Source organism: Vibrio profundi (genome assembly GCF_005281835.1).
GTDB classification, from domain to species: Bacteria; Pseudomonadota; Gammaproteobacteria; order Enterobacterales; family Vibrionaceae; genus Vibrio; species Vibrio profundi.
This window is the reverse complement of sequence record NZ_RZIS01000005.1, coordinates 230,687-288,357: the sequence shown is the minus strand read 5'-3', so window position 1 is coordinate 288,357 and position 57,671 is coordinate 230,687. Positions and strand designations below refer to the sequence as shown.

Genomic DNA, 57,671 nt, shown 5'->3' with positions numbered 1-57,671 from the left:
CCATTATGGTTAACAACGTCCCCTGCTGCATAACTCTGACCAGCTAAGTACTGGTCACCAGATGTTGGAGGCGTTGGCTCGGGCAATGTTGGCGGTTCAACAGGAGGTGTTCCATTTGAACAACTTGCATTAGTCGTCAACTGCCAAACACCCCATGGGCCAGACTGCGTAGGATCGTTTCCCTGTGTCCACCACTGCGCTTCCCAAATTTGATTATTCCAACTAACTGAATCACCTGAATTATAAATACTAGAGGAATCCCAAGTATCACACGAGCCCGTTGGAGGGGTTGTCGTATCCAGTACCCTTGTAGTGACTTCGGATTGATAGGTTATATCCGTTTTATCGATAGTAAACTCTAATTGAACTTTAGCTACCCCAGAGGCTTGGCCGCCAAATTCTACTGATAAACTACACAATGCTCCCGCTTGCAATGTTTTCGAACTACAAGAATCCGCATATACAATAGGCTTCGTTGCAATCGTGTTGTGAGAAACCTTGGCTGATTCAATGGTAAATTCACTCTCCCCTTGATTCACAATTTCAAAGCGATGATTTTTCAATTCCCCAAGCTTCATATCAGATAGGTTTTGTGTCGCGGTATAACCTACATTAGCGTTATTGGCCGGAGGCTGAGATGTTCCTACAACACTCTCAACAAAGCTTTGCAATGCGGCAATATCGCTATATACCCCATACTTCCCCGGACGTGCGCAGCCTATACCCCAACTTACAATCCCGAGTTGAGTAATATTCCCCGAACGATTGATCACAATTGGACCGCCACTATCACCTTGGCAGGAGTCTATGCCGCCCTCTGGAATTCCCGCACAAAATGATACATCGCCCACGGATGAATAACTGCCACCAGCTTGACGGCACGTCGCATCCGAAATCAGTGGAACGTCGACTGCCTGCAATACGGAAGGAGAACTTCCACCTTCTGATAAACGTCCAAGCCCGGCAACCGTCAAGCTATCTCCTACCGAGGCGTACTGAAATAATGAGCCTTTCGCGATTTCAACCGTGGCTACGCCTTGAGGGATAGAAGTTAACTTCAGTAACGCAATATCATTGCTTAAGTTCTGTTTATTATAAGAAGGGTGAATATAAATTTGGCTAACGTCCACTCTTACACCATCGGTACCATTATATCTATAGCCACCAATCTTAACGTCTATTTGAGAAGGGGAATCACTGTCGACACAATGCGCAGCGGTCAGCACGTAACCATCTCCGATATAGCTAGCACCACAAAATGAACGATTACTATTACTACTTACAATCTGCGTATAAAACTTCCATTCTTCTGCATTTGCTGGTTTACCGCCAACAATTCTTGGCGTAACTTCCGCCTTGTTCGTAAACTCAGCTGCCGTTAAGCCATAGGTAGGCGCTAGCAGTAGCCCAAACAGTGGAAAAGTCCTTGTTAATTTCAATTGCATGTCCTCTTGTTTAAAATCTGACACCTTGTATATGTCACAATTAAAACAAGCAGACTTTTATAAATCCCGCAGAAGATTTGCTAGGTTAATGGCAGATGCTGCGATAGATAATAAATATCTATACAACTTCAAAACTCTCAATTACTTAGACGAAAGAACAATGTCACAAATCAATTTCTAGAAGGAAGTACCTTAAGATGCATTAGCCGTTTATTCAGTTAATGGCTTTCGTAGCCAATGGATATGATGACCAAAGCCAGAGTTTTGGTACAAACGAATCGCCGCTTGGTTAAAATCCCAAACTTCTACAAAAGTTTGTTTTACGCCATAGTCGCGAAATGTTGACTCTATGAATTTAAGCAGTTCCTTCGCTATTCCTTGCTGCCTTGCCTTTGGCAGTACATACAACTCATCAATACTGCCCATTTGAACGGGTTTACTAACACTAGATGTCAATTCACAGAAATGCCCTGAAACAAACCCTACAATCAATTCCCCCTCACAAGCGACATAAACCAAGCATTCTGGTGAATCAAGGTAACGAGCAATGCTTTTTTCCTGCTCAATTTCCTCAGCTGTTTTAAAATGTTCCGGCTGCGCTTGATGATGCTCATCGTGCAGTTGATACATCAGTTCATTCAACTGTTCGAGATCTTCTGTTTTAGCGTGGCGTAATTGAATTGTTTTCACAGGCATAAATTCGTAGTCGAAAAGTATAGTTTGTGTGGGTTTTATTGGATTGGCAATAAAAAACCTCACTATTAAGCAATTGTTAATAGTGAGGTAAACAATAGGGATACTCAGTTTGAAATAAAAGTTAACGACTTAACGCTTCTTCAATTTCATTCAGGCTCGCTGGGTCATCAATTGTTGAAGGCACAGAATATTCTTGTCCATCCGCTATCTGACGAATAGTTTTACGAAGAATTTTTCCAGACCGAGTTTTTGGCAAGCGTTCAACGACCAATGCATGTTTAAAGCAGGCAACAGCGCCAATTTCACTTCTGACTTTACCAACGAGTTCACCTTCAAGTTCATCGCCATCCACTTTCACACCGTCTTTAAGAACCACTAAACCAAGCGGTAACTGCCCCTTAAGTTCGTCATGAACCCCGACGACTGCACATTCAGCGATTGCGGGATGCGCACCAACAATTTCTTCCATTTCGCCCGTCGATAAGCGATGCCCAGCTACATTTATCACATCATCAATGCGTCCCATGATAAATAGATACCCTTCTTCATCAAGGTATCCTCCATCGCCCGATACATAGTAGCCAGGGAACTGACTCAAATAACCGGATTCAAAACGATCATGATTCCGCCAAACAGTCGGTAGGCACCCGGGAGGCAGTGGCCTTTTCAGCGCAACAAACCCTTGTTGGTTGAACGGCACAGCTTCTCCCAATTCACTGAGTATTTCTACTTGATAACCCGGTATAGGTTTTGTTGCCGAGCCTGACTTTACAGGTAAGTGCTCCAGCCCCGTTGGATTGCCAGCAATCGCCCAGCCCGTTTCCGTTTGCCACCAGTGGTCAATCACCGGTTTCTTGGTGTTTGAAACAACCCAATCCAACGTTGGTGGGTCTAAACGTTCACCGGCCATAAAAATGCTATTCAGAGAAGATAAATCATATTGTCCGAGTAGTTCACCATTTGGATCTTCTTTCTTTATTGCTCGAAAAGCCGTAGGTGCCGAAAAGAGAACATCGACAGCATATTCTTCACACACTCGCCAAAACGCGCCAGGGTCTGGCGTACGAACCGGCTTTCCTTCAAACAAAACCGTCGTACATCCATGTATTAAAGGCGCATACACGATATAAGAATGGCCAACCACCCAACCGACATCAGACGCCGCCCAAAATACACCATCTTGTGGCATGTTATAGATGGTACTCATCGAGTACTTCATCGCGACGGCATGCCCTCCGTTATCTCTCACTACACCTTTTGGCTTACCCGTGGTGCCAGATGTATAAAGAACATAAAGTGGGTCAGTGGAAGTAACTGGAACGCATGCATGTGGTAACGCACTGTCAACGGCACTGTTCCATTCAATATCAAGTGATGGATCTAGCTCAGCGAGACATTGCTCTCTTTGAAACACAAAGACACTCTGGGGTTTCCAACTACTTTCTAAAATAGCTTTGTCTACAAGCGGTTTGTAAGGTAAGACCTTGTTTACTTCAATACCGCAAGATGCAGTCATGACTACTTTTGGCTCTGCGTCTTCAATACGAACTGCAAGTTCATTGGGAGCAAACCCACCAAATACAACGGAATGAACCGCGCCTAATCGAGCACAAGCCAGCATGGCCATTGCAGCCTCGGGGATCATAGGCATGTAAATAACCACACGATCACCTTTAGCTACCCCTTGCTCAGCAAGCATGCCTGCAACCTTAGCAACCTGATTGCGTAGCTCTAAATAGGTAAAGCTCGATTTAACTCCGGTTACTGGAGAGTCGTAAATCAGTGCTGTTTTCTCTCCTCGGCCACTTTCACAGTGATGATCTAATGCAAGCCAACATGTGTTTAACACACCATCAGGAAACCAACGTTCTATTCCATTTACATCCGATTCCAAGATCGTTTTAGGGCTTTCGAACCAGTCAATGCTTTCAGATTGAGTGTTCCAAAATCCTTCTGGGTCCGTTTGGGCCCATTGATACTCACTTTCATAAGCTGAATTTGAATTTACAGGCATAGTGCCTCCTTCATGATAGATATTCGCTAATCCGAAATATTGAAAGGAACTCGAACACTTCCTTCCATTATCACGCGGGCACTACGACTCATTATCGCCCTTTCTACTTTCCACCCTTGGGTCGTTTGCTGCGCTTTCGCCCCAACCTTTAACGTCCCCGACGGGTGACCAAAAGTGACAGACTCTCTCTCTCCGCCACCAGCCGCCTGATTTACCAAAGTACCGGGAACGCAAGACGCTGAAGCGATGGCCACCGCTGCGGTTCCCATCATGGCGTGGTGCAACTTACCCATAGATAAAGCTCGCACCAACAAATCCGTCTCATTAGCTTGAACTTGCTTACCACTAGATGCGATATAACTTCTGGCTTTCGACACAAACGCCACTTTCGGCGTATGCTGGCGGCTTTCGGCTTCTTCTAGGCTACTAATCAACCCCATTTTCAAAGCGCCATGAGCTCGAATCGACTCAAACATTGCCAAGGCTTGGGCATCAGAGTTAATTGCCTCTTGAAGCTCAACCCCTCGATAACCCACCTCTTCCGCATTGAGGAAAATAGTCGGAATACCTGCTGTGATCATGGTAGCTTGCAAGCACCCAATTGAAGGAACCTCTATTTCATCCACCAAATTACCGGTTGGGAACATTGAGCCGCCCCCATCAGCAGGGTCGAGAAAGTCCACCTGAATTTCAGCCGCTGGAAAAGTCACACCATCCAGTTCAAAATCACCAAGCTCTTGGACTTCACCGTCTACGATTGGCACATGAACCAAAATAGTTTTACCTATATTGGCTTGCCACACTTTCACTTCTACCGTTCCGTTGTCCGGGATTCGGCTAGGGTCGATCAAGCCACTATGAATCGCAAACGGGCCAACCGCTGCCGACAAGTTTCCACAATTCCCGCTCCAATCGACGAACTCTCTATCTATTGCCACTTGCCCAAATAGGTAATCTACGTCGTGATCTGCATGGGTGCTCTTTGAGACAATCACCGTCTTACTTGTGCTAGAAGTTGCCCCGCCCATACCATCAGTCTGCTTCCCATATGGGTCTGGACTACCGATGACTCTTAGCAACAACTCATCTCGCTTTGCCCCTGGAAGCTGGGCTTCCCTAGGTAAATCAGTCAGTTTGAAAAATACGCCTTTGCTGGTGCCACCACGCATATAAGTCGCCGGCACTTTTATTTGCTTATTATCCATGCTGCCTCCTTACTGCGCTAAGAAATCTTTAGCAAAACGCTGTAATACGCCTCCAGCGTTATACACGTTAACTTCGTCCGCAGTATCTAAACGGCATGTCACGGGCGTCGAGGTGACTTCTCCATTACTGCGTGTCACTTGCAGGGTCAGTCCAGCTCCAGCCTCAATATCACCGATCACGTCATATAGCTCAGTTCCGTCTAGTGCCAGCGTATTACGGTCAACTCCCGATTGAAATTGCAGAGGCAACACACCCATACCGACTAAGTTAGTTCGGTGTATACGCTCAAAGCCTTCCGCAACAATTACTTCAACCCCTGCCAACCGAACGCCTTTTGCGGCCCAGTCTCGAGATGAACCTTGCCCATAGTCTGCACCAGCAACCACAATCAGAGGCTGTTTACGGTTCATGTAGGTTTCTATCGCTTCCCACATACGCGTGACTTTCCCTTCAGGTTCCACTCTGGCTAATGACCCTTGCACGACTTCGTCATTTTCCTTGACCATTTCGTTAAACAATTTCGGGTTAGCAAACGTCGCGCGCTGTGCAGTTAAGTGATCCCCACGGTGTGTCGCATAAGAGTTAAAATCTTCTTCCGGTACATCCATCTTTGCCAAGTACTCACCTGCTGCACTCGACGCTAAAATAGCGTTCGATGGCGATAAATGATCCGTTGTTATATTGTCCCCAAGAATTGCAAGTGGTCTCATCGCAGAAAGCGTCCTTTCGCCAGCAAGAGCGCCTTCCCAATACGGAGGTCGACGAATGTAAGTACTCTTAGGACGCCAATCGTATAGCGGATTATCATTTGACTGTTGCTCATCCAACTTGAACATTTGAATGTAGATTTGATTAAATTGCTGTGGTTTAACATGACGGTTAACCACCTCGTCAATTTCTTGATCAGTTGGCCATAAATCGCTGAGATAAATCGGATTTCCGTGAACATCAAATCCTAAGGCGTCTTTTTCAATATCGAAGCGAATCGTCCCCGCTAGCGCATAAGCCACCACCAAAGGTGGAGATGCCAAAAATGCTTGTTTAGCGTATGGATGAATTCGCCCATCAAAGTTTCGATTACCGGACAGCACCGCCGTTGAATACAAATCGCGTTCGATAATTTCTTTCTGGATTTCTGGGTCCAACGCACCGCTCATACCATTACAAGTGGTACACGCATAACCAACGATCCCAAATCCTAAGGCTTCTAATTCAGTCAGTAAGTCTGCTTCTTCCAAATATAATTTGGCGACTTTTGAACCCGGAGCAAATGAGGTTTTGACCCAAGGTTTTCGCACTAACCCCAGCTGATTTGCCTTTTTTGCAACCAAGCCAGCTGCAACCACATTTCTTGGGTTACTGGTGTTAGTACATGATGTTATCGCCGCAATGATGACCGCGCCATCTGGCATTAGTCCTTCAGATTCTTGCCACTTTCCAGCAATACCACGTTGTGCTAATTCAGCCGTCGGTAAACGACGATGTGGGTTTGAAGGCCCAGCTAAATTTCGCTGAACACTCGATAAATCAAATTTCAATACACGTTCGTATTGTGCCGATGTCAGATCGTCCGCCCATAAACCAGTGTGTTTCGCGTACTGCTCAACTAGAGCGACCTGTTCTGGATCTCGACCTGTCAGTTTTAAGTAGTTGATGGTTTGCTCATCGATATAAAACATACCTGCAGTCGCACCGTATTCTGGTGTCATATTGGAAATGGTTGCTCGATCGCCTATCGACAAATCACGCGCCCCCTCACCAAAGAACTCCAAATAGCTCGACACCACACGCTCACTACGCAAAAATTCGGTAATCGCCAATACAATGTCCGTTGCGGTAATACCTTCAGGACGCTTACCCGTTAGCTCGACCCCCACTATATCAGGCAACCTCATCATCGATGGTCTACCTAACATGACGGTTTCAGCTTCTAGGCCTCCTACTCCAATGGCAATAACACCTAATGCATCGACGTGAGGAGTATGGCTATCTGTTCCGACACAAGTGTCTGGGTAAGCAATCCCATCTTTGACTTGCACTACGGGAGACATTTTCTCCAAGTTAATCTGATGCATAATGCCGTTACCAGCAGGAATCACACTAACGTTTTCAAATGCTGTTTTACACCACTCAATGAAGTGGAATCGGTCTTCGTTTCTTCTTTCTTCAATCGCGCGGTTTTTATCAAACGCTTCTTTATCGAAACCGGCATGCTCCACCGCTAATGAGTGATCTACAATCAATTGCGTTTCCACTACAGGGTTGACCTTGGCTGGGTCCCCACCTTGTTCTGCAATAGCGTCTCTTAAACCAGCCAAATCGACCAAAGCAGTTTGCCCTAAGATATCGTGGCACACGACTCGCGCAGGATACCAAGGGAAGTCCAAGTCTTTCTTACGGTCAATAATTTGTTTTAGGCTTGCTTCAAGCTCTTGTGGGTTGCAGCGCCTTACCAACTGCTCAGCCAATACTCTTGATGTATAAGGCAAAGTCTCATAGGCACCCGAAGCGATTGTATTTACCGCTTCACGTGTATCAAAAAAATCGAGCTCAGTGCCAGGAAGAGGTTTCCGGTATTTATCATTAACATCCAACATAGATCCATCCATGAACGAATTACAGTCTTGTAACCAAAGCCCCTACAGGCCCCGGTTACATACAACTAGCCTTAAGACTATCGCTGACTGATTGGCAACCAGTCTTGATGCTCAGGCCCCGTATAATCGGCACTAGGTCGAATAATTCGGTTGTTTTCGCGCTGCTCAAATACGTGCGCCGTCCAGCCTGTAAGTCGGCTCATCACAAATATTGGTGTGAACAATTTGGTAGGAATGTCCATGAAATGATAAGCAGATGCATGGAAGAAATCAGCGTTACAAAATAGGCCTTTCTCACGTTTCATCACTGCTTCTACGCGCTCTGAAACGGCGTATAACTGGGTGTCACCAACCGCTTGCGATAGCTCTTTAGACCAACGTTTGATCAAGTCGTTTCTAGGATCACTCTCTCGGTAGATCGCATGCCCAAAACCCATAATTTTGTCTTTATTGGCAAGCATTTGCATGATGTTAGATTCGGCTTCATCCGGTGTTTTCCAGTCTTGAATCATTTCCATTGCGGCTTCATTCGCCCCGCCATGCAATGGGCCACGTAAAGTACCAATCGCAGCAGTAACACAAGAATGAATATCCGACAAAGTAGATGCGCAAACACGAGCAGCAAAAGTAGAGGCGTTAAATTCATGCTCGGCATACAAAATTAGTGAGCAATGCATTACCTGCTTATGCAGCGCACTTGGCGATTTGTCTGTTAGCATTTTTAAGAAATAGCCACCGATACAGTCTTCACTTTGATCTTGAGTATCAATTCTTACACCATCATGGCTAAATCGATACCAATAACAAATCATCGCTGGAAACAGAGCTAACATGCGCTCCGTTGCCGTTAGCTGCTGAGAAAAGTCTTGCTCTTGTTCAAGGTTGCCCAATATGGAGCAACCAGTGCGCATGACATCCATCGGATGCGCGTCGGCAGGAATCAGCTCTAGCGCTTGTTTTAGCGCATCTGGTAATCCACGCAAGCTAACCAGCAAGGTTTTATAGTCATCCAGTTCTTTTTGATTAGGCAGATGACCTCGAAGCAACAAATGAGCAACCTCTTCAAACTGCGCATTATTCGCAAGATCTGTGATGTCATAACCTCGATACGTTAACCCCGTTCCTGTTTTACCGACAGTGCATAAAGCGGTACTTCCAGCGCTTTGACCACGTAGGCCTGCGCCACCTAGCTCTTCTTTTTTAGTTGAAGATGAAGGCATATTGAACTCCTTTTCTGTGTTAACTGCCTGTACTCTTTGGTACTTTTACCGATATAGACGGCTTGTAGCAGATAACAGTTTCACGTTATTGGATTTGGTTGATTCATCAAATTTCTGTTCGATGAATGATGTCTTTTTCTAACTAAAATTACCCTTCACTAGAAAACAGTTGGTCCAGCTTGTCTTCGTAATCGTGGTAATTTAAGTGTTCATATAATTCTTTTCTGGTTTGCATAGAGTCAATCAACGCTTCTTGATTTCCCTCGGCTAACAAATGTTTATAGACGTTTTCTGCGGCTCTATTCATTGCACGGAATGCACTTAATGGGTAAAGCACCATATCCACGCTCGACTTTGCTAAGTCCGCACAGTTGTATAAAGGCGTTTGTCCAAACTCAGTAATATTAGCCAGAATAGGCACATGCTTACCCGTTGCCGACTTCAAAGCTGCCGAGAATTGAACGTATTGCTCTAGCTTGTTCATCGCTTCAGGGAAAATCATATCCGCACCCGCTTCTACACAAGCGATCGCTCGCTCTATCGCGCTATCGATTCCCTCTACCGCCAACGCATCGGTACGAGCCATGATGACAAAGCTTTCATCATTTCTGGCATCTGTCGCTGCTTTCACACGATCAACCATTTCTTGTTGGCTAACGATTGCTTTGTTTGGACGGTGACCACATCGTTTTTGCGCCACTTGATCTTCCATATGAACCGCAGCTGCCCCGGCTTTTTCCATCGACTTAATCGTACGAGCAATATTAAACGCACCACCAAAGCCCGTATCGATGTCGACTAATAACGGCAGATCACACGCATTGGTAATACGGTCTACATCCACCATTACGTCATTGAGCGTGGTGATACCTAAATCAGGTAACCCGTACGATGCGTTTGCGATCCCCCCACCAGACAAATAAATCGCTTGGTGCCCTAAGTTCTTGGCCATCATGGCGCAATATGGATTAACCGTACCGACAATCTGTAATGGATCATTATTTTCTACAGCCTGTCGAAACTTGGCCCCCGGTGATAACTTCATGGATAACTCCCTGTTGTCTAATCTTCTGTGATGACGTTACTTTTCGTCATTGTTGTTCAACTGAATCTGTTGCTCTATTAACAAACGGCTTCCCGAAATATGTCTTCTCATCAACATCTCGGCGAGTTCTTCATCGCGGTTCTTTATCGCTTGCAGAATGTATTTATGCTCATCGAGTGCTTCTGTCGGTCGTGATTGAGCACGCGGTGATTGATACCTATACATACGAAGTAAATGGTAAAGCTCGTCACACAACAAAGACTCGAGCTTACTGTTGCGACTGGCTTTAATTATTCGGTAGTGGAAATCGAAGTCTCCATGCTGATGGAAGTAGGAAGCACCTTCGACCTGATCGATATGTTTGGAATGTGTCGACAATAACGCATCTAGGCCTACAAGCTCTTCATCACTGATGTATCTCGCTGCCAATCGCGCCGCCATGCCTTCTAGTGCTTCTCTTACTGAATATAGTTCGATGAGTTTATCCGCGGAAAAAGTAATCACACGAGCACCAACGTGCGGAATTCTTTCAATTAGGCCTAGACCTTCAACTCGCATTATTGCTTCACGTAATGGCCCGCGACTGACTTCGAATCGCTTAGCTAATTCAGGCTCGGAGATTTTACTGCCCGGCTCCAGCTCTCCATTAACGATAGCTTCCACCAAGTACTCGGTAAGGCTTTCGGATTTTGTATTTTCTTTATCACCTACACGCGCTTTCGTACTTTGGTTTGGCCTAGTCTCAGTGCTTATCGTATTCATATTCAAGCTACTCGCTTAATCAAATTGACTTTGAAAGTGTCAACAATTTCTTAACTTGAATATAAAATAGACTATCTAAGTGTCGACAATCAAGTAAATTGTCGACAATTTAGACTAAGGTATTATTTGGACGAGAAATGAAAAGAGAAGCCGTTTTAGCAGAAAAAGGACTGATAAGCCCTTGGTGTTATTGCCGTTCGCTTTTTAAAGTTACGCTGAAAGTGTGCTTGATCAGAAAAACCAAGCAAAGATGAAGTGTCGACAATTGTTTTGCCTGTTTTCAACATTGTTTTCGCACGTTTGATGCGCTCGTCTAACAAGTACGCATGAGGCGACAAACCATAGTATTGCTTAAAGCTACGTATCAAATGATACTGGCTCACCCCAGCCTCCTGCGCAAGTTCCGCTAAAGAAAGATTATCGCCAACATTGTCCAAAAGCTTCTCTTTAGCTCGCTGCACATAAGGTAACGAAACAGCTCTAGGGGCACGATTGTTATCTTGTTTGAAGCACGCTCGAACAAACTCATACAAATGAGTTTCGGCTTCTAATGCTGAATGGCCATCCACTAAGCTCGAATAAAGCTCTACAAAGCGTGATTGAAGCGCACGGTTACGCTCTAAATGATGTGAAAATGAAAAGTAGTCATATTGCTCACTGTTCAATACCTGCTGTTGAATGTCCCCCATCCAAAGGCTATCAACAAACAACATCTTATAGGACCAATCACCTTGCTTTGGATTGCAAGAATGCACATCGGCAGGATTAATGGTAACAATATCTCCCCTTCCTATCTGATGTTTACTGGCTAGGTTGGTATATTGGGCAACACCACTTTCTATAATGCCGAATGAAAATTCATCGTGTGAGTGCGCGTCATAACAAGCGTTCGAACGGTCGGCAATACGTATTTCTATTTGAGGTAATAAAGTGCTTTGTTTAAAAGCGACGCTCTTATCTTTAGCCATAGCTCTGTCCTTAGAACCAAATACTTGAAATGGAGACCACTAGCATCCCAGCCATGGTTTGATTAAAGCACTTTTGTTTAGTTGGAGAATGCAAATACCTTCCAATCACATGCCCAAGAATCGCCCACGAAGAGACTCCCACCAAACACGCCAATAATGAGATCCCAGTGAAGCTCAAAAGCAACACCGACGATGATTGCTGACCTACAACATATAAGCTAATTCCAGACATCGCAACTAACCATGCTTTAGGGTTTATACATTGCATAAAAGCCCCCAGCCATAAACTGGGCGCTTTGTTCTGCTCAATCGTGCCAATCGTTTGATAAGGCGCAGTAGCGATCTGGCTCGCCAGATAGATAAGAAAAACGCTCCCAATAATCTTCATCATCCAAGCAATATCTGGTATCCAACTTGCGACTAGACTCAAGATATTACCTGATGAGAAAACAATGACAGCATATGCAGTACTCGCACCCAACACATACCTAAGTGCTCTCTTTAGCCCATAGTTAGCTGAAGTGCTGGTTGCGACAAGGTTAACCGGGCCAGGTGAAATAGCACCCACCAATGCAAAAGAAACCATTGCGATAATCAGTTGTTCCATATTAACTCCTTAGCGAGCCAATAAAGTAACGGTTCTCATCAGCGAGTTATTGAACGAAATTGCTCTTCAGTTAAAAAGAGCTCTCATTGCCAGAGACATTCATGGGTAAGTTCACGCACTACATCATTCAGAAGAACCTATAAAATAACCTCTCTTAACTGCTAGGTACAAAAAAGGCGTACTTAACTACGCCTTTTTCTTTGAGTTTGCTATCAAGCGACTTGTTCTTGCTCGACTAAGTATTTGCTCACGTCGACGTGATCGATCTGTTCTGGTTTCAAATATTCCTCTGCATAGCGAATATGGGTACCACTAGTTAAGAACAGTTTAAACAGCTCAATATCTAAGTGCTCATCCAGTGCCATTTTATGCATGATATCTACGGCTACACTAATCGGCTTCGCTTTCTTGTAGGGTCTATCCGCTGCGGTAAGCGCCTCAAAAATATCGGATATGACTAAAATACGTTCCGGAATCGACAAATCCTCAGCAGAGAGTTTACGTGGGTAGCCCGTTCCATTAAGTGTTTCGTGGTGCGTCGAAGCGTAGCGTGGAACCCGGCTAAGCTCTTGTGGAAACGGCAGGTTCTCTAGCATTTTGATCGTACTGATCATGTGTTCATTGATTTTAAAGCGGTCTTCCGCGGTTAATGTGCCACGGGCAACACTCAAGTTATACACTTCACCCATATCATACAAATGATCTGGAACATCCATCTTGATACCGTGTTTAGGATCGAACTCTAGCGGGCGGTCGCGCTTAATTATGTGCTCTGGCTTGTTTGCCAGCAGCTTTTCAGTTGCAGGTAAACTTGGTTGTTCTTTGCAAAAGTTCAATTCTTCGACTGGCGACAAGCCCAACCTGTTATCAAAGTTTCGCTGCCAAGTTTTCTCTGCAATATCGAGAATTCGCTTCACCTTATCTTCACTCATGAACTCGCCACCAACATTTGAGCGTGCAATAAATTCAAAATCACGTGTTAAGTTATTCTGTTCATGCTTCAAGTCACTCTCAATCTCGCTGTGTTCTTCTCCAGCAATTTGGCGTTTCAAAGCACGAATTTCAGCATCTCTCCATAGCACTTCAAAACGAGTGCGAACTTCATGAATACGGTTATAGTTTGCTTCTAACTTGGTGCCCTTATCGACTATGTGCTCAGGCGTAGTGATTTTTCCGCAATCATGTAGCCAAGCCGCGATTCTAAACTCTCGACGTTCATCGTCATTTTCAAATTTAAACGACTTAAACTGACCGGAATCGCACTTTTCAGCAGCTTCAGCAAGCATCATCCCCAATTCTGGAACACGATTACAGTGACCTGCTGTATACGGTGACTTGTCATCGATCGCTTGAGCAATAAGCTTGATGAAGGCTTCAACGAAAGCCTCTTGAGACTCCTCATACTGATGAAGCTCATGCGACATCTCTTGAATAGCCTGAGATAACTCCCATACTTCTTTGATTGGAGTATTCACCAATAACACATTGTCATAATCGCGATTTTTAATCTTCTCCGTTTCCAATCTAAGTTGCTTAATTGGACGAACGATTGGTGCACCAAAAATCCAAGCAACTGGCAGCGTTAAGCACATCAGTAACAAAGTCACTCCGATAGAAGTGTTAAGACGCTTAGTCACCGTGCTGAAAATTTCACGTCGGTCGATCACTACAGCAAAATACTCTTGGCTTTCACCACCCGTTGCTATCGGTTTGACGTATAGATATTTAATTTCTCCGTCAATTTCACGCTGAATCATTTGGCCTTGAAGCTGATCATTGTGCGAGAGCTCGAACAATTCAGAATATGGCACCATTGTGTCTTGACGAGACAAGCGATTGTTAAGCCACTTCTCTTTCAAAAAGGCTTTTTGCTCCACTGTAATATTTTTTAACGCTAAGTTGATTATAGGGATGAGATCGCCATGGCTAGGCTGAAGAACCATATAGAACTTAGTAGGGTACAACTTTTTAAGATCCTGTAGAGGTTCATGAAGTTGTAGCTCGGTAAAAAAGTATCGATCTAAGCTGCTTGCCAGCACCGATTTGGAATCCAACATGGCAAACGTCTCGCCTTTCGCTACTGAGGCAAGTGCATCTTCCATGTTTGAAAATTCCACAAGCTCGACATTAGGGAAGTCATTCTGTAATTTTTGATAGATCGACCAACCAGCTAACAAGGCTATTTTTTTACCGTTCAGCTCGTAGTAGTTATTAATGGTCGCCTGCCCTTTACGAGTCACTACTGAAAACGGTATATCGAATAGGTAATCTGAGTAGCTGCCTTGAATGTCATTTCCTTCCCACTTCTGAAGTGAATGCAGGCCATCTAAAGATTCGTTTTTATACTTGTTAACTAGCTCGCCCCAAGTAAAGCCATTCACAAACTCGAAATGAATACCCGTCATTGACTCAACAAGAGTTAATAAATCTACAGAATAACCTTGAGGCCTACCAGATACGGCGAAATCCATAGGAGCCCAATCATTTTGATTAGATATCAATAAGGATTTAGCTTTAGTCACCGCCTCACGCTGATCGCTTGTTAAGATTAGTGGGCTTACCTGCGGTAACTGGCTGGTATCTACAGGCTTACGGTTAGAGGCAATTAAATTACCGGTTTTGCTAAATAGAAAAGACTCTACGCTGCTGTCTGCTTTCAGCCCCAACGCGGTCGCCGACATTTTATTTGCGACGGAAGACAACACGATGTCGATACCAATAACATGACGCGCAGGGTTACTCTCATGTCCTTCCACAACTAATGAGTATGTTTGACCTGTAATCTTAAGATGTTGAAATAAATAAGGTTTAGTCTTTTCCACTTCATTTTCTGTCGCGGACGTGAACCAAGGTCGAGAGGTTGGAAAATAATTACTTTCGGTCACTACATTATCTCGTAGCACGAAGTTTTCGTCGTAATATTGCGTACTACGAATTCTATTATTTTTATCGCCCCTAATATCTATGACCACCCAACGATCGGTATCTGCTGCGACAATTTTTTCTCGCACAATGGGTGATGACTCCAAATTAATTACTTGGAAGAAATCGTCGTTATCGGAACCAATATAAATACTATAAAAGAGAGGGTTATCTTTAACTGCTTCGGAAAGAATACTGCGAACTTCTTTTTTGGATAGCTTACCTTCAATAGAGCGACTAACTGAAGCAAGCAGTTTCGCGGTATTTTCTGCGTCTGAATCAAGCTTCCCGACATAGGCACTCAGCTCTTCAGAAGCCATAGTCAGCTTTGAAAGTGTATGCTCTGTCGCCATTTTCTTACTAAAATAATATTGAAGTGACACTGCCACAATTGCCGTTAGGATTGTAGCAATTAAAAACATCCCTCCGACAGTAAATCGGATCGATATCTTCTTTTGTTTCATAGTTATTCTATCCTTGAATAAACTTTAGCCAATTGACATTGGTGCGTCCCTAAACAGAATATCATTAATAATATGGGGATCCCCTTAAATCAACATAATATTCCATATAGCTCGCATACCTGCGAATTACTGTTCATTATTCGATCTTATTGTCGAATTTATATTCGCCATTTATAGACTAGACTTCTATTACACCAATACTGCACATAGCTGGCGATTAATTCACTAAACTAGAAACAGCTCACGCCTTTTATATGTTATATATAATAAATTTCACTTTATGCTATAAAGTTAGACATATAGCATTAACAAAAGATGAATTCGATTGCGTAGATCTTCAATGCTTTCGCCAATTCATGAGTATTATTAGGCGAATTTATGACGGATACCTTTTCTCCTTCCACAAGCACTATTGTCGCAAAAGATGCTAATAGTAATGAACATGCTGTGAGCGACTTAAATGTTTCTGAGTACCTTTCGAGCCCTTTTAAAATAGTATTTACGTTAATTTCTAAAAACTTTGAGATTGACGCTCAGCTCGGTCAAAAAATCACTATTAAGCGCTACATCAATGATACTGACAACTTAACGCTATCGCGTGTCTTCAACGGTATTGTGACCCAAGTTCAACTACTAGGGATGGACAGCAACCTTCAATACTCCAGTTATCAAGTCACCGTTAGGCCTTGGTTCTGGTTATTGAAGCACACCCACTCATTTCGCGTGTATCAAAACCTTTCAACCAAAGATATTGTCTCAGATATTTTTACTCAGGCAGGCTTCAGTGGCTCGTTTAAAACTGGCACTTTACCGTCCAGCAAACGTGAGTATTGTGTTCAGTACAATGAAAGTGACTTTGATTTTGTTACCCGACTTTTGGCGGAAGAAGGTGTTCACTACTTTTTCCAGCATAGCGAATCCGATCACTCCATGATGCTGCAAGATGCGCAAAGCCCATTTGAAAAATCGTCGACTAGTAAGTTGGACATGATTGAGGTTCCATCCGGTAGTAACCCGCTACTCGATAAGTGGATGCCACAAGGTGAGTTTCATGGAGCAAGTATTGAGCTTACAAGTTATGACTACTCACAAAGTAAGTTGGTGAGCAGTAAAGAAAAAAAATCGAGCCACTCTATTGCCAACAACACCAAGCTCGCGCGGCGCTACTATCCTAGCTTAGGGATCACCGGCGGCATGGAAGATCTTGCAAGTAACCTAGTTAAACGACGTATCGAACAGTTAGAGCAGCAATTCCAAACCTACCAAGCAGAAGCTCAGCACGACGCATTCGAACTCGGCACCTGGTTTTCTTTGGCAAGTCACTTAGACAAGTCACAACTTGGCGACTATTTGGTGACAGAACTTCACACTTCATACAATGGTGATAATCTTTGCTTTACTCGTATGAACCTTTGCGATTCATCGACGCCAAATTACCCCACTCCAATAGAAAAAGCACAAGTCCACGGTTTACAAAGCGCCATCGTCGCAGGTACTTCTGACGGTGAAATCAACCAAGATGATCAAGGCCGTGTAAGAATCCAATTCCATTGGGACACCGAAGCTTCAGGCGATAAAACAAGTTGCTATGTACGAGTGGCTCAGATGATGGCTGGTAGCGGTTATGGCACACAGTTCATTCCTCGTTCAGGACAAGAAGTGTTAGTGGCATTTATCGATGGCGACCCAGACCAACCCATCATCACTGGTAGCGTTTACAACAGTAAAAATGCACCGCCTTACAAAGAAGCTAACACCACAAAAACGGGAATCAGTACTAAGTTAGAAGGCTTAGCGAATGAGTTGTACTTTGATGATAAAAAGGACAACGAATTAATCTACATGCATGCCGCTAAAGACTTCACAACAGAAGTAGAAAATAACGTTACTGAAACCATTAAAGGTGAGTTAGCGCAAACCACCACCAAACAGGTCGCTATCACAACGGAAGACAACTACACATTGACCTCTTCTAAGGCCATTAGCGAAAAAGGTAAATCTATTTCCCTAGAGGCAGATGACACCATTGAGCTCAAAGTTGGCTCAAGCAAGATTACTATGTCTTCATCGTCTATCAGTATTGAAGCCACCAACATAGATATCAAAGCGAGCAGCGCTTTAAATCTAGAAGGGACAAACGTAACCAGCAAGGCGACTTCCGCGAATAAAGTTTCGGGCACGACTACCGCGCTTGAAGCGACGAGCTCAAACAGCATCAAAGGCCTTAGTGTAGCTATCAAAGCCGATACCACTTTATCCGCAGAAGGATCATTAAGTGCAGAGTTTAAATCTGGCCTCAAAGGTACTTTTGATGGCGGCGTAATGGGTGAATTAAAAGGCGCTATTGTCAAAGTTAATTGATGACAGCCCGACTAACGAATAGAGAACAAAAATGTATAAAAAGATTCCTTATCAGACAGGAAGACAATTACTAGATCGCTTTTCAAGTTCTGAGGAAGCTCAGTCACTTATCGGAGAAGATCTGGATGTAGAGCAAACAATAAAAATATTATCTGAGAACAACCTATACTTTGATTTGGTTCAGCTATTAGCACACGGCCTACCTGTAAGAGAAGCAATTTGGTGGTCGGCCTATTGTTTGGACATGAGAAGCGATGTTTGGTCAGCAACTCAAAAACAATGTATTTCAACAGCTAAAGAATGGGTAAAAGCACCCTCGGAAGAACTTAGGCGTAAAAGCGAGCTATTTGCCAACCGCCTTAACCTTAACTGTGGGCCATCTTGGCTTGCGCAAGCCGTCTTTTGGAATGGCGCAGGCAGTATTGTTGCTCCAGATTTGCCGAACGTCATGCCCGACCCATTTCTGTATTCGAAAGCGGTTGCAGGGTCGATCAATCATGCGGCTGCGCTACCAAATTGGGAAGGCATGGATGAGTTTTATAGGCAAGCGACAGACTTTGCGCTGGAATTAGCCAAAGGCGGTGGAGCTAAGGAGAGCTAAATGACATTAGCAGCAAGATTGACTGATATGCATGTTTGCCCAATGCAAACGCCAGCAGTACCTCCTATCCCCCATGTAGGTGGGCCAATTACGGGGCCTGGTGCACCAACCGTACTCATCGGCAATATGCCAGCTGCGACTATGGGCGATATGTGTGTCTGTGTTGGCCCACCCGACAGCATTATCAAAGGCAGTGCAACTGTGCTCATTAACAGTAAGCCTGCTGCTCGTATGGGCGATACCACTAGCCACGGTGGCAGCATAGTTCTTGGGATGCCTACTGTACTGGTCGGAGGTTAAACTCCTTACTTTTCATGAGGTTTCACAAAAACGTGATGTCAGTCCAGTTTATTGGATGTAGTTCAAACTTTTAGGTAAATATTTATTTTGAATGAGACTTTTCATAAAAAAGCTCTAGAATTAATAAATGTTAACAGGTGTTTACAATATATATGCTCTATATATTAATTATCACTTAACCTGTACCTAAAAATAACAACAAATTGCATACAGGACGTATATGACAGATATCGATCGTTTAATTGTTCCAATCTCAGAATCAGAACCATCAGGTTCATATCTTAAGCTAGATCGTAGTGCTTACCGTGGTTTAAGAAACAGTTATAACGCCGCTCAATCTTCATTCCGTCAACTTGTCGAAACTCCTGACGCTTCAGCGGATCCGGTCTTGGTTGAAACCAATACCCAAAACTGGACTGCATTACGCGAGATTTCCGAAGAGACGTTAACCACCAAATCAAAAGATTTAGAAATTCTTGGCTGGTATATCACTAGCCAATTATTCACTTCTGATCCTTATAAGAATTTGGCAGACGCTATCCCAGCACTTAGCGCTCTTGTGAATACATTTTGGGACACATTAAACCCAACCCCACCGGAAGCAAAAATCAAAGCAACAGACGACGCAGGTAAAGCGCGAGAAATTGCAGAGTTTCGAACCAGGCCCTTACTTCAACTAGTCGGTGAATCTGTCGATTCAACTTCGTTTTACGTCCCTTTCCAAATGCTTGGATTAGTAGGTGACGTTACCTTCGGCGATTATTTGCTAGCTGAACGAAAAGGAAACATGGCAAGCCTCAAGGAGACTGCTCTTCAATCGTTCGACCAAATCACGAAAGAAACATTATTGCACTTAGTCGCCATTCACGCTGAGCTAGAGTTAGCAGAGAAGACTCTCGCAGAAAAATGCCAATCTGTTGGTGCTACTGTAATCAGTTTCAACTATGTCAAAACCAACACTCGCGATCTAATCAACGCGATCCACTTTCTGGTTGGTGAGAAGTTTGACTTCTGGCCTGTCGATGACAAGTTCCACCTAATTGAGCAGCAAGCGGCTCAAACACCTACGGCTCCAGAGAATGTTTCTCAGCCAGAAGGTTCGCAGTCATCTGCTGTAGAACAACCGCAAGCTCAACCTGCCGACGCAGCGCCTGTGCAAAGTGTCGCAACGCAGGCCGTTACACAAGTCGTGGCTTCAAGCATCAATGGCATTGTCAGCCGTGACCATGCGTTTCAAGAAATTCGCAAAATTGCGGATTATTTTAAAGAAACAGAACCGCATAGCCCTATCTCCTTCCTATTGGAACGTTCAATCCGCTGGGGCTATATGAGTTTCCCTGAACTCCTTCAAGAAATGATCGGTGCCGAACGAAATGTCATCGAGCAGATTAACCAAATGACCGGAATGGACCAAGCCGAAAAGACAGATCTATCGGGGAAGTCAGTTCCAGTTACCACTCAGGCTCAAGGGGTTACTCCTTCAGCCAACATCACTATTCCTGAGGCTCCGGCACAATCGCCAACTCAAGATAGTGTTAATAGCACAACCGATACAACTCAAAGCTCTGAACCAACATCCAGTGAATCGTCTAGCAGTTTGCAAGACTTTGAATGGTAAAAATAATTTTATGCGTTAAGCAAGGAGAAAGTAATGGCTTCTATTTTTATGAGAATTGATGGTACTACCCCTAAAGGTGCAGCAACTGTAGAAAAGATCGGAGGCAAAGATGGTTTCTTTGCACTTGATAGCGTTTCTTGGAGTGCAGTACGTGGTGTTGGTATCGATGTTGGTAATGCTAACAATGCGGACCAAGGTATGGTCGCACTTGGTGAAGTAAACCTAACTCGTGGTTGTGATGGTGCTACACCTTACCTAACGACCTTCCTTTACGCTCCAGGTGGTGAAGGTAAAACCGTTGAAATCGTAATGACTAAACCTAACCGTGAAGGTTCTGGTGCAGATCCATACCTAATCGTTACATTGAAAGCTGCTCGCATGTCTAGCTACAACATGGCTGCGACTGATGGCTCGCTACCTAACGAATCTTTCAGCCTTACCTACACAGAAATTTCTAAGGCTTACTACATTGAAGCTGAAGGCGGCAAGATCGAGAAAGGTCCTGAAGTTGGTTTCGATGCAACTACAGCTAAAGTTACTTCTACAGCTAAGTAATTGATCAAGGAGAGTTACCGTGGCACTGAATTCCCAACATAAACGCGTAAGTAAGAACCGCGTAAGTATTACCTATGACGTTGAAACTAATGGCGCTGTAGAAACCAAAGAGCTCCCTTTTGTTGTTGGGGTGATTGGTGACTACTCAGGTCATAAGCAAGACAAAGAAGAAGTTGAAGATCGTACCTTCTACAACGTTGATAAAGACAACTTCGACACTGTTATGAAACGTGTAGGTCCTGAGTTATCTCTTAAAGTAGATAACGTTCTTGCTGAAGACGACAGTCAGTTTGAAGCTAGCCTTAAATTCGATTCAATGAAGGATTTTGAGCCAGAAGCGATCATCGATCAGGTTGAACCGCTCAAGAAACTTGTTGAAACTCGTAATCAACTGAAGGTACTTCTTTCTAAAGCCGATCGCTCACGCGACTTAGAAAAATTACTCAAAGAAGTTTTACAAAGTGCAGATACGATTAATGCCCTTTCTGATGAACTAGGCATTAAAGAAGAAGGAGCTGAGTAATGAGCACAGAAACTGAAAATCAAGCGCAACCCGAAGCAGCGGAAGGTTCCCTAAGCTTTTTGGACCGTGCGATTGAAGCAACCACTCAAACTCCAGCAGATACAACTAAAGAGCTGTTCTCAGTACTGACTGAACAAGCGCTATCTGGAACCGTAACGTGGGACAAAAACGTTACTAAAACCATTGAGAATGCGATCTCTGAAATCGATAAAAAGCTTTCTAAGCAGCTTTCTCAAGTTATGCAGCAAAAAGACTTTCAGAAACTTGAAGGCTCTTGGCGCGGTTTACAGAAACTGGTTAAAGAAAGCGAACTTGGCCGCGACCTAAAAATCAAGATGGTCGATTTCACTCAAGAAGAGCTGCTTGACCAATTTGAAGACGCTCCGGCTATCGATCGTAGCCCGCTTTTCAATGCTGTATACCAAGATGAGTTCGGTACTGCAGGTGGTGAACCTTACGGTACGTTCATCGGTGACTACGAGTTTAGTGCGAAAGATGAAGACGTAGCACTACTTCGCTACATGGGCGAAGTTGCGGCAGCGTGTCATGCTCCATTTGTAGCAGCAGCTAATGCTGAAATGTTTGAATTCAACGACTTCCAAACATTCTCAGAAGGTAAGCCTGTCGCAGCTGGTTTTGATTCTCCAGCTTACGCAGCATGGAATGCATTCCGTGAAAGTGATGACGCTCGCTACGTTACACTAACACTACCTCGTACGCTTGCTCGCCTACCTTACGGTGACAAAGGTCTTAGCACTGATGTTTTTGCCTATGAAGAACTAGGTACAGACATGGACGGTAACCCTAAACCGACAAGCAACGACGAGCTAGTATGGTCTAACGCAGCGTACGATCTTGGTCTGAAAATGACTCAAGCTTACACTGCATCAGGTTGGTGTACTTCTATTCGCGGCTTGGATAACGGTGGTAAAGTAGAAAACCTACCTAACCTTACTTTCAAATCTGAAGCTGGTGACCTACTTCAGCAATGTCCTACTGAAGTAAACCTAACTGATGAACGTGAAAAAGAGCTTTCTGATCTTGGTTTCCTACCGCTAGTTCACTATAAAAACTCAAATTATGGTGTATTTATTGGTGGTCAAACAACTCAGAAACCTAAAACCTTTACAGACCCAGATGCAACGGCAAATGCTGCAATTTCTGCACGTTTACCTTACATCATGGCGAGTAGCCGCATCGCGCATTACCTAAAAGTAATGGGCCGTGACAAGCTAGGTTCTAACCTTGAAGCTCCTGATATTAAACGTGAACTGCAATTGTGGATCGACCAATACACTAACGCTGGTGCAATTGGTAACGAACAACGTGCTAAGACTCCTCTATGTGAGTCGCGCATTGAAGTAGTAGAACAACCAGGTAAACCTGGTGCGTACTCTGCTGTAGCTCACCTAAGACCTTGGCTACAACTTGAAGAATTGACTACGTCGGTTCGAATGGTTGCGAAGATCCCAGGTTAATCAGGAATTGGCCGGAGCAATCCGGCCATAATTTTGTATGAAGTTAAATACAGAGTGGCAAGAACAATTCAACTCCCTAGATAACACAGATAATACTTTTCTCGTAGAAGCTTTATCTCTGTTATCTGAACTCGACAAACAGGCGCTTCGATCTAAAGCGTCACTCATCTCACTCATTTCTAAACTCATCGCGACTATTGATAGTACGTTAAGTCTGCAGCTAGATGAAATTATCCACGACGATGACTTTCAAAAGCTTGAACGTAACTGGCTTGGCTTGAAACAACTATCCTCTCTTCCAGTAAGTTATCAACGCACAAACGTTAAGTTGCTTGATATGAATTGGGCGGAGATCTCGAGTGATGTAAATCAGGCTTATTCAACCAAAGCCAGCGACTTATACAACAAAATCGGTAACAACGAACTTAATACACTAGGCGGACACCCATTCGGCTGTATTACTTTCACCCACCCTATCTCAATGGATATCGATTTTGATGCTGACTACGACGATCTATTCACACTCGAACTGCTCGGTAAGCTTGGAGAAATAACTCTCTGCCCTATGCTTTTCTCACCGGTGGCGACTTTCTTCGGAGAGGATGGCGCTGACTGGCTTTCTGACACTGACCGCATCAACAAGATTTTAACTGGTCCGGACTTTCAAGCGTGGCAAGAACTCAGAAACAAACCAAGCTCTCGCTTTATTGGCATGGCCTTACCCCAAGTTCGTGTGCGCAAAGCCTATAAGAATCGTAAAGTCGGCTTCATTTATAATGAGCAAGGCCAAGGAACTTGGGGCTTAGCCAACGTCGCCTTTGCGTCCACCATTATGAGAGAGTTTCAGCGTGTTAATTGGTTTGGTTTCCTCAAGTCTCGCTGGAACGACAAGTTACAAGGCGCTGTGATTAATCTTCCGAATAACTACTATTTCGATAGCTACCTAGAAAAGCCTGTTATCGACGTCGCTTTGTTTGGTCAAATTTCTAATTTTTATGCCCAAAGTGGTTTTATCCCTCTGACCAAAAGCCCGTTAACTAATAAGCTTTATTTCAACGGTAATAACTCAATTTGGCAATGTGGTCATAGTGACAATGACAAAGTGTTGACCCAAATTCAAACAACACTAATGTCCTGTCGAATTGCCCACTACTTGAAAGTCCAAGTTCGTGAAATGATCGGAAGTTTCAGTAGTGCAGCCGAGTGTGAATTGTATCTCACCCACTGGATAGAGAAATTCGCGAGCAACGTATCATTCGCTAATGAAGAGACGCTTTCCAAATACCCTCTTAGTTTCGCCAAAGTCAGCGTTACAGAGTCAACTTCCCTAGCTGGGAGCTTTTCCTGCACGTTAAGAATCGTGCCTCAATACCAATTTGACCACTTCAGCGGTGAAGTTGTCTTAACCACTGATTTGGATGAGGTAGCCTAATGAGTTTTTGGGAAACCTTTGTGAGTGACTCTAAACCTTATCAAGATGCTGAGGTCGAAGACATTAAGTTCCACTTAACCAAATTACTAGAAGCTGAAGCCTCACTATTAGACATTGACGATCGTTTGGTTGAAGTAAATCGCTCTAACCTTAAGTTTGGTATCGAAGATATTCAACTACTTAGCGCGACTTTAGAAAGAACACAGCTTGCGGTTCGTATCGAAACTTGGATTAAGAGTTTTGAACCGCGTTTAAGCCAAATAATGATAGAGCTAAATGATAGAAAAGAAGGCGATAACTCCCTGTCTTTCAACATCATAGCTAAGGTTAAAACCCTTCACGGAGAGCAAGAGCTTATCTTTGATTCAAAAATTGCGTTAAACGACCTAGCAACATCATTAGAAGAGGATAGCTATGACTGATCCCATTATGCGCTATTTTGAACAAGAGCTAGCGTTTGTACGTCGCTCGTTAGGCCAATTTGGTCAAGAATATCCTGGGCATGCTGAAAAGCTCAATATCCACCAAGGTAAAATTGAAGACCCTAGCATGGCGCGTTTATTGGACGGCGTAGCATTATTAAACGCTAACGTCGAAAAGCGCCTTTCTGAACAATTACCGGAAGTAATAGAAGGTATCCTTGGTGTTTTGTATCCGTCATATATTCAAACGGTACCAAGTGTCGCATATTTAGAGTTAGCAATTGAAGACGGCCCCGTTGAAGCTTCAGTCTTGCCTAAAGGTGCCCTATTCTCTGGCTCAAGCACCCAGCAAGAATGTTTATTTCGTACTGTCGATGAGTTAAAAGTCGCACCTTTTAATCTAAGTAACATTAAAGCACTGAGTGCACCTTTCAACTTTAACCGTCCAAGAACAGCGAACCAAAGTACAGCCGTTATTCAGCTATCATTGAGTACTGGCGATCCTGACGTTCATTTCAATCACCTCAACTTGGACGACTTAGACTTTTTCGTTAAGGGCTTTGAGAATAATGCCGACTCTCTGGTAGAACTTCTTCTTAGCAACACACTTTCCATTTCAGTTTCAGATAGTGAATGCAACCGTCATATGACGCTCGACAGCCACCAGCTGAAAAATCGCATTAGTGACTTAGAGTTCAAATTTCTTCCAGAATATGGCAACCAATTTACTGGCTACCAACTGATTAATGAGTTCTTTTTCTTTAAAGAAAAGCGCCAATTTTTCAGGCTAAAAGGCTTTGGCCAATACGCTAAACATTTCCAAGAATCTGAAATTGTTATCAACTTGTTCATGTCTTCATTGCCGTCTGAATTCATTCGTCTTTTCAATAAAGACGTCTTTAAGCTAAATGTAATCCCTGCAGTAAATCTATTTGAACAAACCGGTGAACCTATTTCATACGATCATCGAACGTTGTCAGTCCCAGTAAATGCGGATGCTCACAGTGACAGCAATATCGAAATCGTAGAAGTTCAGAACGTTTACGAGATAACCCCTAATGGAGAAGTCCCACTCGTACCACTATTTAGAGAAAAATACTCACAAAACCAACAATTTGATTATTGGCAAACCAAGCAAGATTTATTTGGTGATATGAGCATTGCTTTATCCCTATCTCAGCCTTCCGATATGGAGTTCACCAAGTTATTGGGCACGAATCTACTGTGTACAAACGGCAGGCAAGCTTGCGGCGTAGAAGGTACATTGGAGTGTTTAGAAAGCATCGATTTGCCTGGTGATTTTTCTCCGATTTATCCACCTTCTGCACCGATTACTCGCGAGGTAGATCAAAACATGCACTGGGAGTTTGTTAGCTTACTAAACACCAACTTTTCGTCGTTACTACAATCGCAAACGCCAGCAGCAGATTTGAAACAAATGCTGAGTTTGTGTAGTCGAAGCCAAGTGTCTGCCTCTGAAATTCAAATGATTCACACCGTAGAATTTCATTCTCAGGTATCCGCGATTCGAGTATTGGGAAAAAACATGTTTGCACCCGGCACTGAAATCGAAATCACGCTCGATGCTACAGGTCCATACCTAGCCTTTTCTGACGTACTAAACCGTTTCTTTCAACAGTTTTGTAGTTTCGACCGCTACGTTCAGGTCAAAATTCGTGTTTATGGCAGAGATGGTATTGCTAAGCAGTACCCTAAAATTCACGGTAGCCAATTATGCCTGTAACTACTCGTATCCTTTGTCTACCGAGGGCTGAACAATGAGCCACTTTGTTCAAGATCTAGCAAAGCAACCTGAGCGATATGAATTCGTTCAGGCAATGAGGCTGTTAGAAAGTATGCAGTCTCGCAGTCAAGTTCCATTTGAAATGGAGCTTAAAGCTGAAGCGATGCCAACAGGTAACCCTCAGGAAATCCAATACTTTTCATTTAAAGGCAACCGCGCGAAACTTAGGCTCGCAAAGCAAGCACTGTCTGGCGTAAAAGGCGTCATACCTAACTACATCTACGAAGAGTTGTTAAATGCCCTTCACAATGAAGATCATGCCCTTAAAGATTTCTTAGACGTCTTCAACCAAAGACACTTTGAAATCACTTATCGCGCCCATGTTCAGCGTTGGTTGCTCGTAGAAAGTGAACAAAATCCAAAAAAAACTGCATTACTTAATCACTTCGCAGCGTTAGGTAACCGCCATAGCCAGTACCTTCAATATTCATTATTGCTTAATCAGCAAAGTCGAAGCTTAACTACATTGGCTCACATTCTGAACGACTTTTTTCCATACTCGATCAGCGTGGAGTGCAAAACTAGTGAACGCAGACAGTTACCTAATGATTCACTGACTCGATTAGGTACTCAACGTCAATTCAACAGTAAGCTCGGACAAGGTTTTTTATTGGGCAAAACTTGTCTAGCGCACTTTAATAACCTCAATATTTTCGTTACGCCCACGAGCCAAAAAGAGTTTTATGAAATCCAGAAAGACGGTCACCTAGCGCAGTCTATGTTGGATTTGACCCAGCACTATTTAAGAGACAGTACTCCCGTTTCGATATATCTCAGCGTTATGCGCTCTTATCTATCGAGACCGACCTTATCTGGCAATGCAAACGTTGCTGCACGTTTAGGCGAAGTCGATTGCCTTGCACCTGAGCGTAACCCTAACCAAACCGTAAAAATCTTGCTTTTGTAGTTCCCTAATACGGCATATGTAGATTACAGAGATACAAGGAATTTAATATGACACAAGTAACTCTCACCAACCTCGTAGGAAAACTCTCGCCTGAGCTTAAGCAGGCGCTAGAAGTTTCCGCCGGGGCGGCTATGAATCAAGGCGTAGGAGCCATCGAAATCGAGCACTGGATTCTTCAGCTCATTTCGCAAAAAGACGCCAAGCTGACTTCGTTGTTTGACACGCAAAAAATCAGTGTCGACACCGTAGTGAATGAGCTTTCCAAAAAGATTTCTATGCTACAAAAAGGCAGTGAAGGTCAACCAACGTTAAGTCATGGTCTGACTGAAGTGATTAAAGATGCATGGATGATTGCCTCAGTAAACTATGGCCACGGTGAGATCGTGAGTTTGCATTTGGTTCAAGCGCTCATGCAACAAAACGTTCTGGGCGTCACTACATTACAACTTGAAAGCCTAAGCAATGTTTCACTTGAATCACTGCAAGGTCTTATCCGTAAAACGCCGATCGCACGTAGCGCTGCCTCATCAACCACAGGCGCTGGTGGCGTAGATACGACACCGTCAGGAAACGATGCTCTAAGCAAATATACGGTTAACCTTACTCAGCAAGCCTTGGATGGCAATATTGACCCTATCTCCGGGCGCAATTCTGAAGTACGTAAAGCAATCGATATTCTTTGCCGTAAACGCCAGAACAACCCAATTATGGTCGGTGAACCTGGCGTTGGTAAAACAGCGGTAGTTGAAGGCCTAGCGCTACGCATCGCCGCAGATGAAGTCCCTAGCGCACTACAAGGCGTTCAGATTCACTCTCTTGACCTTGGTCTTCTTCAAGCTGGCGCAAGCGTAAAAGGCGAATTTGAAAACCGCCTTAAAGATGTGATCAATGAAGTTAAGAGCTCAGAAGTGCCGATTATCGTATTTATCGATGAAGCCCATACTCTGATTGGTGCCGGTGGCGCTGCAGGTCAAAATGATGCAGCGAATCTACTGAAACCAGCCCTAGCACGTGGCGAGTTCAAAACAATAGCAGCGACCACTTGGGCTGAGTACAAAAAATACTTCGAAAAAGATCCAGCATTAACACGTCGTTTCCAAGTCGTAACCATTGAAGAGCCAAATGCGGAAGATGCAATGCAAATGTTGCGCGGTGTTGCCGCTTCATTGCAATCTCACCACGGTGCTTTCATTGCAGAATCGGCTATTGAAGCTGCGGTAAACCTATCCATTCGTTACTTACCAAGTCGTCAGCTTCCAGATAAAGCAATAAGCTTGCTAGATACAGCAAGTGCCCGAATCGCTCTCACGCAAGGCGCTAAACCTGAAGTTTTAGAAACTCTTGAGCAAACCATTCGTTATCAAGAAAACGAAAAATCAGCTCTAGAGAAAGAAGATGCCCTATTCTCTAACAGCGCTGAAGAAATCAAAGAACTAGCTGCTGAGATTGAGTCAAACCAGAAATCGCTCGAAGCGTACTACGACCGTTGGGAGAAGGAAGTAGAGCTTGTTGACCAAATTAAAACGGTACAACAAGAAATAACAACTCAGCAAGAAGAAGGCAACGTAGAACAAGAGAAACAACAACAGTTAGACCAACTACGATCTTCACTATCAACTCTACAAGGCGAAGAACCTTTGGTTCATGCAATGGTAGACGACAATACCATCGCTCAAGTTATTGCAAACTGGACAGGTATTCCAGTGGGCAACATGATGAGTGATGAAATCGCTAAGCTACTGACTCTAGAAGATGAGTTAAATAAGCGCGTTATTGGTCAAGATGTCGCTAAAAATGAACTCGCTAAAGCAATTCGTATTTCAAGAGCAGGCCTCACTGATAACCGTAAACCCATCGGCGTATTTTTGATGTGTGGACCAAGTGGTGTGGGTAAGACTGAAACCGCGATGGCACTTGCGGAGCAATTGTACGGTGGTAGCAACGATTTAACCGTTATCAACATGACAGAGTTCAAGGAAGAGCATAAGATCTCGATGCTATTGGGCTCACCTGCGGGTTATGTTGGTTTTGGTGAAGGTGGCGTTCTGACCGAAGCCATTCGTCGTAACCCATATTCCGTTCTCCTACTTGACGAAATGGAGAAGGCACACCCGGGCGTCCATGATTTGTTCTATCAAATCTTCGATAAGGGCCATATCAAAGACAGCGAAGGCCGCACCGTCGACTTCAAAAACACCATCATCATCATGACTTCAAACGCTGCTGACCAAGCTATTTGTGATGTATGCGCTGAGTCGTCTGAAAGAATTGATAATGATGAGCTACTTGAAGCCATCCGCCCAGACTTACAGCAGTACTTCAAACCAGCGTTTTTAGGCCGCACAACTATCGTGCCTTACTACCCTCTCAATGATGAAGAGCTCGCTAAGATCACTGAGATTTCACTCAACCGTATCAAGAAGAAACTGGCTGAACAGTATCAAGCAACATTTACGTGGGATGCTGACTTCGTGCAATTCGTTGTCGATAGAAACACGGATCCAACAACGGGCGGGCGTGCAGTAGAGCAAATCATTAACCGTTCTCTCATGCCTAGACTTGCGGAAGAGTGTATTGGCCGATTAAGCCGAAGTGAACCAATCACTCAAGTAAGCGTTACCGCAACGAACAATAGCCAAGACTTTGATTTAACCATTAGTTAGTAAAATAGAATGAACAGCAGAATCGGCAGCAACATCGTTACACATTCAATCATCAACTTATCTCTTAGAGTTAAGTTGATGTTGGCGATCATGGCGGTTTTGCTGTTCTCTATTACATTGAACGCCACATTAAACTATTTCAATTTCGAAAAGAGGCTCACAGACACTTCAGACTCCATTTATCAAATCGTTCTCGATGAAACTGAGAACGACATAAAACAAGCCCTTAGCTTAGGCCTACCACTTTCTGCTATTTCCAATATCCAAAGCTTACTGGATAGACGTGTTCAACTTGCCGATGGCATAACGTCTTTAGCGGTCATGTCTAATCAAAACCAGGTTCTATTCAGCTCTGGTAATCCGACAGACAACGCAAGTCGACTACTTTCTGTCGAAATCATTAACTCTTTTGGATTGGTTGAAGGTGAGATTAGACTCTACTACTCCACACAATCTCTCGCTAAACAGAAATCTTGGATTCTAAAGCTTCAGGTTCTCTATTCCGTTACCTGGATTATTATTTCAAGTTTCGTTGCGTTTATTGCACTCAAATATTTATTAAAAAGTATTGTTGGCCGAGTCAACCGTGCGAGCGACATTCTTAACGACAATACTGACAACCAAGCGTTACTGCCAACGCTAAACGAAGCACATAAAGCATTACAGTCTCCGAAGAACCTTACTTGGTTTGCGAGACTGAAGGCAAAACAATTCCCTCTGCTTATTATCACGCTAGCGATTATCCTAACGATCATTGCAAACCTTGCTGTTTCGTATCAGTCGCTCGAAAAATTTTCGCAGATCTATGAGGTCAAGCTTGAGCAGAAATCTAACTTAATTGGTGATTCATTAAATCAAATGATCCAGCGACTGCTCGATCAAGGTGTCCCGGCAGACCGGCTAAACGGATTGGAAAATGAATTCGCATTTTACGTCGATAAACACGAAGAAATTTTAGCCATCAACTTCCAGAGTGACAATGGGCTTGCTTACCATTATCCGGATAATGCTGTACATCATGAGGCCATCCGAGAAGCCAAGTTCTCCGTCAAAAACACTGCGAATATCGAATTGAGCGTGACCACAGATAACAATCTAATTATCAAGCTTCTAAAAGAAAGCGTCATGGACATGATCACCGTACTGGTTGCTTCCTGTTTAGTCGTGGCAGAGATCATCCTCTTCATGTGCAATTTCATGATAATTTCGCCATGGAACCAAGTGAAGAAAGTATTCATGATGCTGAATCGCGATGTGGTGAATCACGTAGCGAAGATATCGTCAAAGGACGAAATAGGTAAACTTCTTGAGTTAGCGAACCGTTCAATAAAACAGCTTCATCCAGAACAGAAGTCTTCACCAATTGATAAACAAGATTTTCGCTTCATACGCTTACCTTTATTCTTATTAGTTTTCTCAGAAGCATCGTCATTAGCGTTCTTCCCAACCTACGTTTTATCACTGGACAGTTCCAATGGCTGGATTCCGGCGAGCTTGATTACTAGCCTACCCATTTCTCTGTTTATGCTGTGCTGGGCTGTATCACTGCCTTTTGCTGGATATTGGTCTGACAAAGTTGGTCGACGCCGTTCTTTGATGACGGGGGGGATTATTACCAGCGTCGGTTTGGTTGCGACAGCCTTTGTGCCAACAATCGAACTCCTCTTAATAGCACGTGCTTTCACCGCGGTTGGCTACGGCATTGTTTTTATTTCGGCTCAAGGCTACGTGTCTGACACCACAAATGACAGCAACCGTACTAAAGGCATGGCAACCTTCCTTTCGTCGTTCTTTTCCGGCTCTTTATGTGGCGCGGCTATCGGTGGGATATTGGCAGAGAAATTAGGTTACTCAGCCACATTTTTATTCGCAGGGATACTCGCCGGCCTTAGCGTAGTATTGGTCAGGGTTTTCTTTGAAAAGTCCACATCCAACAACACCAGTAAACCAGTCAAGTTAAGTGACTTCAAGCTGCTGCTAAGTAATAAATACTTTGCACTTATTACGATATTTAGCGCCATTCCAGCAAAAATTGTTTTAACTGGTTTTTTATATTACATCTGTCCTGTCTATCTACAATTTCTAGGAGAAAGTAGTTCTGTGTCCGGCCGAGTCATCATGGCATATGGTTTGGCGATCATTTTAATTTCACCATTGAGCGCTATTCTTGTCGATAGGCTAAAAAATAAAATGGCGTTCATATTTATTGGAGGGATGCTTTCTTCTATCGCTCTACTGAATTTCTATTTTTTCCAAGGAACGTTAGGCTTATTACTGATCGTTATTATTGTCGGAATTGCTCACGGAATTTGCGTATCTCCACAAATACCGCTGGTGATTGATCTACTTTCAGGCCAAGGAATAGAAAAAGGAAAAATAATCGGCATTTTCAGACTCACCGAACGTTTAGGTAATATCGCAGGACCAATGCTGGCTGGCGTATGTTTGAGTATATTTGGTTATGATCAAACCATTGTTATTTTCGGCGCAGCGTTACTTGCAAGCTCCCTAAGCTTGATCGCCTTTTTCTCAGTATTCTTGAAATTCGATAAGCAAAAACTTGGAGTACAATCATGAGGTTATTACTCTTAATTATTAGCTTAGCCGTTCTGTCCCCTCTGTCTTGGGCCACACAGTCGCAAGAAAAGCATGTAATATTGTTGTTATGGCGCGGTATAACAGATGCTGAACAAGGCTTTATGAATTACCTATCTCAGCGAGAAAATGTTCGCTTTACGATTCTCGATGCTAATAGAGATAAGCTAAAACTCGCAGAATATATCGATAGCCTACGCTACAAAGATGCTGATTTAATATACTCATTCGGAACCACTATCACGCTTAATTTACTCGGCACTTACGAAGCACCTAGTGATTTTCGCCTGAATAACTCCACGCCAGTAGTATTCAGTATTGTCACTGATCCTATCGGCTCTAAACTAATTCCAGATATCAACTCTAATGCACGTAATTTCACAGGTGTTAGCCATATTGTTCCGCACGAAATCCAGTTTAAAGCCATTGAAAAGCTAAATAACATTTCGAAAATTGGGGTTATTTATAATCCTGATGAAAATAATTCAGTTCTTACAGCAAATAAGATGATGGAATTATCGGAAAGTTATAACAAGCGTGTTATTTTGTACCCTTTGGAAGTAAACAAAAATAAATCGAACAGCAGCCTTATTAATAAGACCGTCAGCCAAATGAAAAGTGATGGTGTCGACCTAGCCTATTTGCCGCCAGATTCCTACATCATCGCTAAAGGTGGTGAAGTCGTCACTGCGTTGCACGATATGGATATACCGACATTTTCAGCCACTGAAAGTCCGATAAGAACTCATGAAGCTCTATTTGGAATAGTGAGCCGTTACTACAACGTAGGTCAATTTGCAGCCCATAAGGCCGAGCTAATATTGAAAGGTACAAGCAAAGCAAATGACGTCGCTATGGAATCACTTAGCCAATATTCTTATATCGTCAACATAAAGGCTGCAAAGAAGCTCGACTACTACCCTCCAGTATCTATTTTGAAAATTTCCGAAGTAATAGGAAACTCTAATGATGTTAGATAGAGTAAAAAATTTGAGAGTACCGCTGGTGGCTTGCCTTTTGACAGCATCATGGTCTTTTTCTGCTAGCGCGGAACTACAAATTGGTCCTTCACGCTTGCTATTAACAACGCAAGATTGGCCACCTTATCAAAGCTACGAGAACGCTCAAATGCAAGGCATAGCGCTCGACAAAGTAAAATGTGCGCTCGGAAAAATGGGCCAGCCTTACCAACTAACAATGACAAGTTGGTCCGACGCTCAGCTTCGAGTTCACAGTGGCAGCCAACATGGCTTTTTCGTTGCTACGCAAACCGCTGAACGAGACGAGTATGCCACCCTATCCGCCCCCATTGCACAGCAAACTCTTAGCTGGTATTTCGGACCAGGTGTTGAACCGAAAATTGATGAATTGTCAAAGTTAAACCTTAACTTTTCAGCGAAATTTGGCTCCAACAAATGGTTTTGGTTAAAACGTAACGGATTTAACGTCGTTAAGCAGCCGCGAGATGCTAAAGTATTACTAAAGCTTTTAAAACAAAGGGAAATTGATATTGTTTTAGAGGATGAATTGGTATTCCAAACTGAAATCAAAAAGGCGTCTCTGCCGTCTGACTACTTCAACTCTACAGTTTTGGATACTAAGGATATGGGCGTTTATTTCTCAAATAGATTCCTTAATACCTATTCAGGCTTTCTTGAAAGCTTTAATTCAGCCATATCAAAGTGCGAGGAGTAAACATTGTCCATCAGTGTTCACATGATTTCTGTACCTGCTGAAGAGGTTGTTACCTCACGCGTTACCTACCTACCAGAGGCTGGGGGTAGTTTAGGTCGTTCTCCATCTTGCGACATCGCTTTACCCGACCAAAGCAAAAACATTTCTCGTGTGCATAGCCAAATTTCATTAACGGATCGCGGCTATGTAGTTAAAGACGTCAGTAATAATGGTATGACGCTTAATGATAAAGCGCTTATCCGTGACAAAGAGTACCCTGTTACCGATGGCGACATCATCAAAGTGGGCAGCTATACCCTGCTAATCAGCATGTTGAATAATCCACAAAACACCGTTACTGAAACAGTTGCGGATGACGACTCGTTCTTAGACGGTTTTGATCTAAAACTAGACGACGGTGATGTAGATTTTTTGGACGATATGCCTGAACTCGCGCCTGAAAAGCCAAAACCCACTTTTTCGTCAAATAATGTACTCAGTGACGACCCGTTTGCTTCTGATCCATTTGAAGATCTCGAAGAAGCTCAAGTTGCGCCCAACGTCGAAATTGACGAAATCAGTCACTCGTCGGAAGCGATTAGCGCACCTTCAGACTTAGAGTACTTACCCGTTAATGTCGATAACAATACTCGTATCGAAGAGTCCATCGATAAGCTGATAACGCTAACGGAGAAAAACCAACAATATTTGCAGAATCCACAACTGCAGCAAAAAGCGTTGTTTGAAGCTTTGGAGAAGACCGTTGATCAATTCTTAAATGAATTCGCTCCAACCCAGTTAGAAAACCAATTCAGTGAATATGTATCTAGCGGAATGTTTTCTAACAAAGAAAAGAAGTACTGGAAGATCTACCGTAAACATTTCCAACATCGCCAAGACAATGGTGACTTCAGAAGGCAGTTTAAAGCTCTGTTTATGGAAAATATGCAAAAACATAGCGAGGAGCGAGAATGATACGCCTCGTTCTTCTAGCTTTCACTTTCTTACTAACGGCATGTTCGTCTGATCCTGTTGCAGTGGTCACTCAGCATACATTTACAGTTAAAGCTGATACCACGATCAACCAATACAACGATGACCAAGCTAACCCGGTTGTTGTAAGGCTGTATCAACTTACCGATCAACAGTTATTCAAACAATTGCCGTTTATTGATTTGTACAACAACGACCTACAGCTGCTAGCTGCGAACTTGGTTTCCAAGCAGGTTTTACCCGTTGTATTACCAAATTCTACACAAGAACTTACGCTCGACATCAACAAAAACACTCAGTATGTCGCAGCACTTGTCGAATTTGCCGATTATCAAAACAGCACAACTAAAACTGTTCAAATGCTACCTAGTGATCCTGAACAATACCTACAACTTAGCTTAACGGGTAACAAGGCTGAACTTGTGGTGATCACGCCCGACTCAAGTTGGTGGCAACTTTTTTAGTTCTGCATACATTGAAAAATAATAATAGATAGGGACACCACGTGGACGCTTTCAAAAAAGTAGTTTGGCAAGAAGGGATGTTTATCGCACCTCAGCACTTCCAACAGCAAGATCGCTATGTGCAAAACTACATTCGCCAAAACATCGAAACTTTAGCGGGCTTTGCCCCATTTTTCGGTATCACCGAACTGGTCATCAATCACGATTTACTTAAGATTGGTAAGCTATCGATTCCAAGCTGTGCGGGTATTTTCCCGGACGGCACTCAGTTCGATCTAAAAACTGAAATAGCAATCGACATTCCGCAAGGCACTATCGAAAGCGTAGTGTACCTAGCACTGCCTATCTCTTTGCAAGGTAATAATGATTACAGTGAAGATGGTCAAGAACAAAGTCGTTACCTAACTCGATCTATCAATGTGTTTGATACTTCTACTTCAGAAAACGCGAGCGTTGAAATTGACGTTGCACACCTGAACATCAGCTTAAAATTTGGAGACGAAGACACATCAGGATTTACTTTAATCCCAGTGGCAAAGATCTTAGAGATCAGTGATTCCGAAGAAGTTATTCTAGACAGAGCCTTTATCCCGGCTTGTTTACATTATGGCGCTTCTACTTTTCTTAGCGAACGAGTAAAAGAAATACACGCGCTAGTTAGTAACCGAGCGCAAAACTTGTTGAAGCGCATTGAAGCGGGTCAAGGACAGAAAAGCCCTCAATCTTTAATGCAAGATTTCCTTTGGCTACAAACTCTCAACACTTGGCTTCCATGGTTCGACTTAACAATAAACAACGTTAAGCATCCTACACATCAACTGTATTCAAAGCTTAAGCAATTTGAAGCTCAAGTAATGGCACTTACTCCAGCCATTCCTGAGCCTTGCGCGCCACTTAAATACGACAGTTTATACAATAACTTTAACCCGTTATTTTCTAACCTAAGAAGCTTACTTACTTTGGTTCAGCAAGACTCCGTTATTGAGTTTAAATGGGATACAACGTTATTCGAAAAGCGCCGCTTGCTACGTACGCTTATTAAAGATCCAAGTAGCGTCTACAATCGTCGCTTCGTACTTAGTGTGAAGTCAGACATCAGCAGTACAGAACTCAATGAGCTATTCCCTATCTCGGCTAAGCTCAGCAGCAACAACAAGATTGTTGAACTGGTAAGAAGTTCATTGTCAGGGATTCCTCTTTCTCCACTGCCGATCGCACCAAGTGAACTGAAACCAATGCAAGGCGTGGCGTATTTCGAAATTGATACTAAGGATAGAAACTGGCTAGATATGTTAGACACACGTGATGCGATAGCTCTTCATGTTGACGCGCGTATTCCAGATCTTGAAGTCATACTTTACGCGCTGAGATAGCAACATGGATTACTTAGACGAAGAAACGTTAGTTATTGATAGAGCGGAGCCCAAGGCTTCGAAAGCGGCTGATGAACACAGTTTTTCTAAACTCATCTCTGTTCACTCAACCAGTACTCAAGAAGAGTTTCTGCGCCATTTTGATAAGGCTGAAAATCAGTTAATCAATATCAGTAGCGAACTACTAACCAAAACTCTTAAAGTATCGACGTTATCCGAGCCCGAAGACTTAACCGTTTTTCGCGAACAACTGATCCACAGCATTAATGACATCAAGGCTCAAGCCACTGAACTCACCTACCCAATTGCTGTCATTGATAAGCTGTGCTTTTTATACGCTGTTGTCCTCGATGAATTTATCATTTATACCGATTGGGGAGAAAAGCGAGGCTGGGAGAATAAGACTTTATTAAGTGAACTCTTCGGTATGCGTAACGGTGGTGAACTCTTCTTCTCAGTTGCTGAAAAAGCAGCTCGACAGCCTCATAAGCTCATCGATTTACTCGAGCTCATTTATCTGTTTTTAAATATTGGTTTTAAAGGTCAATATCGAGATGGTGGTGCAGAACAACTTAAAGCTTTTATCCACCAATTAGAGCAAACAATAAGCCAGTACCGCACGGTAAGTGGTGTACATTGCCGAACAAAAGTAAAGTTACCGGAAATACGTAAACCTACTCGCCGCAAGCGCTACTTCATTACCAGCTTGTTTTTTTTCTGTCTGATTGCCACCAGCGTAGGACTGACTGAATTCTGGTACACTAAAACTCACCCTCAGCGGGCGCGCGACTTTAGTTTCCTTCCCGATTTTAGCCAAAGGTATATTCTTTCAGGCGAAACCCAAGATATCGTTTTCATCAGCCAAGATGACGATTTAGTCGCGCCACCACGGCATGCTAGTAAAGCCGACGCAATCGAGAACCCGAAAACCGATCTGTTTTCATCTATGACTGCAAATTGGTTGGTTCAACTCGCCACTTTTTCTAGTAAGAAGAACGCCGAAGCATTCATTGAAAAGCTATCTCCTTCGGTATATGAACCCGCTATCGACCCATACAAAAAATATTATCGAGTGATCCTGCGTACTGATTCAGCCGAACAAGCCAGAACAATTAAAGCTTGGTACGTAGAAAACGATGATATTAACGCCATTATTGTCCGCAATCCGGTACAAGACTTAAACAAGGAAGAGTCTAACTGATTATGCCTGAAGCAAAGAAACAACCAGCGAACAAAAAGAAATCAGCAGGCATTGCCTTCGCCTCATCTGTTATGTTCTTCACAATCGTGACGAGCATCGTTTGGTTAACTCCTCTCAACACATATTTAGTGGCAGCTTTGACTACCACAGCGATTATTTCGACACTTATTGGTGTCATTTGCTATTGGGTATTGATAAAAAGAACACCGAAATCAAAAGAACAAGCTATCGATAAAGAGCTTATCGAAAAACGTAAGAAACAACTCGCGTCTCACTTTCTTCGTATGATCAGTGGGCAGAAAAGAAAAATTCGCTTGAGTAGTCGCTACGACCAACCTATTTATCTACTACTAAGTGACGATCCGAGCAAAGACAAGAGTATCATTACCCAAATGGGTTACGAAGCTTACAAGCTAGATGATTTTGGTAATGACATTGAGTTCCCTATCTTATTTTGGGTATGCGAGCACTCAATCTTAATCTCCATAAGCATGGGAGATGACCAGCACCCTGAGTACTTAAAAACGCTTTGTCAGTCACTAAACTCATGGCGTCCGCGCCAAGCAGCAAATGGCCTATTGCTTACAACAGAAGTATCCAATTTGCTTAAGAATAACGAGCAAATTACTCAAGCTGCAGATGAACTCAAGTCAACCATTAAGACCTTTAATCAAGCGTTTGGCGTAAGCTTGCCGATTTATAACATTATCTCGAACATGGGAAGCATCAGCGATTTTTGCCAGTTCTTTTCAGCTTTCGATGAATCAAAACGTGATGATGTATTTGGTGCAACCTCTCCATACAACAAACACGGTGGTATTGATGCTGATTGGTTCAATGAAGAGTACGATCACTTAATTAGCCAGCTTATCGCTAATATGAGCAGTGCTCTTGCGGGACAACTAAATCAAGATTATCGAAACTCGATAGCTAGTGCCCCATTTCAGTTCGGTTTGTTAAAACAAAGCCTATGGCTATTCTTACATCGCTTATACCGAGGCGAACAACTCAGTGATGCACTTCAATTTAGAGGCTTCTACTTCACGCACGATGGTCAAAACTCTCCTCAGTCTGATTTGCTTGCAAGTACCGTCTCCTACTCAGCTGGTCACGAGTACTATCAGCAACACGAACAAATCCCAGTAAGCCAAACCTTATTTGCTCAACACTTAATGACGCACGTGATCCTTAACGAGCACGAATTAGTTGGCGTTAACAAAAGAAAAGAAAACACGCTTCTGTTCAACCAAATTGCATTTACTACTGCATGGGTCGGTTTGTTAGCGACTGCACTTTTGGTGATCAAATTCGATTTCGATTTTCAAAGCCAGCGTGAGAACCGCGCTGATAACATGTTAGAACGTTACAAAGAGGCTATCTCTGCGTCTCCATACGACATTGAAAATATGGCGGACAACATTCCTAACCTGTATTCTCTTCAACGGATCTACAGCCTCTACAATCAACCAGAGCCTTGGTATACGCTGCCGTTTATGCCGAACCCAAGTATCAAGCCTGAAATCGAACAAGCCTACTTTTCTGAGCTACAACGTGTATTAGTTCCGTCTATGGAAAAAACGCTAGAAAAAGATTTGTTCGTTTACGTCAACTTGGAAGATCAATCTCGAACTCTGTCTTTGCTCAATAACTATCGCCTACTCTTTAGTAAAGATCGTACCAACATTGAAGAGCTTAAAGCTTACTACGTGAAAACCTTACAGGACCAAGGCGAAGCAGACAGTGTAAGTATCGCTCAACTTAAAGTGCTGCTTAACGATATTTTTGAGCGTAACCTCATTCCTAAAAAGTCCAATCAAGACTTAGAAAGCTTAGCGAAAAAGGTAATTACTCAAACGGGCATCGAAACCTTGCTTTATGAGCACATTTTGAGCTCCCCTCGCTATGCAAGCCGCGTCGATATTCGAAATGAATTAGGTGATAACTTTAAGTCGATCTTTAGCTTTTCTTCGAACTACGTCGGCTACCTAGTTCCATATATCTACACGCCGACTGGGTTTAACGAACTTGATTTATCGGTTAGTTCCGAAGTGCTTAAAGAAGCTCTGCAATCATATGAAGGTGTTGCAGGTGCTTACCCTAGCGCCCTAGAGCTACACAGGATCAGCCGTGAGTTAAAGCAGACTTATCAAAATGACTACATAAATTACTGGCGCGATTTTATTCGTAATATCGAAGTCACCGGTGTCTCTAACCCTAGTGATTTAAACCGTGTATTAACAACCTTGTCCGGCGCATCTGATAACCCGCTATCCAGCCTATATACCACTATAACTAAGTACACTTATGTGGAATTGGCGACAGCGAATGATGACACTAAAACCAAAGATGCAAGCGCGGATTTACCTGTACAAGACCCAGATAAAAAGGAGTCTGCTCGTCAAATATCGTTAAGCTTCCAAGACTACAAAAAGCAGATATCACCAAACGATCAAGGTAAAAAGCCACTTGATAGCTTGCTTGCGTCGTTTATTGAAGCGAAAAAATGGGGCGACAAGTTTTACCAAACTAAAGAGCCGCAAAAAGTCGCGTTTGATACACTTTCAGCAACGTTACAAGCTGGGAACCCAATCGCGACGTTAGCAGGGCTAGCCGATGATCAACTTCCTTTGGCCAATGACATTACGACGAAAGTTGTCACCCAAAGTAACGAAATGATCATGTCACTTGCTCATGACTACATTAACAATGCATGGAATACAGAGGTATACCAGCCGTATCAACAACGACTCGCGTCCTTCTACCCATTTAATCAGCAGTCTAAATCTGACGTAAGTGTTGCAGATGTCAAAGCCTTCTTTGTGAACAACGGTATCTTAGATAAATTCTATCAAAACCGCTTGAGCAGCTTTGTCGCAAGCAACGATGACTCACCTTATCTACCAGGTTTATTACCGAGTACAGGGCTAATGCTTGCACCTGATGTATGGACCATGATGGATAAAGCGACGGACATAAAGAATGCCCTTTTCCTTGCGGATCCTTCCAATATCTTAATTAACTTCCAAGTGAAAGCGGTAGACATGAGCTCTGATTTAACCGAGTTTTCTATCATCGCTGATAAGCCTATCTTCACTTATCGTCATGGCCCAACATTATGGAGCCAGCAATCTTGGCAAGGCGATGCGAAGCTCATTGAGAAGCTTGGTATTGAATTAAATGCTCAAGAAACAACAGTGGGTAAAGAGAATGTAGAAGGTACGTGGAGTTGGTTTAGGTTAATTGGACCAAACGTGAACTTTTCAACGTCGCAGGACACTCAAGTCGAGTTCAGTTACGGAGAAAGCAAGGTTAAGCTGACCATCAAAACTCAAGGACAATCGAATCCATTTGTTCCAGGGTTCTTCTCAGGGTTCTCTCTTCCAAGTGGTATCTAATTCTACTCTCCTCAAAGACACTCAGTTCCCTACTCTAGATCGGGGGCTGAATGTCTTGGAAAAGTGGGGATTATTAAACATCACTCCACTCTCGCATCGCAGCTTCACCGCTCTGCACTCTCATTGGGGAATGGTGGTTATCAAACTCGCCGCCGAGCTCAAACACCGAACTTGTTTAAAGCAAGAAGCCGACTTCCTCAATTCCTACACCAATGGCTATTGGCCTGAGTTTTGTGATTACTTAACTTATAAGGGAATCGACTACCTAGTCGTAAAGAAGATCGAAGGCGCTCCCTTGTCAGCAGCTATGAGCATTCAAAATTTTCAATTCAGTTGGGTAAAGTCTATCGAGCGAGCACTTTGCGCCGTGCATCACACTGGCTATATCCACGCCGATATTAAACCGTCGAATATTTTAATAACAAACAGCAATGAACCGAGAGTCATCGACTTCGGGTCCATTCGCAAAATTGGCGAGAATCTTAGTGGTGTTCGTTTCGCTAGCTACAGCCCTTCATTCGCCAGCCCGAACATTTCCGAATCTAAAGGGCTTGCAAGCCCCATTGATGATTGGTTTAGCCTAGGTGTCACCCTAGATAAATGCATAACTGCCCATAGAGAAAGTGTTCAAACCGCCAAAAGTGGCCACAGCTCATCACCAACTCCCCTTCAGTTACCGAGTCACTACTCGGTAATTATGAATCGCATACAAAAAAGCGGATGATAGTTCACCCGCTTTACATTAAATAGCGTCTGCTATTCCGGTATCAGTAGTGATTCTAAACCACCAGCAACAGTGGTCGCCAACGCTGTAGGCGTTAGGCTCTCTTTAACGCTTTCTTTCAAAGTTTTACCAGAGAAGAAGTCTTTCACTTGCTGCTTTCTGACTGCTTTCTTAAATGCCTTTTCATCAGTTCCAGGGATAAAGTTGGTTTCCCCTCTAGCAGCATTTAACGCTTGTTTGGCACCCGGCTTATTACTCTCTAGCGCTATCTCGCTATTAGTAATAAAGCTACGAGCTTCTTCTTGAAGCACTGCATAAGCTTTCAAGGTCGACTTCTGGAAAGAGAGTTTAACCAACGCCGGATCTGTACTCACAGGACGGCCTAACTTAGCTTTAATCTTGCGCGTCAAACGCGTTTTCATACTAGGAGGCGGCGGAGTAACATCAGCAATACTCAAGAAATTATATGGAGAGCTATAGCAAGGCATACACACCATATAAGAAGCGATCACTGGAATCTCTTCCATTTTCATTTTGAACCAGTCACGGAAGAAATTTGCACCAATCACATGTTTCTTTTGATTTAAAAGCACGCATTCTTCTTTAAACTTTTTGAATTTTCTTTCCATTACCCATTTATCGTAAAGGCCGCGGAAGAAGTTGAAAACAGAAAGTACCGCTTTAACGATACCAGTAACTGTTGCGCCAATACCTGAACTCGCTAGGTTTATCGCAATGACGCCACCATGAGCTAATGCGATCAATGAATCTTCTACCGCTACCGCTCTGATTTCACCACGGATTTTATCAATGACATCGGTACCGATTTTGGTTGAAGCCATTGAGCTTAAATGGCGAGTTTTGTGGTTATTCACCACTTTGCCCAGCGCAGAATAAACACGGCTTGCGGCTTCTTTGATGTCATCAATGGCCGGAGCTAAGTCAGCAAAAATCCGCTTCACTAAGCTTGGAATCATGCTGAGTATCTTAGCTTTAATGTCATCCATTAAAACTGTGGTGATACCTTTCGCGTATTCCATGAATTTTTCTTTTACTTGCTCGGTAATTTTATCAACGAACGCTGATATTGCAGCCTTGTTCCCTGTTGTCGCTTCAGAGATTGTATCCGCCAAGCTATTAACTTGCAGCGCACCTTCTACAGCAATTTTGACCTTATCAACTTTGCTGACGCCGACTAAGTCAGTATTGGCAAACAATGCCAGCATATCTTTTTGTATTACAGTTAACCCTGCGTTTGGCATATAGCATCTCCCAATTATTTCAGGCAGCCTCGCAAAAACCTCAACGAGATATTAAAGAGTAGTTATAAGTGTATTAGTTAATGCACCTTTTACTTAACCATTTATCAATTAAAGATTAACATATAAAATCATCAGCAAAATGTATGCATTGTTTTTTTCGCTCTTTGGTTCAAACTTTCGCCATGAATCAAAGAGATATCATGCAATTCAATCAATTTACACTACGCTTATTTAACAAGTAGCCGAATACTCTGATTAAGTTTTTTAGGGACAAAAAATGGATCACAAGACTGTAACTAAGCCCATTATTCTGGTTGTTGACGACATCCCCGACAATATTCATACACTTTCCGGCATTCTTAACGATGATTTTAAGATCAAGGCAGCCACTTCCGGTGAAAAGGCCCTCAAGATCGCTTCTACCTCACCAAAGCCTCACCTTATCCTTCTCGATATCATGATGCCTGAAATGGATGGCTACGAAGTATGCCAGCGTTTAAAAGATAACCCGGTTACCGCCGACATTCCGGTTATATTCGTTACTGCAAAAACCGACGTCGTCGATGAACAAAAAGGATTTGCACTTGGCGCGGTAGATTACATTACTAAACCAGTCAGCCCTCCAATTGTAAAAGCCCGAGTCGCCACTCATATATCGCTTTATGACCAAAACCTTGCGTTATCTTCCAAAGTAAAACAGCGTACAGAAGCTCTAGAATTAAGCCGCTTAGAGATCATCCGTAAACTTGGACGTGCTGCAGAGTACAAAGATAACGAAACTGGTATGCACGTAGTAAGAATGAGTTACTACTCGAAAATACTCGCTAAGCAATTGGACGTTAGCGAGCGATGGACTGAATTACTTTTCCAAGCAGCACCAATGCATGACATAGGAAAAATAGGGATCCCCGACAGCATACTAGGAAAACCTGGAAAGTTAGACGCGGACGAATGGGCAATCATGCAAACTCACGTCACGATTGGCGGTGACATTATTGGCGACAATGAATCAGAGCTTTTACAAATGGCTCAAGAAATTGCGCTCTATCACCACGAGAAATGGGACGGAAGTGGCTACCCTCACAAACTGAGTGGAGCGGACATTCCTCTAAGCGCTCGTATTGTAGCAATTGCCGATGTCTTTGACGCTTTAACCAGCGAACGCCCCTATAAACCAGCATGGCCGATAGAGAAAGCCATTAATCTGATTCAAGAAGAAGCTGGAAAGCATTTTGATCCAGAATTAGTGCCCATCTTTATTGAACAACTCGATGAAATGCTTTCTATCAAAGACTCTTTCACTGACGAACTCGAACACTAAGCTCTTAGGTACGCTATGAATACTGTTTCCCGTTTTGCCTCTGATTCAAAAAAAATACTATCTGCTTTCGTTATTTCAACGCTGGTTCTCTTCTCCGTGGCGGCAGCTGGATGGTTCAACCTAAACACCCGCTTTCAGGGCATTGAAGACTACGCGTTAAGTACTCAACTCCTGACGTCTCTCGATAAACTTCGAGTTTACGAACTGACTTTCAGCAACGATACGACTCGTGCTGCGGCCGAAATGGTATTAAGCGAAGCCGAGGAAACTCTCTCTCTTTCAGAAGATTTTTCGAAACAGAGTAACGATCCAGCAGCCAATTCACTGCTGATTGATTACTTGGAAGAGTTCGACCATTACGTCGAACTTATCGGGTTAAGTGTTCAAACACGAGAGCGCATGAATGAGCGCTCTTTAGCGGCGACGGCTGTGTTAGGTGAAATGCAATCTTCACACAAAGCCACCATCACCCAGGTTAGCCAGCAAGTGAGCGACCTTAGGGCTGAGTCTGAATCTCAAGGTGACCGTGCAATGAAGGCCAACTGGCTTTCAACACTTAGCGCTAATGTCCAAAACTTGGAAAAAGAGTACCTTTTGAATCAAACGGCGAAAGGCTTTGCACTGGTCAAACTTGAATTAAATAAAATCACTTCATTGATCTCGAATTTGGAAAAGGAAATCAAAGACGAAGAAGGCATACAAAGACTGCAAATCGTTAAACAAGCAAAAAACCGCTACCTCACGAATTTAGTACAACTCCAAGGCTTATCTAGCGCAGCAGCAACGCTCAAACAATCGATCATTAAGCAAGTTTCACGTAGTGGACTAGAACTTTCTCGTGCAACCGGCGAGCTGATTGAACAACAGCAAAAACTGTTAAACCAAATCAATGATCAAGTCGCTAAAGCGCAATCACATTTGTCCTCGCAGCTTGAAGTCGGTGAAAATCTGCTGACAATACAAACTTTACTCAGCCAGTCTAAACAACTTAACCGTGATTTCTCGTTGGCTGACCACTCTGAGCAACTACTTATCGCGGAAAAAGTATTTGGCCTGATTAACAACATGCAGGCGATATCCATCTCAGCTCGTGAACTTTTAGCCTTGTATGCGCCTGAAATGAAAATTACCGCTTTCGACAACCATGTCCAATTATACGAGTCTGAATTCACAACACTTGCCGAAGCTCAATCCGATAGCCATAAAATCCTCGGGCAAATGAATACAAACTTCAAAACCCTGCATAAGTTGGTTTCAAGTGTGTACCTAGCAGAAAGTGACAATGTTAAAGATTCTTCTAGTGTCTCTTATCACTTAGCAATTGGTGGGGTGATCTTCTTCTTCATCGTAATGCTGATGGGCATTCTCGCTAACAAATCACATTCAGCACTAGAACAATTTGCCAAGAGCTTAGCGCTTGCTCGTGATGAAGCAGATGCAGCGAACCACGCCAAGTCAGACTTCTTAGCCAACATGAGCCATGAAATACGAACTCCAATGAACGCCATCATAGGCATGAGTTACTTGGCGTTAAAAACCGATCTCACCAAGGCACAGCGTAACTACATCCATAAAGTAAAACTGTCTTCGGATTCACTGCTTGGGCTCATCAACGATATCCTCGACTTTTCGAAAATCGAAGCTGGAAAACTGGACATCGAAAACGTCGATTTCCACTTAGAGAATGTTCTCGACAACATCACTAACTTGGTTGGCTTGCGTGCCTCTGAACGTGGCTTAGAGCTACTAATTCAAGTCGACCGTGACGTCCCTACTAACTTAATTGGTGACCCTTTACGTTTAGGCCAAATACTAATTAACCTAAGTAATAACGCGGTTAAGTTCACTGAAAAAGGAGAAGTAAAAATCTCAATATCAGTGGATGAAAGAAATGGCGACGATATTAAGCTGAAGTTCGCGGTATCGGACAGCGGTATAGGCATGACGCAAGAGCAAGCGGCTAAGCTGTTCAATAAGTTTACTCAAGCCGACTCCTCTACCACACGTAAATACGGTGGTACTGGACTGGGCCTAGCAATCAGTAAAGAACTTTCTCAATTAATGGGCGGAGACATTAAAGTCACGACGGAATTAGGCAAAGGCTCGACTTTCTCTTTCTCTATCGCGACTAAAGTTAGCCAGTCTTTGACACAAACACGTGTCGTAGTACCGACATCACTAGACAGGCTGAAAGTGTTGGTTGTGGATGATAACGCCAGTGCCCGTCTAATCGTTGGTGACTTACTGGAATCATTACATTTTACCCCGACGCTGACAGCCTCGGTCGATGAAGCACTAGCCGAGCTACATCAAGCTGAAGATCAGAACGATCAATTCGACCTGATTATTTCGGACTGGAAGATGCCAAGGAAAGACGGGGTCGATTTAGTCGAAGCTTTGAACACTGAAGGTATGTTTAAGAAACAACCTAAGTTAATGATGCTAACGGCTTATGGACGCGAAGAACTTGGAGAAGCTCTGACTAAGCGTGGGTTAAACATCCCGAGCATTTTGGATAAACCTATCACCTCTTCTCATCTGTTTGACTCCATTATTTCTCTTTATGGATTGGAAGATGGTCGAGTATCTCGAAGCGAACTCGAACAGCAAACCCAACTCGCGAACGTTCAACAATTGGCGGGAGCCAACATACTCCTTGTTGAAGATAATGAAATTAACCAAGAACTTGCGACCGAACTACTCGAAGGACAACAGATCAAAGTCACCATCGCAGAAAACGGTCAGCAAGCGATAGATATGTATCAACAAGCGGTTAAAGATGGACAAGCGTACGATGGTATTCTAATGGATTGCCAAATGCCGGTGATGGATGGTTATGAAGCAACTGAGTATATTCGTCAGCAAATAAAAGACACAGATGTGCCGATTATCGCCATGACTGCCAACGTTATGGAAAGAGACAAAGAGAAAGCGCTTGCTTGTGGCATGAGCGACATTATCGCTAAACCAATTGATGTCGGTTCGATGTTTGCGACACTTGCCAACTGGGTCTCTCCTGCTAACCCAGCCACTTTAGTGGTTAACCTTGATGAAGATACACCAGAGACAGAGCCCTCAACACTTAACGATGATCTGGACGGCATAGACGGCTTAAACATCAAACTCGGATTACTTAGAGCTAACGACAACCACACACTTTATCGAAAACTCGTGAACCGTTTCGTCGATGCTTATTCAGAGAGAGAAGCGTTACACGAAGGGCTGAATGGAACAGAGCATAAACGTTATCTACATACCCTTAAAGGTGTCGCCGGTAACTTAGGGGCGAGCGACCTGCACAAGCTTTGCGAAGAGTTAGAATCTAATGAAGACAACAAAGAACTGCAGAACACGGTGAAGGATAACACCTTAGATTTAACCTCACGTATTGCGAGCGCAATGCAAACATCACTCTCTGCAAAGCAAGATATAGAAAGCGATGATAGTTCTCAGGCGACTGCCAACTCCGATTTATATCTGAAACTGCTAGAAGCGATTAAAAACGACGATACAGACGCACTTTCTATCATTTTAGAGATTGAAGATGGGGCAACTCTAGGGTTGTCTCACCCCGACTTTAAACATTTGGAGAACGCGCTTGAGGAGTTCGACTTCGATGGAGCATTAGAAATAATGCAAGGCTCCACTCTATATTCATAACGTTTAAGCTATAAATATCAACTAATTAAAAGGAGCCTAGTGCTCCTTTTTCTTTGCATTGTCGCCGCCAAACCTCCCGTGAACTTTATGAACAAAACTCACTAAATGTTCTTTATTCTCAATATCACCACATTAAAGACAAACTTGTAACATCACGTTAACTTTATAACCATCTACTCAACGAAACATCTCATCGATGACTGGTTAAGTAGACCACATACAAGATAAGTATCAGGCAATGAACTGATACGCTCACATAAGGAACGTGAATCATGTTTAAGGCACTAAAACCAACACTAGCCGCTTCTATCATCGCAGCTACATTTTCATTCAGCTCTTTTGCTGCCGATGTTGAGAAAATCCATTTCCTAATCCCTGGCGGTGCTGGTGGTGGTTGGGATATGACTGCTCGCGGTACTGGTGATGTACTGGTTAAATCTGACATCGTAGATAACGTATCTTTCCAAAACCTTTCTGGTGGTGGCGGCGGTAAAGCTATTGCTCACCTTATTGAAACAGCGAAGCGCCAAGAAGACACACTAATGGTGAACTCTACGCCTATCGTTGTTCGCTCACTAACTGGTGTGTTCCCTCAATCTTTCCGTGACCTAACGCCAGTAGCGGCTACTATCGCTGACTACGGTGCAATTGTTACTTCAGCAGACTCTAAGTACGACACTTGGGAAGACGTAGTAAAAGAATTCGAATCTAACCCTCGTAAAGTAAAAATCGCTGGTGGATCTGCTCGTGGCAGCATGGATCACCTAGTTGTTGCAGCAGCGTTTAAAGGCGAAGGCTTCGACGCTAAGAAAGTTCGTTACATCGCTTACGATGCTGGCGGTAAGGCAATGGCTGCCCTACTTTCTGGTGAGACTCAACTTCTATCAACAGGCCTTGGTGAAGTGCTAGAAATGTCTAAGTCTGGTCAAGTTAAGGTTCTTGCGGTAACTGCACCTAAACGTCTAGACGCAGCACCAAACATCCCTACGCTAACTGAATACGGCAATGAAACAGTATTTGCTAACTGGCGTGGTTTCTTCGCAGCTCCTGGTACTAGCCAAGCGAAAATCGACGAATGGAACCAAGCACTTAACAAAATGTACACCACTGATGAATGGCAAGTTGTTCGTGACCGCAATGGTTGGATCGACAACTACAAAGGTGACAAAGACTTCTACGCATTCCTAGAAGACCAAGAGCAACAAATGGGTGACCTAATGCGCGAGCTAGGTTTCCTAAAGTAAGACCCTGATGACCTAGGGCTGGCAACGGCCCTATTCTGTTTTGCCGTACATGAGTTTAACCCCAAAACTCCTTTGTTTATTCGTAAGTTGTTTGACTAGCAGCAAGCTTCTTACTTTCCGTTAATGATCCCGAATCTTCTTCATTAACTCGCTTATGTACGGCTTTTTTTATTCCCCTTTACCACGCAAATGGAGTTGGATATGTCGGACTTGCCAACCAAACTATTAAGTAAAGAATATCTGCTGTCTCGTGACCGAATCGGCGCAATGATTTTCTTACTCGTGTGCCTTTGTTATGGCTACCAAACCACACTCATTCCCCTATTCCCTGGCGACGAATACGAACCCTTCACGGCTCGCACATTGCCAACCCTATTGACCTTTGCGGGTATTGGCTTGTCGCTACTGCTTCTGGTTACTGGACAAGAAGACAAAAAACAATGCAGTTCAGCATCAGATTTCGACTGGAAGCTACTGATTAGCTTTCTAGTGCTTATGGCTTTGTATGGCCTAGGTCTTACTTACCTTGGCTTTGTATTAGCAACTGGATTTTTCTTGCTTGCAGGTTTTTACCTACTAGGTGAGCGTCGTAAACCGGTACTGTTTGGAGCGTCATTCCCATTCGTTATCGCGTTTTACCTTCTGTTAACCCAAGGTCTAGATATCTACCTAGAGCCTGGTCTAATTTTCACACTTTGGTAGGGATAACATTATGTTAGACGGAATTTTACAAGGACTTTCCACCGCAGTCATGCCAATGAATATCATGATGGTAATCGTTGGCTGTTTTGTGGGTACATTCATCGGCATGCTACCAGGCCTAGGCCCTATTTCAGCAATTGCTTTGATGATTCCAATTACTTACGGCCTAGACCCATCTTCAGGTCTGATCCTAATGGCGGGTGTGTATTACGGTGCGGTATTTGGCGGCTCAACGTCATCGATTCTAATCAATGCTCCAGGTTGTTCATCTACAGTAGTAACCGCTTTTGATGGCTACCCAATGGCACAAAAAGGCCAAGCAGGTAAAGCACTAGCACTAGCGGCTTACTCTTCGTTCACTGGTGGTACACTTTCGGCAATCATGCTGCTTATCGCAGCTCCTGCTCTAGCCAGCGTATCACTCAGCTTTCAGTCTTCTGATTACTTCGCGCTAATGCTACTTGGTTTATCAGCAGTTGCGGCGTTTGCAGGCCCAGGCCAAGTTGTGAAGGCGTGGATGATGACTATTCTAGGTTTGATGCTTTCGACAGTAGGTATCGACAAAGGTGTTGGCGTTGAACGTTTCACTTTCGGCCTAACCGACCTTATGGATGGTTTCAGTTTCTTACTATTAGCAATGGCAACATTCGCACTTGGTGAGACTTTAATGGGTGTGCTTAAACCTGAAAAAGACACTAGTGCAGAAGAAAGCAAAAAAATGTCTGACATTGGTAGCATGAAAGTCACCAAAGAAGAGATCAAAGAAGTGGCACCAGTTTCAATTCGTTCATCGATTCTTGGCTTTTTCACTGGTGTCCTACCTGGTGCAGGTGCAACGATTGCGGCATTTTTAAGCTACGGTATGGAACGTAGTCTAGCACCAAAAGACAAGCAGAAAGAGTTTGGTAAAGGCAGCATCCGTGGTCTAGTTGCTCCAGAATCAGCGAATAATGCAGCTTCTAGTGGCTCGTTCGTACCACTACTAACCCTGGGTATTCCTGGTTCCGGTACAACAGCGATCATGCTAGGCGCACTTATTGCCTACGGTATTCAACCAGGCCCTCGCCTATTCGTTGAGCACCCAGATGTTTTCTGGTCAGTTATCATCTCTATGTACTTCGGTAACATTGTACTGGTGATCCTAAACTTACCTTTAATTCCGTATATCTCGAAGCTATTGGCAGTACCAAGAACGGTTCTTCTTCCAATGATTCTGTTCTTCTCGATTACTGGTGTGTACTTAGTTTCGTTCAACACGATGGATGTATTTATCATGCTTCTTGTGGCAATGGGTGCAATAGCATTGAGACTCGCCAACTTCCCTCTCGCTCCGTTACTGCTTGGCTTTATTCTAGGTGGTTTAATGGAAGAGAATTTACGAAGAGCATTAATGATCAGCGATGGCGAGCTAAGCTTCCTTTGGGAACGTCCAATCACAATGTCATTCACTGTACTGGCGGTACTAGTACTAGGTAGCCCAATCTTCGTGAAAATGTTCAAAAAGTTCAGAGCAAAACCTGTAGAGGCTTAATATCCCCCCGAATTTTGGATATATCGTCCATAAGTTTGATATCACCAAAAGGAGCGTTTACGCTCCTTTTTCATGTCTATAAACCTTTCACCTCTACGCTCAGCTTGCTTCTTAAACGTTGATTTAAAAACTTGTGATTACCAACCGAACTTAGCGGTAATATTTATTCGGACAATCGAGTATTGTATACAATCTAATTTGTCATATGGATATGGTAATGCTTTTCGATTGGTTCGTTTTGTTTGCTTCAGGCGTGATTGGCGGCGTATTAAATTCGATAGCCGGAGGTGGAAGTTTTATTACCTTCCCCGCTTTGCTATTTGCGGGCGTTCCACCCGTTGCTGCTAATGCCACCAACACATTCGCATCCAGCGCTGGCTACCTAAGTGGGGCCTACGCACTACGAAAAGAAATCCTGACAGGCACTAAGCAACTCAAACTAACCGTTGGCTTAAGTGTGATTGGCGGTGGTTTAGGAGCCTATTTACTATTACATACACCGGAAGCTCTATTTACCCAATCTATCCCTTGGCTACTGCTCTTCGCAACATTACTTTTTATCTTTGGCGAGAGCCTCAATAAACTCCTTAAAGCGACCACGGCCAAGCATAAACATGCGAGTGCGGCTGGCGCGCTCTTCCTCGGATTACTTCTTATATTGGTGTGTATTTATGGTGGTTACTTCAACGCAGGGCTAGGCATAGTCACACTAAGCTATCTTGCATTGGCGGGGTACACCAATATCACGGTGATGAACGGCATTAAGCTATTGGTTTCGGCATGCGCTTCGATTACGGCTATCGCATTATTCGTAATGGACGGCACCATCAATTGGAACCTTGGTATAGCCGTTCTTCTTGGTACTTTGGTTGGGGGCTATTATTCGGCAAAAATATCGCGCGGTATCTCTCAGCGAGCAATACGTACCACAGTAACTATTGCCAGTGTACTCATCACTTGTTACTTCTTTTATTCGACTTATCTTTAAGACCACACGCGAACAAACTTAAGTCCTAGGCTATTCTACTAGTACGGCTCTCGTACTGAGTGAATGTTTATGATCAGCTTACGACTTAGGTTATTCATCTTATCCGCCCTATTTGTACTTTCTCCCCTTGTTCATGCCGAGAAAGTTATTCTAGCGAATGGTGAATGGGCGCCGTATCAATCACAGTACCTCCATCATTCAGGGTTTGTCTCTCGAGTTATAACTGAAGCCTTTGCTGAAGAAGGGTATAGCGTCGAATTTGAATTCTTGCCGTGGATGAGAGGCGTAGAAAAAGCCAAGTTGGGCGAAATCGATGGCACCTTTATTTGGGCTCATAGTGAAGTAAGAGAAAAGCATTTTTACTTTTCTGACCCAGTACTCACACTCACCACGTCCCTATTTCACCGCCAAGGCGAAACATTGGAGTGGGAAAAGCCCGAAGATCTAAGAAAGTACACCATAGGCGGTGTCATTGGTTATGTATACGGTTTGGAAGAACTTGAGGAGCTAGGAATACTCAACATCGATCGAATCCCCAATGACACAGGTAATTACTACAAATTAACCTCAGATCGGATCGATATAGTTCTAGAAGACACTGACGTCGGTTTAGACATTATTGATAGGCTTAATCTAGGAAGAGAGATAGAAGCCGATCCGAGAAAGCTCAACAATCGTGATTACGCATTAATGATTTCTCGTAAGTCTAAACGATCTCGTGAACTGATAGAGGCTTTTAACCGCGGACTGAGTAAGCTTAAAGCCGATGGCCGAATTGAGAAGTATCGCCGAGAATCCGTCAACGGTGAGTATAAGAAGTAGCGCATGACATGGTGATTTCTATTTCAATGCTCTTCTCTTTATTCAACATGATGTCCTTATTCTCTAGTTGGTACAGACATCAAACAAAAACACTTTAATTGCATCAATAATTTATATTTTTCTTATCAATTCATTAAGACTGGCATACTATTACGCTCACATTTATTCCCTGTATTTTCTCACGCAGGAACAAACACACTTCGTCAAAAACTTGGTTATTTTTGAATTTGTTCACTTTTAAGGATGTAAAGTGTCATGAAAAACCTCTCTTTTAAAAATAAGATCATTGCTCTTATCGTTTCGATAATATCAATTACCATTCTTGTTTCTTACTTCAGCGTTAATCATTTTATCAGCGGCTATATCTACCAATCTGATACCAAAAACATTTCTCATAACATTAACCTGATGCAACAAAAACTCGCGGGTGAACTGCAAAGTAAAGTATCCCTCGCTGAAAGCCTGAACTTCAGTATGATGGACATCACTGAAACCAAAGAGCGCTCTGGTTTTTACCAAATTATTAAAATAGTTAATGGTTACGCATTCGATGACTCGGGCAATATGGAAGAAGAGGCTTCACAGGCTTTCATTGACCTCGCCGAGAATCATACAGATGGCACTGTGGTAAGCCCTGTAAGTTTGGTAAATCAAAAACCGACGCTAACCATCTCGATCAAACGAATTGATGACTCCGTAGACTTTTTCGTTGTCGATTTACAAGAATTCGCTGACACCATTAGCCAATATTCAATCGAAGGCAGCTACGCTGAGCTAATTGCAGACAACGGCATCACCATATTCTCCAACAAGCAGAGTGAACAGGTCATTCCGGTTTACCATACCATCGAGTTTTCTGGGCACACATGGCAGTTGAATGGCTACATCGATACCTCTCTTATTGAGCGTAATACCGACAGCCTAAATAACATGATCACCCTAGCTCTGCTCATCAGCGGCCTAATCTTCATCGCTCTGAGTGTCATCATGTTAAATGTTGCATTCAAGCCACTATTAAGATTGAAAGCGGTTGTAGCCGATCTATCTCAAGGCAACGGAGACTTGACTCAAAGGCTTGACGTTAGCTCTAAAGATGAAATTGGCGAAATCTCCACTTCAATCAATTTATTCATCGAAAAACTGCAAGCTATGTTTGTTGAAGTTCTTGATTCTGCAGCGCAAATCGATGCGGCTATCACTCAACTCGCGCAGCAATCTAAATCCAACGCCTCAACACTTAATAGCCATACAGTAGAGACTGAACAAGCGATTACCGCTATTGAAGAAATGAGTGCGACGGCTGGTTCCATCGCACAGAGCTCAACAGATGCAGCCAAACTGACCGAAGTCACCAGCATCAATGCCGGCGACTCGAAAGAAACCGTTACGAATGCTGTAGCGAGTGTTTCTGAACTAATGAACCAAGTCGCTTCAATGTCAGGCACAATTAGCACGATGAACGAAGACACCAAGCAAATTAGTAGTGTTCTTCAAGTCATTGGTGACATCGCAGAACAAACCAACTTGCTTGCTCTGAACGCTGCTATTGAAGCCGCTCGTGCGGGGGAACAAGGCCGAGGATTTGCTGTTGTGGCAGACGAAGTTCGCGCGCTTGCGGCACGCACGCAGCAAAGCACCTCTCAAATTAACGAGATGTTATCTAAGCTGAGACACACAACAGACAATGTCGTTGCGGAAATGTCGACGACACAAACTAGTTGCGAAGAAACGGCTGACAAGACGAACCAAGTCATGTCATCTTTAAATGTTGTTACCGATTCAGTGGTAGAAATCAATGACCTTAATACGTTGATGGCCACCGCTGCAGAGCAGCAAAGCCAAGTTACAGGTGAAGTAAGTCGGAATATGTCTGCTATTCAAGACATGATTCAACAATTGAACATCAACGCTTCCGAAACAACATCAGTAAGTGATGAGCTTAGAGCAACATCAAGCACTCTCTCTGACGTAGTTGGCCGATTTAAAGTTCAGTAGCGCGAGCCCTACCTCTCTATACACAAAACGCCATCGATTGAGATGGCGTTTTTGATCCGTTCAAAAGTAATAAATACCGACAAATCCATAAATTTAGTGATGACATTAAAATTTATAACACTTTCGAGTTACAATTTAGCAACATCATTGGTAGGGTTATTTTCTTAATTGTGAGAACACCATTTATTCAATTTAAAACAAATACATATATAACAATAAAGGTTGGCACCTAACATGTTTGACTATCTCAAGCTCAATACGTTAGCGGCTCAAGACAAAGGTATCGCCTCTATTCTTGACGATTTATTTAGTCTCGCTCGCTCCACTTACCCTAGCCTCTCGCGTTTTTCTGTTGCCCTAGTTGGCGACAACAAAGCGTCCAACTATTACGTTTCAGATCTGCTTAGTGATTGCTCCGTTTATGACTACAGTGAGCAAGAGCTTCAAAGCCACTCGGCACTTGCTAGAATTTCTGTCACTCAAAGCGTTCGCGTGATTGATGATCTGGCCTTAATCACCCCAACTCAACGTCTTAAACGTTTATTACAGCGTGGCCACAAAAGCAGTTATACATCCCCAATCTCATACAAAGACGTGAATTTAGGATTTGTGTTTCTCAACGCATCCCAAACAGCATTTTTCCACTCTCAGGAAGTACAACGAGATATGGCATTCTTCACGCAAACTATCTCAAACTTGTTTATTCAACAGCACACTAGCCAACGTCATTTTCAAAGTTCGCTTAACGTGGCGTTAAACATGGGCCACGCAAGAGATCCCGAGACCGCTGAACACTTAGTAAGAATGGGAAAATATAGCGAGCTGCTCGCACGCCTGCTGTCGGCACAGAAATCAGAAATCACTCACCAATTTGTCCATCGCATCCGTTTATACGCCCCTTTTCATGACATTGGTAAGTACCGAATTCCTGATGATGTATTGTTCAGTACCAAGCGGTTCACGCCGAGTGAGCGCAATATCATGAACATGCATACCATCTACGGTGAAGAAATGATTAACGACGTGGTCTCTATCTCCGATTCCAACGCCATTTCAGAAGAAGAAATCCAATTCATTAAAAACATTATTCGCCATCACCATGAGCGCTTCGACGGTA

The 57,671-nt window shown here is 43.3% G+C and carries 42 protein-coding genes (2 of these 42 running past the window's edge); 30 read left to right on the top strand and 12 right to left on the bottom strand.

What is annotated here, in order from left to right; translation table 11 throughout:
- The 11 genes from ELZ11_RS14815 to ELZ11_RS14765 all read right to left on the bottom strand — a co-directional run.
- On the bottom strand, positions 1-1,445 hold the 5' portion of the coding sequence (locus ELZ11_RS14815; RefSeq protein WP_137358195.1) for a trypsin-like serine protease. 112 nt of this gene lie to the left of the window's left edge; 1,445 of the gene's 1,557 nt are visible here — the first part of the coding sequence; it begins with the start codon at positions 1,443-1,445; its stop codon lies beyond the left edge, outside the window.
- A gap of 210 nt (positions 1,446-1,655) precedes the next feature.
- Positions 1,656-2,135 carry a GNAT family N-acetyltransferase gene (locus ELZ11_RS14810; RefSeq protein WP_279631084.1) on the bottom strand — a complete coding sequence of 160 codons (480 nt, stop codon included), beginning with the start codon at positions 2,133-2,135 and terminating at the stop codon, positions 1,656-1,658.
- Positions 2,136-2,262: 127 nt separating this feature from the next.
- Positions 2,263-4,155 carry a propionyl-CoA synthetase gene (locus ELZ11_RS14805; protein WP_137358193.1) on the bottom strand — a complete coding sequence of 631 codons (1,893 nt, stop codon included), beginning with the start codon at positions 4,153-4,155 and terminating at the stop codon, positions 2,263-2,265.
- A gap of 26 nt (positions 4,156-4,181) precedes the next feature.
- Positions 4,182-5,360, bottom strand: coding sequence for a 2-methylaconitate cis-trans isomerase PrpF (gene prpF / locus ELZ11_RS14800; RefSeq protein ID WP_137358192.1), 1,179 nt, complete (start codon positions 5,358-5,360; stop codon positions 4,182-4,184).
- A 9-nt stretch (positions 5,361-5,369) separates the two neighbouring features.
- On the bottom strand, positions 5,370-7,958 hold the full coding sequence (acnD, locus tag ELZ11_RS14795; RefSeq protein ID WP_137358191.1) for a Fe/S-dependent 2-methylisocitrate dehydratase AcnD: 2,589 nt from the start codon (positions 7,956-7,958) through the stop codon (positions 5,370-5,372).
- A gap of 77 nt (positions 7,959-8,035) precedes the next feature.
- Positions 8,036-9,178, bottom strand: coding sequence for a bifunctional 2-methylcitrate synthase/citrate synthase (gene prpC / locus ELZ11_RS14790; RefSeq protein ID WP_137358190.1), 1,143 nt, complete (start codon positions 9,176-9,178; stop codon positions 8,036-8,038).
- Between the two features lie 148 nt (positions 9,179-9,326).
- Positions 9,327-10,223, bottom strand: a complete 897-nt coding sequence (gene prpB, locus ELZ11_RS14785; protein ID WP_137358189.1) for a methylisocitrate lyase — start codon at positions 10,221-10,223, stop codon at positions 9,327-9,329.
- Between the two features lie 36 nt (positions 10,224-10,259).
- Positions 10,260-10,985, bottom strand: a complete 726-nt coding sequence (locus tag ELZ11_RS14780; protein WP_137358188.1) for a GntR family transcriptional regulator — start codon at positions 10,983-10,985, stop codon at positions 10,260-10,262.
- A 155-nt stretch (positions 10,986-11,140) separates the two neighbouring features.
- On the bottom strand, positions 11,141-11,953 hold the full coding sequence (locus ELZ11_RS14775) for an AraC family transcriptional regulator (protein WP_137358187.1): 813 nt from the start codon (positions 11,951-11,953) through the stop codon (positions 11,141-11,143).
- 10 nt (positions 11,954-11,963) lie between these two features.
- Positions 11,964-12,560: a LysE family translocator gene (locus ELZ11_RS14770; protein WP_137358186.1), complete on the bottom strand. Its 597-nt coding sequence runs from the start codon at positions 12,558-12,560 to the stop codon at positions 11,964-11,966.
- 212 nt (positions 12,561-12,772) lie between these two features.
- Positions 12,773-15,946 carry an HD domain-containing phosphohydrolase gene (locus ELZ11_RS14765; RefSeq protein ID WP_137358185.1) on the bottom strand — a complete coding sequence of 1,058 codons (3,174 nt, stop codon included), beginning with the start codon at positions 15,944-15,946 and terminating at the stop codon, positions 12,773-12,775.
- 378 nt (positions 15,947-16,324) lie between these two features.
- Between ELZ11_RS14765 and ELZ11_RS14760 the strand changes: the two genes are divergently transcribed.
- From ELZ11_RS14760 to ELZ11_RS14660, 21 genes are all read left to right on the top strand, one after another.
- The gene (locus ELZ11_RS14760) at positions 16,325-18,307 is read left to right on the top strand and encodes a type VI secretion system Vgr family protein (protein ID WP_137358184.1); all 1,983 of its coding nucleotides are present in this window, start codon (positions 16,325-16,327) and stop codon (positions 18,305-18,307) included.
- Positions 18,308-18,338: 31 nt separating this feature from the next.
- Positions 18,339-18,908, top strand: a complete 570-nt coding sequence (locus ELZ11_RS14755) for a DUF6931 family protein (RefSeq protein ID WP_137358183.1) — start codon at positions 18,339-18,341, stop codon at positions 18,906-18,908.
- Entirely contained in the window at positions 18,909-19,208 is a 300-nt protein-coding gene (locus ELZ11_RS14750; RefSeq protein WP_137358182.1) for a PAAR domain-containing protein, read from the top strand. It begins immediately after the preceding gene.
- Positions 19,209-19,428: 220 nt separating this feature from the next.
- Entirely contained in the window at positions 19,429-20,826 is a 1,398-nt protein-coding gene (locus ELZ11_RS14745; RefSeq protein WP_137358181.1) for a type VI secretion system protein TssA, read from the top strand.
- Positions 20,827-20,859: 33 nt separating this feature from the next.
- Complete coding sequence (locus ELZ11_RS14740) at positions 20,860-21,381, top strand: type VI secretion system tube protein Hcp (protein WP_137358180.1); 522 nt, start codon at positions 20,860-20,862, stop codon at positions 21,379-21,381.
- Positions 21,382-21,400: 19 nt separating this feature from the next.
- Positions 21,401-21,904, top strand: coding sequence for a type VI secretion system contractile sheath small subunit (gene tssB, locus ELZ11_RS14735; protein ID WP_137358179.1), 504 nt, complete (start codon positions 21,401-21,403; stop codon positions 21,902-21,904).
- Positions 21,904-23,382, top strand: coding sequence for a type VI secretion system contractile sheath large subunit (gene tssC / locus ELZ11_RS14730; protein WP_137358178.1), 1,479 nt, complete (start codon positions 21,904-21,906; stop codon positions 23,380-23,382). The genes tssB and tssC overlap by 1 nt, the downstream gene beginning before the upstream one ends.
- 37 nt (positions 23,383-23,419) lie before the next feature.
- Entirely contained in the window at positions 23,420-24,814 is a 1,395-nt protein-coding gene (locus tag ELZ11_RS14725) for a type VI secretion system contractile sheath domain-containing protein (RefSeq protein ID WP_137358177.1), read from the top strand.
- The gene (gene tssE, locus ELZ11_RS14720; RefSeq protein WP_137358176.1) at positions 24,814-25,236 is read left to right on the top strand and encodes a type VI secretion system baseplate subunit TssE; all 423 of its coding nucleotides are present in this window, start codon (positions 24,814-24,816) and stop codon (positions 25,234-25,236) included. The genes ELZ11_RS14725 and tssE overlap by 1 nt, the downstream gene beginning before the upstream one ends.
- Positions 25,229-26,980 carry a type VI secretion system baseplate subunit TssF gene (gene tssF, locus ELZ11_RS14715; RefSeq protein ID WP_137358175.1) on the top strand — a complete coding sequence of 584 codons (1,752 nt, stop codon included), beginning with the start codon at positions 25,229-25,231 and terminating at the stop codon, positions 26,978-26,980. Before tssE ends, tssF begins: the two co-directional genes overlap by 8 nt.
- A gap of 34 nt (positions 26,981-27,014) precedes the next feature.
- Positions 27,015-27,947 (top strand): type VI secretion system baseplate subunit TssG, encoded by a 933-nt coding sequence (locus ELZ11_RS14710; protein WP_137358174.1) that lies wholly within the window; start codon positions 27,015-27,017, stop codon positions 27,945-27,947.
- 47 nt (positions 27,948-27,994) lie between these two features.
- Positions 27,995-30,610 (top strand): type VI secretion system ATPase TssH, encoded by a 2,616-nt coding sequence (gene tssH, locus ELZ11_RS14705; protein ID WP_137358173.1) that lies wholly within the window; start codon positions 27,995-27,997, stop codon positions 30,608-30,610.
- A 9-nt stretch (positions 30,611-30,619) separates the two neighbouring features.
- Positions 30,620-33,187 (top strand): MFS transporter, encoded by a 2,568-nt coding sequence (locus ELZ11_RS14700; RefSeq protein WP_244291665.1) that lies wholly within the window; start codon positions 30,620-30,622, stop codon positions 33,185-33,187.
- The gene (locus ELZ11_RS14695) at positions 33,184-34,185 is read left to right on the top strand and encodes an ABC transporter substrate binding protein (protein WP_137358172.1); all 1,002 of its coding nucleotides are present in this window, start codon (positions 33,184-33,186) and stop codon (positions 34,183-34,185) included. Before ELZ11_RS14700 ends, ELZ11_RS14695 begins: the two co-directional genes overlap by 4 nt.
- A complete protein-coding gene (locus tag ELZ11_RS14690; RefSeq protein WP_137358263.1) occupies positions 34,175-34,900 on the top strand; it encodes a type 2 periplasmic-binding domain-containing protein in 726 nt (241 codons plus the stop codon). The genes ELZ11_RS14695 and ELZ11_RS14690 overlap by 11 nt, the downstream gene beginning before the upstream one ends.
- Before the next feature lie 3 nt (positions 34,901-34,903).
- A complete protein-coding gene (locus ELZ11_RS14685) occupies positions 34,904-35,854 on the top strand; it encodes an FHA domain-containing protein (RefSeq protein ID WP_137358171.1) in 951 nt (316 codons plus the stop codon).
- Positions 35,851-36,336 (top strand): type VI secretion system lipoprotein TssJ, encoded by a 486-nt coding sequence (gene tssJ, locus ELZ11_RS14680; RefSeq protein WP_137358170.1) that lies wholly within the window; start codon positions 35,851-35,853, stop codon positions 36,334-36,336. The genes ELZ11_RS14685 and tssJ overlap by 4 nt, the downstream gene beginning before the upstream one ends.
- A 41-nt stretch (positions 36,337-36,377) precedes the next feature.
- Positions 36,378-37,709: a type VI secretion system baseplate subunit TssK gene (tssK, locus tag ELZ11_RS14675; RefSeq protein ID WP_137358169.1), complete on the top strand. Its 1,332-nt coding sequence runs from the start codon at positions 36,378-36,380 to the stop codon at positions 37,707-37,709.
- Between the two features lie 4 nt (positions 37,710-37,713).
- Positions 37,714-38,910 (top strand): type IVB secretion system protein IcmH/DotU, encoded by a 1,197-nt coding sequence (icmH, locus tag ELZ11_RS14670; RefSeq protein WP_137358168.1) that lies wholly within the window; start codon positions 37,714-37,716, stop codon positions 38,908-38,910.
- Between the two features lie 2 nt (positions 38,911-38,912).
- Positions 38,913-42,305 (top strand): type VI secretion system membrane subunit TssM, encoded by a 3,393-nt coding sequence (gene tssM, locus ELZ11_RS14665; RefSeq protein WP_137358167.1) that lies wholly within the window; start codon positions 38,913-38,915, stop codon positions 42,303-42,305.
- A gap of 55 nt (positions 42,306-42,360) precedes the next feature.
- Positions 42,361-43,029 carry a protein kinase domain-containing protein gene (locus ELZ11_RS14660; RefSeq protein ID WP_137358166.1) on the top strand — a complete coding sequence of 223 codons (669 nt, stop codon included), beginning with the start codon at positions 42,361-42,363 and terminating at the stop codon, positions 43,027-43,029.
- Between the two features lie 32 nt (positions 43,030-43,061).
- Here ELZ11_RS14660 and ELZ11_RS14655 read toward each other — a convergent pair whose 3' ends face one another.
- Positions 43,062-44,291, bottom strand: coding sequence for a hypothetical protein (locus ELZ11_RS14655; protein WP_137358165.1), 1,230 nt, complete (start codon positions 44,289-44,291; stop codon positions 43,062-43,064).
- Positions 44,292-44,568: 277 nt separating this feature from the next.
- Here ELZ11_RS14655 and ELZ11_RS14650 point away from each other — a divergent pair, with 277 nt between their 5' ends.
- The 9 genes from ELZ11_RS14650 to ELZ11_RS14610 all read left to right on the top strand — a co-directional run.
- The gene (locus ELZ11_RS14650; RefSeq protein ID WP_137358164.1) at positions 44,569-45,612 is read left to right on the top strand and encodes a response regulator; all 1,044 of its coding nucleotides are present in this window, start codon (positions 44,569-44,571) and stop codon (positions 45,610-45,612) included.
- Between the two features lie 15 nt (positions 45,613-45,627).
- Positions 45,628-49,272, top strand: a complete 3,645-nt coding sequence (locus ELZ11_RS14645) for a response regulator (protein ID WP_137358163.1) — start codon at positions 45,628-45,630, stop codon at positions 49,270-49,272.
- Between the two features lie 272 nt (positions 49,273-49,544).
- Positions 49,545-50,516: a tripartite tricarboxylate transporter substrate binding protein gene (locus ELZ11_RS14640; protein ID WP_137358162.1), complete on the top strand. Its 972-nt coding sequence runs from the start codon at positions 49,545-49,547 to the stop codon at positions 50,514-50,516.
- A 201-nt stretch (positions 50,517-50,717) separates the two neighbouring features.
- Positions 50,718-51,218 carry a tripartite tricarboxylate transporter TctB family protein gene (locus tag ELZ11_RS14635; RefSeq protein WP_137358161.1) on the top strand — a complete coding sequence of 167 codons (501 nt, stop codon included), beginning with the start codon at positions 50,718-50,720 and terminating at the stop codon, positions 51,216-51,218.
- A gap of 10 nt (positions 51,219-51,228) precedes the next feature.
- On the top strand, positions 51,229-52,749 hold the full coding sequence (locus ELZ11_RS14630; protein WP_137358160.1) for a tripartite tricarboxylate transporter permease: 1,521 nt from the start codon (positions 51,229-51,231) through the stop codon (positions 52,747-52,749).
- 217 nt (positions 52,750-52,966) lie between these two features.
- Positions 52,967-53,737, top strand: coding sequence for a sulfite exporter TauE/SafE family protein (locus tag ELZ11_RS14625; protein ID WP_244291664.1), 771 nt, complete (start codon positions 52,967-52,969; stop codon positions 53,735-53,737).
- A gap of 69 nt (positions 53,738-53,806) precedes the next feature.
- Entirely contained in the window at positions 53,807-54,559 is a 753-nt protein-coding gene (locus tag ELZ11_RS14620) for a substrate-binding periplasmic protein (RefSeq protein WP_137358159.1), read from the top strand.
- A gap of 255 nt (positions 54,560-54,814) precedes the next feature.
- A complete protein-coding gene (locus tag ELZ11_RS14615) occupies positions 54,815-56,554 on the top strand; it encodes a methyl-accepting chemotaxis protein (protein ID WP_137358158.1) in 1,740 nt (579 codons plus the stop codon).
- Positions 56,555-56,788: 234 nt separating this feature from the next.
- A protein-coding gene (locus ELZ11_RS14610; RefSeq protein ID WP_137358157.1) for an HD-GYP domain-containing protein crosses the window boundary here: on the top strand, positions 56,789-57,671 show its 5' portion. It continues 269 nt past the right edge of the window; only the first 883 of its 1,152 coding nucleotides appear in the window; the start codon lies at positions 56,789-56,791; its stop codon lies off the right edge, out of view.

Coding starts and splice junctions, on each gene's coding strand:
- ELZ11_RS14775 (WP_137358187.1), bottom strand. CDS start 11,953: ATGGCTAAAGATAAGAGCGTCGCTTTTAAACAAAGCACTTTATTACCT.
- tssM (WP_137358167.1), top strand. CDS start 38,913: ATGCCTGAAGCAAAGAAACAACCAGCGAACAAAAAGAAATCAGCAGGC.
- ELZ11_RS14805 (WP_137358193.1), bottom strand. CDS start 4,155: ATGCCTGTAAATTCAAATTCAGCTTATGAAAGTGAGTATCAATGGGCC.
- ELZ11_RS14755 (WP_137358183.1), top strand. CDS start 18,339: ATGTATAAAAAGATTCCTTATCAGACAGGAAGACAATTACTAGATCGC.
- ELZ11_RS14620 (WP_137358159.1), top strand. CDS start 53,807: ATGATCAGCTTACGACTTAGGTTATTCATCTTATCCGCCCTATTTGTA.
- tssF (WP_137358175.1), top strand. CDS start 25,229: ATGACTGATCCCATTATGCGCTATTTTGAACAAGAGCTAGCGTTTGTA.
- ELZ11_RS14700 (WP_244291665.1), top strand. CDS start 30,620: ATGAACAGCAGAATCGGCAGCAACATCGTTACACATTCAATCATCAAC.
- tssC (WP_137358178.1), top strand. CDS start 21,904: ATGAGCACAGAAACTGAAAATCAAGCGCAACCCGAAGCAGCGGAAGGT.
- ELZ11_RS14630 (WP_137358160.1), top strand. CDS start 51,229: ATGTTAGACGGAATTTTACAAGGACTTTCCACCGCAGTCATGCCAATG.
- ELZ11_RS14740 (WP_137358180.1), top strand. CDS start 20,860: ATGGCTTCTATTTTTATGAGAATTGATGGTACTACCCCTAAAGGTGCA.
- prpF (WP_137358192.1), bottom strand. CDS start 5,360: ATGGATAATAAGCAAATAAAAGTGCCGGCGACTTATATGCGTGGTGGC.
- ELZ11_RS14760 (WP_137358184.1), top strand. CDS start 16,325: ATGACGGATACCTTTTCTCCTTCCACAAGCACTATTGTCGCAAAAGAT.
- prpB (WP_137358189.1), bottom strand. CDS start 10,223: ATGAAGTTATCACCGGGGGCCAAGTTTCGACAGGCTGTAGAAAATAAT.
- ELZ11_RS14615 (WP_137358158.1), top strand. CDS start 54,815: ATGAAAAACCTCTCTTTTAAAAATAAGATCATTGCTCTTATCGTTTCG.
- ELZ11_RS14635 (WP_137358161.1), top strand. CDS start 50,718: ATGTCGGACTTGCCAACCAAACTATTAAGTAAAGAATATCTGCTGTCT.
- ELZ11_RS14655 (WP_137358165.1), bottom strand. CDS start 44,291: ATGCCAAACGCAGGGTTAACTGTAATACAAAAAGATATGCTGGCATTG.
- prpC (WP_137358190.1), bottom strand. CDS start 9,178: ATGCCTTCATCTTCAACTAAAAAAGAAGAGCTAGGTGGCGCAGGCCTA.
- ELZ11_RS14725 (WP_137358177.1), top strand. CDS start 23,420: ATGAAGTTAAATACAGAGTGGCAAGAACAATTCAACTCCCTAGATAAC.
- tssE (WP_137358176.1), top strand. CDS start 24,814: ATGAGTTTTTGGGAAACCTTTGTGAGTGACTCTAAACCTTATCAAGAT.
- ELZ11_RS14695 (WP_137358172.1), top strand. CDS start 33,184: ATGAGGTTATTACTCTTAATTATTAGCTTAGCCGTTCTGTCCCCTCTG.
- tssJ (WP_137358170.1), top strand. CDS start 35,851: ATGATACGCCTCGTTCTTCTAGCTTTCACTTTCTTACTAACGGCATGT.
- ELZ11_RS14750 (WP_137358182.1), top strand. CDS start 18,909: ATGACATTAGCAGCAAGATTGACTGATATGCATGTTTGCCCAATGCAA.
- ELZ11_RS14770 (WP_137358186.1), bottom strand. CDS start 12,560: ATGGAACAACTGATTATCGCAATGGTTTCTTTTGCATTGGTGGGTGCT.
- ELZ11_RS14625 (WP_244291664.1), top strand. CDS start 52,967: ATGCTTTTCGATTGGTTCGTTTTGTTTGCTTCAGGCGTGATTGGCGGC.
- tssH (WP_137358173.1), top strand. CDS start 27,995: ATGACACAAGTAACTCTCACCAACCTCGTAGGAAAACTCTCGCCTGAG.
- ELZ11_RS14650 (WP_137358164.1), top strand. CDS start 44,569: ATGGATCACAAGACTGTAACTAAGCCCATTATTCTGGTTGTTGACGAC.
- ELZ11_RS14640 (WP_137358162.1), top strand. CDS start 49,545: ATGTTTAAGGCACTAAAACCAACACTAGCCGCTTCTATCATCGCAGCT.
- ELZ11_RS14765 (WP_137358185.1), bottom strand. CDS start 15,946: ATGAAACAAAAGAAGATATCGATCCGATTTACTGTCGGAGGGATGTTT.
- ELZ11_RS14645 (WP_137358163.1), top strand. CDS start 45,628: ATGAATACTGTTTCCCGTTTTGCCTCTGATTCAAAAAAAATACTATCT.
- icmH (WP_137358168.1), top strand. CDS start 37,714: ATGGATTACTTAGACGAAGAAACGTTAGTTATTGATAGAGCGGAGCCC.
- acnD (WP_137358191.1), bottom strand. CDS start 7,958: ATGTTGGATGTTAATGATAAATACCGGAAACCTCTTCCTGGCACTGAG.
- ELZ11_RS14690 (WP_137358263.1), top strand. CDS start 34,175: ATGTTAGATAGAGTAAAAAATTTGAGAGTACCGCTGGTGGCTTGCCTT.
- ELZ11_RS14780 (WP_137358188.1), bottom strand. CDS start 10,985: ATGAATACGATAAGCACTGAGACTAGGCCAAACCAAAGTACGAAAGCG.
- ELZ11_RS14710 (WP_137358174.1), top strand. CDS start 27,015: ATGAGCCACTTTGTTCAAGATCTAGCAAAGCAACCTGAGCGATATGAA.
- ELZ11_RS14745 (WP_137358181.1), top strand. CDS start 19,429: ATGACAGATATCGATCGTTTAATTGTTCCAATCTCAGAATCAGAACCA.